At 67.4% G+C, this 57,671-nt stretch carries 34 protein-coding genes, 1 other RNA gene and 2 pseudogenes (1 of these 37 running past the window's edge); 12 read left to right on the forward strand and 25 right to left on the reverse strand.

Features of this window, described 5'->3' with window-relative positions; genetic code table 11:
• Positions 1 to 1,302: 1,302 nt before the first annotated feature.
• The 5 genes and pseudogenes from O3W51_RS31835 to O3W51_RS31855 form a co-directional block, all read right to left on the reverse strand.
• Complete coding sequence (locus tag O3W51_RS31835) at positions 1,303 to 1,596, reverse strand: hypothetical protein (protein ID WP_269287915.1); 294 nt, start codon at positions 1,594 to 1,596, stop codon at positions 1,303 to 1,305.
• Positions 1,597 to 2,206: 610 nt separating this feature from the next.
• Positions 2,207 to 2,935: pseudogene (locus O3W51_RS31840) on the reverse strand (transposase); the annotation flags it as partial.
• Entirely contained in the window at positions 2,905 to 3,069 is a 165-nt protein-coding gene (locus O3W51_RS31845; protein ID WP_269287916.1) for a hypothetical protein, read from the reverse strand. The gene O3W51_RS31845 and the pseudogene O3W51_RS31840, both read right to left, overlap by 31 nt.
• A 163-nt stretch (positions 3,070 to 3,232) precedes the next feature.
• Entirely contained in the window at positions 3,233 to 3,826 is a 594-nt protein-coding gene (locus O3W51_RS31850; RefSeq protein ID WP_269287918.1) for a hypothetical protein, read from the reverse strand.
• 213 nt (positions 3,827 to 4,039) lie between these two features.
• On the reverse strand, positions 4,040 to 6,691 hold the full coding sequence (locus tag O3W51_RS31855; RefSeq protein WP_269287920.1) for a tetratricopeptide repeat protein: 2,652 nt from the start codon (positions 6,689 to 6,691) through the stop codon (positions 4,040 to 4,042).
• Positions 6,692 to 7,001: 310 nt separating this feature from the next.
• Here O3W51_RS31855 and O3W51_RS31860 point away from each other — a divergent pair, with 310 nt between their 5' ends.
• Complete coding sequence (locus O3W51_RS31860; RefSeq protein ID WP_269287922.1) at positions 7,002 to 7,205, forward strand: hypothetical protein; 204 nt, start codon at positions 7,002 to 7,004, stop codon at positions 7,203 to 7,205.
• Positions 7,202 to 7,957: a hypothetical protein gene (locus O3W51_RS31865; RefSeq protein ID WP_269287924.1), complete on the forward strand. Its 756-nt coding sequence runs from the start codon at positions 7,202 to 7,204 to the stop codon at positions 7,955 to 7,957. The genes O3W51_RS31860 and O3W51_RS31865 overlap by 4 nt, the downstream gene beginning before the upstream one ends.
• 532 nt (positions 7,958 to 8,489) lie before the next feature.
• Here O3W51_RS31865 and O3W51_RS31870 read toward each other — a convergent pair.
• From O3W51_RS31870 to O3W51_RS31910, 9 genes are all read right to left on the reverse strand, one after another.
• Positions 8,490 to 9,251, reverse strand: coding sequence for an 8-oxoguanine DNA glycosylase OGG fold protein (locus O3W51_RS31870; RefSeq protein WP_269287925.1), 762 nt, complete (start codon positions 9,249 to 9,251; stop codon positions 8,490 to 8,492).
• Complete coding sequence (locus tag O3W51_RS31875; RefSeq protein WP_269287926.1) at positions 9,248 to 10,489, reverse strand: McrC family protein; 1,242 nt, start codon at positions 10,487 to 10,489, stop codon at positions 9,248 to 9,250. Before O3W51_RS31875 ends, O3W51_RS31870 begins: the two co-directional genes overlap by 4 nt.
• On the reverse strand, positions 10,486 to 12,621 hold the full coding sequence (locus O3W51_RS31880) for an AAA family ATPase (protein WP_269287927.1): 2,136 nt from the start codon (positions 12,619 to 12,621) through the stop codon (positions 10,486 to 10,488). The genes O3W51_RS31875 and O3W51_RS31880 overlap by 4 nt, the downstream gene beginning before the upstream one ends.
• Before the next feature lie 105 nt (positions 12,622 to 12,726).
• Positions 12,727 to 13,689: a DISARM system phospholipase D-like protein DrmC gene (gene drmC / locus O3W51_RS31885; RefSeq protein ID WP_331284105.1), complete on the reverse strand. Its 963-nt coding sequence runs from the start codon at positions 13,687 to 13,689 to the stop codon at positions 12,727 to 12,729.
• Positions 13,572 to 15,443 (reverse strand): DUF1998 domain-containing protein, encoded by a 1,872-nt coding sequence (drmB, locus tag O3W51_RS31890; RefSeq protein ID WP_269287930.1) that lies wholly within the window; start codon positions 15,441 to 15,443, stop codon positions 13,572 to 13,574. Before drmB ends, drmC begins: the two co-directional genes overlap by 118 nt.
• Positions 15,440 to 18,967 (reverse strand): DISARM system helicase DrmA, encoded by a 3,528-nt coding sequence (gene drmA, locus O3W51_RS31895; RefSeq protein WP_269287931.1) that lies wholly within the window; start codon positions 18,965 to 18,967, stop codon positions 15,440 to 15,442. Before drmA ends, drmB begins: the two co-directional genes overlap by 4 nt.
• An 82-nt stretch (positions 18,968 to 19,049) precedes the next feature.
• Complete coding sequence (locus tag O3W51_RS31900) at positions 19,050 to 23,165, reverse strand: DNA methyltransferase (RefSeq protein ID WP_269287932.1); 4,116 nt, start codon at positions 23,163 to 23,165, stop codon at positions 19,050 to 19,052.
• Positions 23,165 to 26,452 carry a DISARM system SNF2-like helicase DrmD gene (gene drmD / locus O3W51_RS31905; RefSeq protein WP_269287933.1) on the reverse strand — a complete coding sequence of 1,096 codons (3,288 nt, stop codon included), beginning with the start codon at positions 26,450 to 26,452 and terminating at the stop codon, positions 23,165 to 23,167. The genes O3W51_RS31900 and drmD overlap by 1 nt, the downstream gene beginning before the upstream one ends.
• A gap of 428 nt (positions 26,453 to 26,880) precedes the next feature.
• Positions 26,881 to 27,153, reverse strand: a complete 273-nt coding sequence (locus O3W51_RS31910) for a helix-turn-helix domain-containing protein (RefSeq protein ID WP_269287934.1) — start codon at positions 27,151 to 27,153, stop codon at positions 26,881 to 26,883.
• A gap of 252 nt (positions 27,154 to 27,405) precedes the next feature.
• Here O3W51_RS31910 and O3W51_RS31915 point away from each other — a divergent pair, with 252 nt between their 5' ends.
• Both O3W51_RS31915 and O3W51_RS31920 read left to right on the forward strand, forming a co-directional pair.
• Positions 27,406 to 28,626, forward strand: a complete 1,221-nt coding sequence (locus O3W51_RS31915) for a tyrosine-type recombinase/integrase (RefSeq protein WP_198357969.1) — start codon at positions 27,406 to 27,408, stop codon at positions 28,624 to 28,626.
• A gap of 279 nt (positions 28,627 to 28,905) precedes the next feature.
• Positions 28,906 to 29,856, forward strand: a complete 951-nt coding sequence (locus O3W51_RS31920) for a PIN domain-containing protein (RefSeq protein WP_269287935.1) — start codon at positions 28,906 to 28,908, stop codon at positions 29,854 to 29,856.
• Positions 29,857 to 30,286: 430 nt separating this feature from the next.
• Here O3W51_RS31920 and O3W51_RS31925 read toward each other — a convergent pair whose 3' ends face one another.
• Entirely contained in the window at positions 30,287 to 36,925 is a 6,639-nt protein-coding gene (locus O3W51_RS31925; protein WP_198357967.1) for an RHS repeat domain-containing protein, read from the reverse strand.
• Between the two features lie 254 nt (positions 36,926 to 37,179).
• On the opposite strand from O3W51_RS31925, the gene O3W51_RS31930 reads away from it, so the two are divergent.
• Complete coding sequence (locus tag O3W51_RS31930; RefSeq protein WP_198357966.1) at positions 37,180 to 41,097, forward strand: LamG domain-containing protein; 3,918 nt, start codon at positions 37,180 to 37,182, stop codon at positions 41,095 to 41,097.
• 516 nt (positions 41,098 to 41,613) lie between these two features.
• Here the strand turns inward: O3W51_RS31930 and rnpB are convergent.
• Together rnpB and O3W51_RS31940 are read right to left on the reverse strand one after the other, a co-directional pair.
• Positions 41,614 to 42,019, reverse strand: an RNA gene (gene rnpB / locus O3W51_RS31935) — RNase P RNA component class A.
• Between the two features lie 18 nt (positions 42,020 to 42,037).
• On the reverse strand, positions 42,038 to 43,531 hold the full coding sequence (locus O3W51_RS31940; protein ID WP_269287936.1) for an RNB domain-containing ribonuclease: 1,494 nt from the start codon (positions 43,529 to 43,531) through the stop codon (positions 42,038 to 42,040).
• A gap of 67 nt (positions 43,532 to 43,598) precedes the next feature.
• On the opposite strand from O3W51_RS31940, the gene yaaA reads away from it, so the two are divergent.
• Together yaaA and eda are read left to right on the forward strand one after the other, a co-directional pair.
• Positions 43,599 to 44,387: a peroxide stress protein YaaA gene (gene yaaA / locus O3W51_RS31945; RefSeq protein ID WP_138357843.1), complete on the forward strand. Its 789-nt coding sequence runs from the start codon at positions 43,599 to 43,601 to the stop codon at positions 44,385 to 44,387.
• Between the two features lie 92 nt (positions 44,388 to 44,479).
• Complete coding sequence (eda, locus tag O3W51_RS31950; protein WP_138357844.1) at positions 44,480 to 45,097, forward strand: bifunctional 4-hydroxy-2-oxoglutarate aldolase/2-dehydro-3-deoxy-phosphogluconate aldolase; 618 nt, start codon at positions 44,480 to 44,482, stop codon at positions 45,095 to 45,097.
• A 94-nt stretch (positions 45,098 to 45,191) separates the two neighbouring features.
• Here eda and O3W51_RS31955 read toward each other — a convergent pair whose 3' ends face one another.
• The 3 genes from O3W51_RS31955 to O3W51_RS31965 are packed head-to-tail and all read right to left on the reverse strand — an operon-like array spanning position 45,192 to position 48,114.
• Positions 45,192 to 46,427 carry a bifunctional RNase H/acid phosphatase gene (locus tag O3W51_RS31955; protein ID WP_269287938.1) on the reverse strand — a complete coding sequence of 412 codons (1,236 nt, stop codon included), beginning with the start codon at positions 46,425 to 46,427 and terminating at the stop codon, positions 45,192 to 45,194.
• On the reverse strand, positions 46,427 to 47,170 hold the full coding sequence (locus O3W51_RS31960) for a zinc ribbon domain-containing protein (RefSeq protein ID WP_138357857.1): 744 nt from the start codon (positions 47,168 to 47,170) through the stop codon (positions 46,427 to 46,429). The genes O3W51_RS31955 and O3W51_RS31960 overlap by 1 nt, the downstream gene beginning before the upstream one ends.
• Positions 47,167 to 48,114 carry a Nif3-like dinuclear metal center hexameric protein gene (locus O3W51_RS31965; RefSeq protein WP_138357846.1) on the reverse strand — a complete coding sequence of 316 codons (948 nt, stop codon included), beginning with the start codon at positions 48,112 to 48,114 and terminating at the stop codon, positions 47,167 to 47,169. The genes O3W51_RS31960 and O3W51_RS31965 overlap by 4 nt, the downstream gene beginning before the upstream one ends.
• A 337-nt stretch (positions 48,115 to 48,451) precedes the next feature.
• Between O3W51_RS31965 and O3W51_RS31970 the strand changes: the two genes are divergently transcribed.
• Both O3W51_RS31970 and O3W51_RS31975 read left to right on the forward strand, forming a co-directional pair.
• The gene (locus tag O3W51_RS31970; protein ID WP_164296735.1) at positions 48,452 to 49,609 is read left to right on the forward strand and encodes a hypothetical protein; all 1,158 of its coding nucleotides are present in this window, start codon (positions 48,452 to 48,454) and stop codon (positions 49,607 to 49,609) included.
• Between the two features lie 164 nt (positions 49,610 to 49,773).
• Positions 49,774 to 49,908, forward strand: a complete 135-nt coding sequence (locus O3W51_RS31975) for a hypothetical protein (RefSeq protein WP_269287941.1) — start codon at positions 49,774 to 49,776, stop codon at positions 49,906 to 49,908.
• 130 nt (positions 49,909 to 50,038) lie between these two features.
• Here O3W51_RS31975 and O3W51_RS31980 read toward each other — a convergent pair whose 3' ends face one another.
• From O3W51_RS31980 to O3W51_RS31990, 3 genes are all read right to left on the reverse strand, one after another.
• Positions 50,039 to 50,986: a 3-oxoacyl-ACP reductase gene (locus O3W51_RS31980; RefSeq protein WP_138357848.1), complete on the reverse strand. Its 948-nt coding sequence runs from the start codon at positions 50,984 to 50,986 to the stop codon at positions 50,039 to 50,041.
• A gap of 48 nt (positions 50,987 to 51,034) precedes the next feature.
• Positions 51,035 to 52,111, reverse strand: a complete 1,077-nt coding sequence (locus O3W51_RS31985) for a Zn-dependent alcohol dehydrogenase (RefSeq protein WP_164296733.1) — start codon at positions 52,109 to 52,111, stop codon at positions 51,035 to 51,037.
• Positions 52,112 to 52,182: 71 nt separating this feature from the next.
• Positions 52,183 to 53,037 (reverse strand): MaoC/PaaZ C-terminal domain-containing protein, encoded by an 855-nt coding sequence (locus O3W51_RS31990; protein WP_138357850.1) that lies wholly within the window; start codon positions 53,035 to 53,037, stop codon positions 52,183 to 52,185.
• Positions 53,038 to 53,359: 322 nt separating this feature from the next.
• Between O3W51_RS31990 and O3W51_RS31995 the strand changes: the two are divergent.
• From O3W51_RS31995 to O3W51_RS32005, 3 genes and pseudogenes are all read left to right on the forward strand, one after another.
• Positions 53,360 to 53,602: pseudogene (locus O3W51_RS31995) on the forward strand (ATP-binding cassette domain-containing protein); the annotation flags it as partial.
• A gap of 62 nt (positions 53,603 to 53,664) precedes the next feature.
• Positions 53,665 to 54,873, forward strand: a complete 1,209-nt coding sequence (locus O3W51_RS32000) for a sensor histidine kinase (protein ID WP_138357851.1) — start codon at positions 53,665 to 53,667, stop codon at positions 54,871 to 54,873.
• A complete protein-coding gene (locus O3W51_RS32005; protein ID WP_138357852.1) occupies positions 54,870 to 55,484 on the forward strand; it encodes a response regulator transcription factor in 615 nt (204 codons plus the stop codon). Before O3W51_RS32000 ends, O3W51_RS32005 begins: the two co-directional genes overlap by 4 nt.
• A gap of 15 nt (positions 55,485 to 55,499) precedes the next feature.
• On the opposite strand, the gene O3W51_RS32010 is transcribed toward O3W51_RS32005, so the two are convergent.
• Together O3W51_RS32010 and O3W51_RS32015 are read right to left on the reverse strand one after the other, a co-directional pair.
• Positions 55,500 to 56,951 (reverse strand): MFS transporter, encoded by a 1,452-nt coding sequence (locus O3W51_RS32010; protein ID WP_381586759.1) that lies wholly within the window; start codon positions 56,949 to 56,951, stop codon positions 55,500 to 55,502.
• Between the two features lie 72 nt (positions 56,952 to 57,023).
• On the reverse strand, positions 57,024 to 57,671 hold the 3' portion of the coding sequence (locus tag O3W51_RS32015; protein WP_138357854.1) for a hydrolase. The gene runs 303 nt beyond the window's last position; the window shows 648 of its 951 coding nt (coding positions 304–951); its start codon lies beyond the right edge, outside the window — the gene reads right to left on this strand; it ends in the stop codon at positions 57,024 to 57,026.

Here is a 57,671-nt window from a genome sequence, read left to right on the forward strand (position 1 = left end):
GCTCGCCCGGCCGCCCCGGTTTGGGAATCTGGACCCGTCGCAGCACCGACGGACGATACGTATGCGTCCGTAGTCTCTGCGAAAGGTCCTGGAGGAATGCATTCACCCCCGAGGTTTCCACCGCCTCAACGGTCATGCCGTCCACACCGGGGGCTCCTCGGTTTGCGCACACACCGGCCCATGCCCGCCTGAGAACGTCCATGCGGTGGACATGGCCATACAGGGTATGAAACCGGCGTTCGGGTTCTTGCTTGGCACAGCGGTAAAGCGTCCGCTGCAGGGTTCGGACCTTGTCCAGAGAACGACGGCCCGGTCCTGCGGCGCCTTCCTCCCGGCGGATGGAACTAGCCGAAACGGCACTCATCCGAGTCCCTCCATGTTCGCGAATCGCATCGATGAAGCAGGGGCCCTTCGCTCCCAGCGGGTTGTGTTGTCCCGCCGATCATCACTACTACGACCCCCTCCGACTGCCTCTCGGCAACCCTCCATTTCCCGGTTCTGCCGGTTATAGGAAGGTCACGCTTCCCGGGCCGCAAACCCGGGGCCGAGGAGGCTCTCTCCAGTTCCCAGGACAACCTTCCGACCATTCCACGCCCCTTACGCCGGGAGGTTCTTCGGCGACCGCTCCAGGTCCGAGATCGCCTTCCGTGGCCTTCGCCAAACAAGCACAGGCTCGGCTCCTCCTTGGCCCGCCCATGGGCGGGGGTTAAATGACGACGCTGCAGGCTTCACTTCATGTTGCGGACTGGTCGGTTGCACGCCCCCGGAGGGCGCTTGTCACTCCACTTCGACGCCACCATTTCGGGTGACGCCGGGAGTCAGCTACCGGGGACCCTGGCGTCTCCCCGGACCGGACTTTCACCGGCTGGCTATCCTGAGCTTGACGTCCGGTTACATCACCCTCATCCCTTCTGAGCTGCGATGACGCCCGGACTGCTGGACGTACGCAAGTTGTTTACCGATTAGTCCTGCATGTTGAGAGTCCACTATCCAAGCCAGGTCGTAATGATGTGCGAAACGATGAGCATGTTCTACGGCTTATTGAGTCTTTCCGACCCCACCTATTCCATATAAAACTTGTGCCGCTTTTTCCTGTGGGTCGAACAAGCGCCCGTAAATCTCAGATAATAAATTGATGCGACCAACGAAGGCAACATTCCGCGCCGGAATATTCCACACGCCAGGCAATGCTCCCTGTGGACGCAATAGTGGAAGAGGACTCGTTTCATGGCTGGGGTTTTCAGGCTGCATTGCCTAATCAAGTCCTTCCGCGATACCGGGAGGCAGGAGGCGTACATCGTACTACTCCGTCACATTCAGCTCTGAACGCATTTCTCGAAGTACATCTGAGAGGGCATCTTTGAGACTCTCGGTGAGTCCTTCAAGCGCCTCATTAACTTCGACATAGGCGGGATCTCCACTTTCGGTAGCCAGTGCGGTGCCGTGAATGGCTTTAATTTGCAAACTTAGCTCGGCTGTGGCCAAAAATATGCGATCTGGCACGAGCATAAGTGACTCATTGTGTTGAATTTGATACAACCCCTCAGCCTCCTCAAGGTCGGTGCGCATCTGGGCTGTGACCGTATAGATTTTCATCTCCTTTAGGAATCTCTCAAGAATGTCCAAGTACTCCCGAGCGGCTGTGTAAAGCTTCGAGTAGCACTGGAGTCTAGCTGACGACCTGTCGCGCCTTTCGGCCGCTAGCCTGTCGGCGTGATTTTGTTGCTCGACATGGAGGAGTTCCCACCGCTTCGACCTTTCACTAATTCTCTGCGTTAGCAGAGATGATAAAAGAGTTCCAGTCACTCCAGTAAGGGTTATCAGCAGATCGAAAATCTGGCTCTCCTTTAACGCCAACTTTCGTATGTGATATTTCGAAGCGACTTCGATCTTGTTCGCTAGTCCTATGGGCCTCCGAACCACGGTAAGGTAAAGATGATTGGCTGCCTAGCCTCCGCGTTTCACTTGCCACGGTGTCTGGATCTTGATCGTGAATGCGAGTGCCTCTGAACTGGGAAGGTGAGGCTTGTCTAACTTCGATCGTTCATGAGTCCTCGTCGGTGTGCTGACGGGGACTTTGTGTTTGGGAGGTGTGGTCTTTTCGGGGCGGGGGCAGGTTGACGGCCCTGGTTGTCGCTCCGGGTGGGCGCAGGGTTCCACTTTGCCGGTGTGGTGGCGCAGATCGTTGGGGCGGTCGGTGTGCTGGTCAGCCGGGGTTCCGTAGGGCCTGGAGGCGGTCGATTGCCCGGGTGATCTCGTCGATCCAGGGCCATCGCGTGGTGAAGCGGAGCCGGCGCCGGCGGCTGGTGGCGATGAGTTGGGCGGCGGCGGAGAAGAGCCGCAGGCGGAGCTTCTTGGGTTCCCAGCGGCGGGTGGTGCCGGTCAGGGCGAGCATCGGCATCTAGGCGAGGAGGTCGAGTGCGAGGGAGACGACCTCCAGCCAGATCCCGTTCTGTGCGGTGTCGTGCCGGGGCAGGTTGCGCAGGCCGGTGTCGCGGGCGCTTCGGATGCGGTCCTCGCGGCGAGCCCGGCGGCGGCGACGCAGTTCAAGGTCTGCGAGTTGGCCGCCTTTGGTGCTGGTCGCGAAGCAGGTCAGCCGCAGCCCGTCGAGGTCGGTGAAGCGCATATGGGCGCCGGGGTGCGGCCGTTCCTTGCGGACGAGCAACCGCATGCCCTTGGGCCAGGTGCTCAGGTTTTGCATGTCGGTGATCTCCGCGATCCAAACGCCTGGCCGTTCGGTGTCGTCTGCGTCGTAGGCCGGTGTCCATGCCTTCTTCGGGATCTTCAGGACGGCCTGATGGATGGTGTCGGTGATGGTCATTCCGACGGAATACAACAACCACCGGCCTGGGCGGATGAGCCAGTCGAGGAAGGCGTGGGTTCCGCCGGCGGAGTCAATGCGGATCAGTGTCTGCCGGCCTCGCCGCAGGTGTTTGCCGCCGATATCACGGTGTCCAGCCCGGACCTGCGGACCGTATCGGCCAGCAGTACCGCCCCGGCCTGCGAGACCACCCCTGTGCCACCGCCCTCGACGTGGACACGCGGGTACAACCCGAAACGCTTGCTCACCTGGAGAGTGCTTCTTTCGGTGCAGCCAACAGGACCCTAGTCAAGTCCCATCGTTGCAGCTCAGAAGCACTCTCCGCTTATTTGATCAAGGCATGGACGAGCACGCTCACGAAAGCCCGAGGATAGCGTTGATGCTCTATCGAGCGGTCACCGGCCCAGTCCCCTACGCGACGGGTGCTGTGATGCGCTGCGGATCGCCGCTCAGAGACGTGAGCCACCACTGTCCGTCAGCGTCCTGGAAGCGGACCTCGACGTTTACCTTCTGGGGCAGGAGCCGCATGTGGACTTGCTGCGCGTCCAGGAGCCATACGGCCACGGTGATCTGGCCGGTGCGCGCCTCGATTAGGCGGCACGTTGCGCGGCCTAGCTGACCGCTGACATTCGCATTCGGCCGCCAGGTCTCCCAGAGCCCGCTTTCCAGCGATTCCACGTTGCGGATCTCTACGTCGGTGATGGCACGGGAGCTGCGGTTGGCGATGTTGATCTGAACTGACCCACCGTTGCCTTTGACCTCCACGTGAACGAGTTTGGCCTGACGAAGCGCCACCTCCTGCGACTCGGCGGCCGCCTGCTGCACGCGGGCATCGTTGCGCTGGATCTGCTGTCGGGCCAGGTCATTTGCTTCGATGGCAGCGCGGGCTTGTGCTTTGGCGTGCTCGGCGGATGCAGCGGCGGTGCGGGCCTGCCACACACTGGTCACGGCTGCGGCTACGGAGATGCCAACTGCTCCGGCCGCGGTCCAGTCTCCTGCGTCCATGCTGTCTCCCTTGCGCCGTTTCGCTGTGCAGCAATCCTCCCCGGGGTCAGCGGGGGGGTGACTTAGCCGAGGCGCCGAGCGAGAGCAGCGATGGCTGCGGGCCTGCGGAGCGAGCCGAACCCCGGCGTCACCGTGGGGTAGGCATATCCCGCCTCTACGACGAAGGATCTGGCGTGCACTTGACCCCGCCTCACTATCCCCGGGGGGTGGAGTTTACGTCGCCATCCGCTCGCTCTCAGGGGCCGGTTCTCCAGGACCGCCTAAAGGTGACGAGGCTTGCGTGGAGTCGTGGCTCCACACGGTGAGCGTGTCGGGATGGTCGGGGCCGAGCACCAGCACCATGTCGGTCAGCAGGGTTCCGGCGGTGGTCTGGTCCCCCGGGTAGTCGCTCCAGTAGGCGATCTGATGGCGGTTGGCGCGGGTGTGCGGGTGGTTGGCGCCGAGCACCCGCAGCCGGTCGGTCAGGAGAGCCTCGAACGCCATGACCGCACCGACCGGGTCACCTGCCATCGCTTTCCAGTAGGCGAGGCTGCCTCGGGTGATCATTGTGTGGGGGTGGTCGGGGCCGAGCACTCGAAGGCGGTCGGCAAAGACCTCCCGTAGGGCGGCCAGTGCACGGGGGGGATCCCCGGCTGCCCCCTGCCACCAGGCGAGGTTGTTCCGGCTGGTCAGGGTGCGTGGGTGGTCGGGGCCTAGCACCCGCACGAGGTCGGGGAGGAGGGCCCTGAACGCGTCGGCAGCGCCGCTGGGGTCACCGGCGAGCCCTTGCCACCAGGCCAGGTCGTTCCTGGTGATCATCGAGTGCGGGTGGTCGGGCCCCAGTACCCGCTGCCGGTCACCGAGCAACGCTTGCAGCGCCGCAGCCGCCCCAGCCGGGTCACCCGCCTTTCCCTGCCACCAGGCCAGGTCATTGCGGGTGGTGAGCGTGTCGGGGTGATCGGGGCCTAGCAGCCGCACCATGTCGTGCAGCAGAGCGTCAAACGCGGTGGCCGCCCCGGCGGGATCACCGGACTCACCTTGCCAGTAGGCCAGGTTGTGCCGGGTGGTGAGGGTGTCGAGGTGGTCGGGCCCCAGCACCCGCAGCCGGTCCGCCAGCAGGCCTTCGGTGGCGGCGAAAGCTCCGGCGGCGTCCCCGGCCTCGCCTCGCCAGCGTGCGTGGCCGGCGCGGACGGCGAGGGTGTGGGGGTGCTCGGCGCCGAGCCGCTGCGCTGCTGTGGAGCCCAGGTCGCCGTAGTAGGCGGCGGCTGCCGAGACCAGACCAGACTCGCCCAGACTGATGCCAGCGGTGAACAGGACGCGGTGAGCACCTGTTTCGGTGTTCCACAGGGCCGGGCCTGCAGCGGCGCGCAGGGCCGCTGTGTTGGCCCGCAGCACCTGCCCGCGGGAAGGGTCGCACTCGATGTCCGGCCAGATCGACACTAGGGCGTCGGCCACGGTCGTCGCCAGCGCGGTGGTGTGGTCCGGGTGCGCAGACTCGCGGACCGCACGCTGGATCAGGGCGTGTACCCGGATGGTCGGGTCGACCGGATTGAGCGTGAGCAGGCTGAGACGGTGCAGGCTGTGCAGGACGTCGCGCAGATCGTCGGCTTCGACGGACTCCTGGGAATTGCGGCGGCCGCGGAGGTAAGCGGTGATCACGCTCGTGGTAAGTAGCTCGGCGGGGATCGCGTTGGGGTCGAGCAGTGCTGCCAGTTCCAGGACGGGGCGGCCCAACCCTCGCGGGGTCAAGGTGTCGGCGTGGTCGATGGACAGCGACCAAGTGGCCGCGACAGTGGCTCGGTGCTCATCCGGCAGAGCTCCGGGCTCGGGGGTGAGGTCCGCCAGGCGCCTGCGGGTGTCGTTCAGGCGGCGCCGGTACTCGGCGCAGGACAAGCCCCGATCGAGGATGTAGGCACCTGCCTGGGCTAATGCCAGCGGCAGGTGTCCGAGATCCTCGGCGAGCCGGTCGTCATCGGTGAGCAGATCGCCGTCACCGCCCAGCCGGGCGCTCAGGTAGGCCGTTGACTGCCCGGGCGTGAACAGGCCAACCTCCACGAGGTTCCGCCCACTCGACAAGGCAGCATCACGGCGGCGGGTGGTGACCACTGTCCGGCCGGAGGGGACGGTGGGAGGCCAGAGTCCGTTGAGGTCCGCAGGGTTTTGCAGGTCGTCCAGCACGATCAGCCAGCGTCGGCGATGCGGTTCGGACAGCCAGGCCAGGAAGCGCGCCGCGCCCTGCTCGGGGTCGTCGTCTTGTATGCCTGTGATGTCGGCTGCGGCCTGCGCATAGGCGATGACCACGGCGTCGCGGGATGCAGCGGTCACCCAGATCAGCAGGTCAACTTGCCTCGCCCGCCAGGTGCGGTGAGCGAGGGCTGCGGCGAGCTGCGTCTTGCCGACGCCGCCCATCCCCGACAACACCTGCCACACCATGGCGGTGCCGCTGCCGGTAGCCATGAACGCGTCGAGGTCGTGGTCGGCGGGGCGCTCCTGGCGGCAGTCGGCCAGCAAAGGCAGCACTCCCACCTGGTGTGGCCACAGCTGCGGCCGGTGCGGTGTGCCGGCGATGACATCAACCCAGCGCGGTAGGGCCGAGGTGCGGTGCTGTCTGCCTCCGGAGCGGTGGCTGTCGGCGTAGCGGTCGCGCCAGGTGTCGAGGTGGACTTCCTGGGGGTCGAGGGTGATGGAGGGACGGCGGGTGCGGGCATGTCGGGCGCAGGCCCGGACGAACGCCTCCACCGTTTCGAGTCGTGTGGGTCTGCCGTTCAGCAGGTTGCCGAAGGTGGATCGCGACGTCGCCGACCCTTCTGCCTGAGCGTGCCGAGCGAGGGTCTCCAGCGATGGCGACCCGACCAGCGTGTGCAACCGCTTCAAGGCATCGAGCATCCCTCTCCCCCCCGGAGGCGGTCTCGCGATCGAAAGACGTCGTTGAATGTCCAGCGTCCAAATTTCCACGTTAGTCGAAAGTGACCGCTCCGACGCTCACCGTGAAGGCATCGGTTCCCTGAGCGAAGGAGCTCGCGATGTCGTTCACGACGATCGCTGCCTGGACAGAGTCCATCTGGACGGCGCTTCCGCAGGTTACGACGCTACTGGAGTTCGTGACCGCGGCCGCCAGCCTTTACGTGTCGTGCTCGCTAGCGCACCGGCGGTTGCGCCGGCGGCCGCGCCGCGGCCGGGGAGGCCACTGATGTAAGTGAGGGCCAAGGCCACCGGCCAGTACCGCGACTACCTCCGCGAAGACGGCTGGAACGTCTTCACCACCACCATCCCCAACCGCCAGATCTACGCACAGTTCATGCTCGAACCCGTCACCGCCCGCGAATCCGCATACGACGAGCTCGTCACCGAGATGATCAACCGCGGGCTGCTCCTCCCCCAGACGGGAGGACAGCGATGACCGGCCACGACCGGGCAGCCGCACTGCGCACCCGACGCGAAGAACAGCAGCTGGGCGGCAACAACAGCCCAACGCCCCACCGGACGACCAGGCGCCCCGCCGACCTGGTCATCACCGCCGACATGATCGCCGCCCCGGTTAGGGTCGACGCCTCCGGCGAACTCACACCGGACGAAATGCATCAACTCGGATTCTGCGAACGGGCCGTCGAGAACCTCGCCACCGCCACCTGGCTCGTCGGCAAAGCACTCCACACGATCTGCAACCACAAGCTCTACCGCCGCACCCACACCCGATTCGACACCTACGTCGAGGAACGCTGGGAAATCGCCGCACGCGCCGCCTACCAAATGATCGAGGAATGGCCCCTGGCCGAACGCCTCACCCAGACGATGGGCGAACCCGCAACCGCCTCGCACACCCGCGCACTACTGCCCGTCGTCAGACGCTTCGGACTCACCGCCGCAGCCGACCTCTACCAGCAAATACACGCACGCGCCGCGGGAGAAGACCGCCGACTCACCGCCAGCCTCACCGGCCAGATAGTCAAAGCAGTCCTGAAAGCCGCAGGCTGGCCGGCCGAGGAAACCCAGTTCCAAGCAGCAACCCGCCAACTCATGACCACTGACACCCTTCCACCCACGACGGGCACCCATGCAGAACGTCGCGCTCTCACCTCAAGCAACGGCGTCCCGCAGCAACCAAAAAGAACCAACTCTGCAAAAACTTTGCAGATAATCACAGAAAGGTAACGGCCCAAGATGTCGACCCGCCCGAACCCGATAGCCGCAGCCGAGACGACGCCACGACCAATTTCGAGAACGCCGCTGACGCCATCGCCACGATGCGGAGCGTCCTCGCCCGAGTCATCTCCATCGAAGGAGACATCGCTCGTGCCGAATGGGTTGACTCTCCACTAGGCGAGGACGTCGACCGCCTCCGTCTGGAGATCGTCCATCATCTGACCGCTGCCGCCCGACGCCTACAAGCTTGCGGCGCATGAGGGCTGACTGATCTCCAAACTCACGACCCACGCCTACCCCCTCGGGGCCGGCCGACCCCGGTCGGAACGGTCGGCCCCGCAGCCCTGCAACGTCGCTAATGACGGCGTCCCGAGGGCCACCACCCACGTGCGCGAAAGCCACGCATACTGGTGTGAAACGGGGAGGCTCCTCGATTGCTTGGGCGTCACCGTGTGGTGCCGGCCAGGTCGCCGCCGGGGCCGTGCACCCCGGGATGGCCAACTCCGATGAGATGATCACTGCTGGGCGTAGTGCCAGGCCGTCAGGTCTTCTGCTTGCCGTGCAAGAACAGAGCTGTCTCAACTTGATCAGGCAGGACGCCCGATCGTTCCGCGAGTTCCCCCACCGCCACCACGTACTGCCTGTACTGCTCTGTGGTCCAGCGGCCCTTCGGCCAGTCGGCGTCCACAGCTCCCAGGTCCTTGAGGGCTCGCGAGACCACACTGTCGAGAATGATCGGCCGGTCGGCACCTCGGGGGTTCTCGCCACCAGCGAAGTACAGCACCTTCGTGAAGAACGCTCCTCCCAGGTGGAGGATCCGATGGTCGTTGTTGAAGGCCCGGTAGGCGTCCACCGCTCCTCGCTCTCGGAGTGCGGTGAGCGCCCCGTCGAGCCGACTATCGATGTCCGCGGCCGGGGAGTGCTCGAAGACTCGCGCGCGTTGGTGCACTGACCGCGCCTTGGCCCCGGAGCCCCAGACCAGAGCGGCGACGAGTAAGTGACGGCGCCCTTGGGCGGTGTTCGCCCGGCGCGCGATGCTGAACACGGTCCGCCGGTCCACCCGGGGCCATCGGCCGACCTTCGGGCATGCGTCAAGCTCTGCCGGCCACCACGTCAAGTCTGGAAGCAGGGGTATCCAGCGGTCTCGGTCGAAGGGAATGGCCTGGCCGAGCACCTCCTCGCGGTCCGGGAGATCGATGTCGTTGGGCAGGACGATCACTATGAACTCCTTTGGCCGCGCGAGTGCGCCGGGGTGACGGTCGGGTTTCGCTCGGAGAGCTGGGCAGCCTGCGGATGCGGTCACGAGCCTGAAGCATGCTGGCGATCGCTGAGTGCATTGGCGATGCTGGAGATGTCACCGAGAAGCCCTTTTGGGGGCTGGTCGAGATCGAGGGCATGCTGGTGGATCCTGATGCCGGCGTTGCGGATGCGGTGGGAGGTGTGTGGGTTGCCCTTGGCGTAGATGAGGTGGCCGGCGGGCAGGTGCAGCGCCGTGCAGTAGGCGAGGAGTTGGTACAGGTCGGCGTCGGGGAAGCCCTCGGGCTGTTCGGCCTTGTACTTGGCGTCCACGACAGCGCGGGCGTGGCCGGAGGCGTCGTACCAGACGAAGTCCGGTCTGATGCGTACCGTGTCAGCTTCGTCGAGGTGGATGCCGCGCCCCTGCAGTTCGGTGCGGCCGCCCCGGCCATGAAGGTCTTCCCGCAGCGCGACACAGACGAAGTCCTCGAAGAGCTTGTTCATGTCGAACAGGAACCCGTTGACACGCAGATCGCCGACGATGTGCTCGACGGAGGAGTCTCGCAGGATGATGCCTGCCAAATGTAGGGCCGGGTGATAGCGCGAGTTGAGCCGGCTCGGCCGCCAGTCGGGCATGACGTGGCCGCGCACGAGCGCTGCGGCATCGGCGAGGCGGGCGCGATGGCTCAGGAGACGCCGCCGCGTGAGGGTAGGGATGGCAGGCAGGCGCAGTAGGCGCTCGGTGGCGGCGCGCAGGAGCTGGTTCTCGGGGATGTCGACGGTGTACTCGTCGAAGGAGACCTCGACGGGAAGGGCGAGGCCGTAGTGGCGGCGGATCTGGTCGGCCTCGCGGATCCGGCCACGCACCAGGAGGGAGGTTTCCTCGGTGGTGCGGTAGCCCTGGAGGGTGCCCTGCCGAAGGGCGCGTTCCAGTTGGCGTTCGTAGGTGTGAGCGAGGGCCGGGAGGAGGTCTGCGTGTTCGGCGACATCGACGGCGTCCTGCTGCCAGCCCTTGGGGTTGAGGGCGTAGCCGAGGAGGAAGAATAGCCGGGCGATGGGGAGCTTGGGCGTGATCCGTAGCGTGATCGCCTGGCCAGCCGGCGTGGTGAGCGTGGCTGCGCCGACCATGCTTCCGGCCTTCAGCTGCCACCAGCCCGGCTCGTAGGGGTCCGGCGTCGTCTCCAGGATGCCAGAGCCGGCCAGAGTCCGCCCAGCGGCGTCCGGCAGGCGGTAGGCCACCGGACGGCCATGCTCACGGAGCTCGATGACCGGGATGGGTGGGTGGGGCTCGATGTCGGCGCTCATTGGGCGCCGTCGCCGCCAGGGCTGGAATCCAGCGTCTCTGGACCTGCGTCAGGCGCGGTTGCACGGGCGAGGGACCGACGCAGGGCGTCGAGGCCGTAGCGGCTTTCGACGTTGACGCCCTCGCCGTAGTGATGCTCTTCCAGGAGCGGAAGGATCGCGCTGCGCCAGGTTCGTGCCAGGCCGCCTTCGACGTAAATGGACTCACGCATCAGGTAGGAGGGGCCGATCCGCAAATCCTTGTCCTCGATACGGGAGTTCAGCGTCCGCAGGAGCTCCGGAACGTCCTCGGTTTCGTGCGCGAGCCCCTCGCGGGCGAGCCAGCGTGCCAGAAGGTCGCGGGTCGGTGACTCGTCGGGGTGTAGTTCGACGAAGGCGAAACGACGGCGCATCGCGGCGTCCACCAGTGCGATGGAGCGGTCCGCGGTGTTCATCGTGCCGATGAAGTAGATGTTGGAGGGGAGCGTGAACTCGCCCGAGTACTGCAGGTCCACGGTCCGGTTGCGGTACTCCAGGACGAAGTACAGCTCGCCGAAGACCTTGGCGAGGTTGGCGCGGTTGATCTCGTCGATGATCAGGAAGTGCGGGGTGTCCGGGTTGCTCTCGGCGAGGGCGACCAGCTTGCGCAGCGGTCCCGGGCGCAGCTCAAAACTGACTCCGCCTCCACCACCGGGCTGCTGGACGGGACGGAATCCCTCGAAGAAGTCCTCGTAGGAGTAGGAAGGGTGGAACTGGATCAGCTTGACAGCCTGCGGGTCGCCCGCCAGGTGTTCGGCGATGGCTTGGGCGAGGTAGGTCTTCCCGGTGCCGGGCGGACCGTAGAAGATCACCTGGCGGCGCTCGTCGAGCAGGTCGCGTACGTCCTTTAGCCAGGGAAGGTCCACGAGAAGCTCGTCGGCGAGTTCGGCGATCGGATCCGGGAGGCGCAGAACCCGGCGGATGACCGACGCCTCGGGCCCCTCATCGGGGGACAGGTCGAAAAACTCCTCCAGGACGTCGAGGAGCTGCGTGAGGTCGACGACGTCGTGCTGGCTCGTGAGCTTCGCCTGCAGTTCCTCGGGCAGGTCGGTCTGGTCGATGTCGAGTTCCACCCACTTCACTGCGCGCCGCAGGTTGGACCGCCCGTCCGACGAGGCAGTGAACTGGGCCGGGCCGGAGACGGTGCCGAAGTGCAGGCGGCCACCGGAGACGGTGACGACCAGGTCGTTGGGATGGACGCGGTCGAGGAAGGTGAAGAGCTGTTCGGCGAGCTCGGTGCGCTGGTTGTAGGAGAGGTGGCTATATCGGTCGTCGACGAGAAGCTTGAGCTGGTCCTGCGACAGCCCTTCGGGCAGGTCCTGGAGACGGGAGGCGGACAGGGAACAGAATGCTTCCGCCCGCCACTTCGGGACCATGTTCACGCCCTGGACAGCCGCGCCACGGATCAGCCAACCGCGTCGAACGCTGAGGCCCTCGACGTTCGTGGCTTCAGCCTGGGACAGCGCCGCTCCGAGCTCGGCGGTGCTGACACGATGAGCGGGGAGCGCGGCACCGGTGGCGTCCAGGGGGAGACCCTCGCCAGCGAGCAGTTGCTGCCAGCGTGCGATCTGGTTCGGCTCAGGGTGGATCTGCGACGGGGGCCTTCCATCGGCCCCGAGCACGCGCTGCCCGCCCGGCGGCCGGATACCACACAGCCAGGCCGCGAGCCGGTCAGGTTCGAGGTCGGCCATCTCGGCCACATCGTCCAGAACTACCCACTGGCCCGCCTGGACAGCAGTCTCGAGGATCTTGGTGGCGTACTGGTAACCAGCCCGGTGCTTCTCGGCGTAGTTCAGGGCGCTGCGCGTGATCTCCAGAAGGTCTTCCGGGTTGTCGGACTGAGCCAGCACGTACAGACTCAGACTCGTCACGCACCAGACACCCTTCTGCTTCCAGACCAGCCCGGCGAGGACGGCATCCGAGGTGTACCAACGCCAGTTGTTCTCCCCCTTGGTTTGCCGACCGGTCTTCGTGGAGACCGCCTCGTACTCCTCCACTGGGAAGTCTGCGACGATGCGGGCCCAGAGATCCTGGACGTGCATCCCGTCTGGGGACTCGGCGAGGATCTCCAGCGCCCGCCGCAGGCGGGGCGGGACTCCCTGACGGAACGTCGGCATGGTCAAGCCTCCCAGAGAGTGAGAGCAGCCATGCTAAGGCCAGATCAGTCAGCAGCGGCGAGCCTTCGGTTTCCGTGGTATTCGAGAGATTCAGGTGACATGGTCCTACGAAGGTGGTTGCCAGGGCAGCCGGACCAGGGGGCCGTCCGCTGAGTGCATCAGGTTGCTGAAGTGATCGACGAGACTCGCCACGGCACCGGGGTCGCGGATGACGGCCCCGATCTCAAGGTTGTCGCTATATGCGCTGTCAGTAAGGTTCGCGCTGCCGAGCAGGGCAGTGTTCCGATCGGCGGCGATGATCTTGGCGTGCATGCTGCCGCGTCGGCCGCCGGGACCCTGCCGCTCATCATTCGCCCATTGCCACAGGTGCACGTCTGGGTGGAAGCGAAGGTCATGGAACGCGGCGCGCCCGTCGCTGTCCCCAAACAGTCTGCCGCCAGAAGCGCGGGCGGTCTCCAGGACCAGGTCCACGCTGACTCCGCGGTCTGCCGCTGCTCTGATCTCGCTGACGATCTCCTGGACCCCGAACGCGGCGTAGCTGGTGATCAAGAGCGTAGTGCTGGCGGCCCGGATTACCTGAATTGCGACGGACGCAGTGAGTCTGATCGAGACCGCGTCACTCACAGGTCCTGAGACGGCGATTTCGACATGCCGGGTGGCGAGGTCCTGCTCGTATCGGTTGCTGGCGGCTTCGAGGGCCAAGGCCAGTGCAGATCCAGGCAGCTGTGCATCAGTGGCTCTCCACGCCGACAAAAGTAAACTGGCATGCGGTCCGAGCCCGGCGCCGGGGTGTGCTGCGATGAGGCGGGACTCGGTGCGTCCGTCCGGAAAGGCCACTGTGCGCAAGACGCTGACCCAGGCAGCGAGGTACGTCACGGGGAGAGTGGCGACGAGCCCGGAAAGTACTTCGGGCAGGCTGGGCGGAGCTACATCTGGTGCGTTGGGGCCGGTCATGCCGTAAAGAACCCGCCCGGCCGGCCGCTGAATGTTTCGACGAGAAGTTCGCGATCCAGGAAGTGGTTGCCCCGTTCGCAGGACGTCTCCGCGGCGAACAGGCAAGCATGACATGCGGCACCGTGCAGCCGACCATGGGCAACCGGATCGTGGTCGGCGCACAAGGGATCCGAGCCACACAGTCGCGCGGCTTCGAGCGCTTGGTCGATCAACGTACCCAGTCGATGCTGTGCACCGAGGCTGACCAGCCCGCCGAGCGTGCCTTCGCTGTCGGGGGCTGCGGTGTACAGCAGGATCCCTGCCATTGGATCGGCACCGGAGCGAGCGTAGATCCGTTCGCCTATTCCAGAGGCGCCGTACCCGCACTCTAGGGCGAACTCGCGGATCAGGACGTGGGAGAAGGTGTGCAGCAGCAGGTATCGGATGCCCGGCCACTCAGCATCGGTCCGGCGCTGGTTGCACCACTTCTCATGTGCTCTCATCAATGTTCTGGTGCGTCGGACGACGTTCGGGTCCTGCTCCCAAGCGGTGACCCGTTTCTCGTCGAAGCGCAGGAAGATCCCCTCACCCCGGGTTTCCGCACACGGCACCCAGAAAGGTGCAGCACTGGACAGCGGCGCTCGGTTCTCCTCCAGGAGCTCGCCCCCGCTGGTCGCGGAACCCCATTCCGGCGCATCGATCCGGCTGAATCCGTACAGCGCGGATACTTCACGCAATCGCTTGACCAGACGCACCTGGCTGAGCCAGTTGCGGTGACCAGCCGGGATGGGTTCGTTGCTGACGCTGAAGTCGGGGTGGTTCTGCGGGCTGCCGGTGAAGGCGAGCCATTCCGGTCCGGCGATGTCCAGCGCGTCGGTATCTTCAGCAGCGCTGGGCTGATGCTCGCCCTGGTGCCGTGCGATTGCATCCAGCACCTCGTCCGCGCCAAAGCGTTCGAGCTGTGGCCACATCACCTGGGTCGGCAAGACCATGCGCGCGGTCTCGCGTGGCAGCTCCGCTACCACCCGCAGCCCGGTCCAATGTTCGGCCACGGCGCTGTCCACCGGGTTGTCGGCATGCGGGATGGAGAAGACCCGCAGCTGCATGGCGAACCAGCCGTTCGTTGCACCCAGCGCCATGGTCCGGGTCTGTTCGGTGCAGGGTTCGAAGGTTCCAAGGTGCGGGTGCCTGCCCCGGCAGGCCGGCAGTACCTGCTCGCTGCGGGTGCCGATCGCCTCGGCCATGGACCGGGCGTTCACCTCGCAGGAGCATTCGACGAAGATGTTTGCTGCTTCGCCGGTGGTGCCGCGTTCGACGAGTTTGAGTGTGTGGTCCGCCTCATAGGGTGCGCCGCGGTGGACGAAGTACATCCATGGGAAGTCGTCCACGTGCCCGGCCGGGCAGGCGGAGACGAACCTAGCCGGCACCGCGGTCGGCCGTTTGCGGCCGGTCTCGCGGCAGGAGTGGACGAAGCGGGTCTGGTCGGGCGCGACACTGTTGGGTTGCAGGTGGAACAGCCCGGAGTCGGCTGGGGCGAGCCGGTTGCATCGATTGTCGGTGCAGCGCAGCCATCCTGGGAACACCGCGACCGGCACGCCGATCCGGGACCAGGCGCCGCTGAAGTCGCTCGGGTCCTCCGGCGTATACGGCGGCATCCGCAGATTCTGCACCTGGGCGCCCAGCTTGCTGCGCACCGCCGCCAGGAGCCGTTCCTCCGGCACGATCGCGGCCTTCTCCAGCTCCCACTCATCGAGCCCCAAGATCATCACCGAGAGGTTCGGCAGGTCCGCGACCGCGCCGACGCCGTAGGTGTGCAGCAGTTGGCTGGGCCTCAACTCCCCAACTCGCAGATCGCCGGCCGGGCGTGACCCGTCCACGGTGATGGTCATGAGAGGTTCCTTTCGTGTCCGGGGACTTCGTCGTCCGGGTTCGGGCGTGGCACGAACGGGTGCTGCTCGTGGTCCTCGGCGTTGCCCGGCGCCGCCCGCAGTACCAGCCGGATGCCGGGCTCGACTTCGCGCAGCGAGGTCGGACACGTCGTGCGCTTCCACGGGCCTGAATCGGGGCTGTGGAGCAGACCCACGATGTCGTCGGCCTTGCCCTTCGCATCGAAGGCGAGTCGGGCCGCCGGGCGTCGTTGTTCGCGCGCCCACAGGTCCAGGATGCTGTCGAGCTCCTCGCGCACCCGGGTCGCGACGGCCCGGTCGGTGGCGACATCACCCGCGCGGCGCTCCAGGTAACGGACGATGTGGTCAGCCTTGCTGCTGTGCGTGTCGAAGGTCTGCGCACCGAGGTTGCCGTTGTCGCCGGGCGCCAGGTTACGTGCCAGCGCCACCAGCACCCCGGTCAAGCCTCGGTCTATCGCGCGTTCCGCGAACGGAGTGACGGATAGTGCTTCGACGTGCCGGTACACGGTGGCGTGGAAGTGTTCGAAGGTCTCGTAGTGGGACAGGTCCCGCGGGCGGGCCCAGTTGAATACCGTGAAGACCAGGCCGGGAGCGGCTCGGCCGACCCGGCTCGTGGCCTGGATGTACTCGGCCGTTGATTTGGGCTGGTTGGCAACGACCATGACGCCAAGTCGGGAAACGTCGACTCCGACGGCAATCATATTCGTGGCCAGCAGGACATCGATCGGAGTCAGTTTCTTTGCCCGTGGAAACGTGTACTCCAATTGCTGGAGGATGTCCGGGATCTTTTCCGAGGTCAGGCGCGAGGTGAGTTCTTCGAGCCGCAAGTCGTAGCGCCGCGCAAGGCCGCGTTCGTTGATCCTCTCCAGTCGGGTGGAGACATCGTCCTCGACCGAGAGACGCATACCACCCAGGTCCCGCAGGCTGTTGAAGTAGCCGACGAGGGTCATATAGGGGTCGGTCACCGGGTTGTGCCCGTACTTCTTGTGCACGGTCTGCGCGGCGGCGAGCACCGCGACATACACCCGGATCATCGTGGACTTCGTGCGCACCCCCTGAGCGCAGATACCGATGTAGCGGCGGCCGGGATGCGAGTCCTTGGGCCGCTGTCGGGCGAAGAAGCTGTCACCGATCTCCAGGCCTTGTGGCGGGAAGACCCCGGTGCGTCGGTCGAACAGGGCGTGGATCTGCCGCTCCGCGCGCCGAACGGTGGCCGTCGAGGCGATCACCTTCGGTCGCGCGGTCTTGCCGGGCGCGTACTCCCAGGTGGCAAGTCGGTCCACAGCGGCCTCATACAGGCCGGTCAGCGAGCCGAGCGGTCCGGAGATCAGGTGCAGCTCGTCCTGCACGATCAGGTCGGGCGGTCGCACCGGTTTAGCAGGGCTGAGTGTCGCAGCACGATGGCGACCTTCTGCGAGATGGCTGGTGGCTTCCCAGTCCTCCTCGGCGATCTGGGCGGTGACATAGCCATGTCGGGAGCAGTGCCGCGACGCCCGTCCGAACAGGGCCTGCGTCCGTCCGTTCCAGGTCAGCTGCGCAAACTTGTCGACGGTCGCGATCACCAGGCTCGGCAGCAGCCGGTAGATCTCCTCGTCGACAACAACCACCGGCAGACCCTCACCATTGGGATCACCGCCGCCGAAAGGGCAACCGAACAGCTCGGGGCAACGCAGGAAGGTACGACGAAGGGTCTTGTCGACGTCGACATCCCGACCCTTCTCGATCTTCGTTCCGCACCATGGACAACTGGTGAGCTGATAGGGCGTGCCGGAGTTCTGATTGGGCTTTCCGCTCGCCCGGCGCACGTCCTTGACCCAGTCCATCGCCTTGTCGGTCGTGTTCGGGGAAACCTTCCCTCCGACCCACAGGCCGATCCGGAACGGTTCCTCGCCCCATCGCATCGTGTCCTTGCGGCGCAGCACCTCACCGGCGCAGATCAGCGCCGTGGCACGCTGGAACTGCTGGATCGTCAGGAGCCGCAGGGTGTAGCGCATCAAGACGGCCACCCCGTGGCTCGCGTCAAGTCCGCCGAGGTCTGGTCGCAGTCTGCGGATGGCGAGGGTATAGGCGGTGAGGCCAAGGTAAGCCTCGGTCTTGCCGCCACCGGTCGGGAACCAGAGCAGGTCCGCCACCGCCTCGGCTCCGGTGGCACGCTCCGGGTGGGCCGGGTCGGTCAGTGAAGGCAGGTTCAGGAGGAGGAACGCGAGCTGGAACGGACGCCAAGACCGGTTGACCGGCTCGTCCTCGTCGCGGAACACCGCGTCGGGGTCACGGGATCCATCACGGCGTCGGGCGGCGGCGACCCGGGTATGGACACGCTGCAGGTGCATCGCGCTGTTCGCGAACCGGAACGCGGCGAGGGCGTCCGTATCCCCGAGCACCAGCTCGATCCCCGCTTCGATCCGGTCGGCCGCCCGCCTCGCCTGGACCAACGCCTCCCTGGCCTGATCCGCGTACTCGTTGAGATATTCGCCGTCTCGTCCGATCCGCGCTTCCGCCCGCTCGATCCACGCCCGGTAGCCGGCCACCAGCGGCTCCAGCCCTGCCCGCAGTGCCTGCGGGTCGCAGTCACCGAGTTCCTTCATGTCGACCAGCAAGTTCGCCAACTCCGGCAGATCCGGATCGCTGTCGAACGACGGCGCGTCCGTCTGTGCGATGTCGTACTCCGGCGCTGCCTTCGTCTGAACCGCAACCGCTCTCATCGGGTCGGCCGCGCTGGCCGTTGCGTGCACCCCGGTCGCATGGCCGACGGCAAACTCCGGGCTGAACCGATAGGCCATCGCCAGCCGTCGCTGCTCGCCTCTGTCGGCTGCGTCACCACCTGATCCAGGCTCGTGCCGGGGCAGGAAGACCGCGGTGCCGTCCGCGCCGGTCGCCGAGAGTTCGGCCTGGAACACCCAGTGCAGTGCGGAGTTGGAGTCCGTCTCGGTCGTATTGACCAGGAACAGCGTGACCAGCCAGTCATCATGGAAACGCCGCACCCGGCCGCGCAGCACCACCTTCTCGTCCTCGGAATCGAGCACCAGCGGCTCCACCAGGCCCTCGACCAGCTTGACCGGGACGGTGCCGGTGTGGGGCGCGCGCCGCCAGATCAGCCTCTCGATGCTCGGATCCGTCGAGTGCGAGCGGATATAGCGCGCCCATCGCCCGGTCACCTCCAGACGGTCGGCGTCGCCGCGCACCCGCGCGGTGAGCCCGACCGACGACGGAGTCAGACTCGGCACATTCGGCGCATCCGCATCCAGTGAGCCCTCATCAGCCCCCGGCAGCTCACTATCACCCAGCGAGGCGTCCAGCTCCTCCGGCACGATCGTCGTCCCGTTCGGCGCAAGCCGTCCGAGCACGTACCAGTCCGTCGGCGAGTCGGCGACCTCCTCCAGATCACCGCCCACCGGCCCGAGCAGGTCCCGAACGACCAGTTGCGCCAACTCGTCACGTACTGCACCAGGGGACGGGACGGCTAGGACCGGGCTGCTCGACGTGTCGGACGGCAACGTATCGCTCATGGGTCACACGATAGGGCGCTGCACTGACACAGCGGGCGAATCGCGGCCGAGGCGCGGGCTGCGCCTCCGGCGGCGGACGGCGCTACCAGATCACATCGCCAGGGTCATAGGCCAGCTTGGGAGCGGAGGTCTTCTTCGGCTTGGCGGAGCCCTTCTTGTTGTGGAGACCGCGGCGGACTTCGTCGTCGTAGAGCGCGTGGTTGAGCTCGAGCAAGCGGTCGTTCATCTCGATCTGGACATCCGGGTCTACGGTCCAGCGCAGGCCGTGCACGGTCTCGTGGAAATCGTGGTTCAGGACGAGCGGCGTCCAGCCGAATCGTGCGGCCATGGGGTGCGCGAGATAGGACTCGGAGACAGCCTCGTCGATCTCGACGTGGATCTCGCGCAGGCGCTGGATGTCGGAGTCGCGGTTCGCCGGGTTGTGAACCTCGTTGTAGAGGTCGGTCATGCCGAGCTGCGGTGTGCGCGTCAGTTGGACGTGGCGGCGGTATGTGTCCAGATCCTCGCCGGCTGCGCGGATGCGGGGGGTGAGTCCCGGCTGGGGGAAGGTGTCGAAGCCGTCGGAGGGGGTGTAGCGGAGCCGCGCTTCGAGTGTCGACTCACCCTTGACAGTCCACCAGTTGAAATGCCAAGCACTGGTCAGGAGCGCAAGCATGGCTGTGCAGTCGGGGGTATAGAAAACGACCATAGAGTCCGAGAAAACCTGACCATTGGGAACAATGCTGAGCAGGCCGTACTTACTGTGCCGCCCGATTACGAGGACACGGTCGTGGCTAGCGACCGCCGTGCGCATAGCAGAACGCTTTTCTGCATATTGCCACCATCTTTGAGGAAGCGGATTGCGCAACTTGAAGCTGCCATCTGCGGCCTTACGCTGCCGCTCAGGCCGAACTCTTTCATCGAGGATCGCAAAGGCGTCTCCATAAAAGCGCGCATCCTCCTCTGGCATTTCATTGAAGTCGATTGCCCATCTCGTTGCCGAAGAGTCGGGTCGACCGTTCACCTCATCGTTGATCAGATACGGAAAAACGATCTCTCTGTTCCTGTCATCCTTCGCGATCAACGCCTGTGCTTCGGCTGGTTCAAGCAAGAAACCCGCTCCAGTTACCTGGCAGCCCACCGAGACTTGCCCAGTCGAGGCAGAAAGCTTCTTTGGCCTTCCAGCAACCCGGGATGGCAACGTAAGGTCCGGAGAGATCTTATGCACAGCCCTGCCCTCAAGCACGGGTCGTTCGGCTGCACCATCGAGACCAATCCACACTAGCGAGACATACACGCCAGCCTCACCAGGCCATGGTTGTGACTTCGCTGCGCGGCCGATCTGCCAGCCGTGCGCCACAATCCGATCTAGGCCGACTTCCCGTGAGTCGGTCTGAGCGATGGAGTTCGTCGCGATGATTCCAGCGCGTCGAGCTGTTGCGAGGTGGAGATTTCGCAAAAGAAAATAAGTACACAGATCGGCGCGCCCGCCTGCTGTATGGCCGCCAGCAATTACTTGGCCAATGTAGCTCAAACTATCCTTGCCGATACGCGCACTAGTCTGGACACCACCCGAGAACGGAGGGTTCCCCACCACCGCGTCGAAGCGGTGCTCGCCGCGAACGGGATCGGCCATGATTTCGGGAAATTCGAGTGGCCAGTGCAGCGGACGCAGCGGCGCCGTGCGTGGTCCGCCGCTGGGGCCGAGAAGCCAGCCGTCGACGACGGTCCGGGCCTCGGTCGCTGCGGACTTATCTCCCAGTAGCGCCTGTTCGACGAGTTCAGCGATGAAAGCGAGGCGGTTGTCGTATGCGTCATCGGACTTGGTCGTCGCGGTGGACAGTTTCGCCGCAACTACAGCGTCCGCAACGAGGCGGAGTTGCCCGGTCAGCGCCTCGGCCTCAGCGAGCTTCGCAGCCTTCGTCCGAGCATCTCGGATGTCGAAGACCTCGTGCTCCTCGATGTCCCGGCGCAGTTCCGCTGCTTGGGCGAGCAGCGGACCCGTGATCTTATCGATTTCACTGTTGAGGCGGGCATTGAGCCGGTGGCCCTCGCTCGGGTTGAGATGGAACGCCTCGATCTGGTCCGCCGTAAGACAACCAATAAGCGAGTCCCCGCAGCGCAGCGCGTGGTCCACGAAGTTGAACGGACGGCCCTTCGCGAGGGTGACCAACCACAGTGAGAGTTTGGCGAGCTCCACCGCCATCTCATCGATGTCGACCCCGTACAGACAGCGATCGGCAACCATGCGGCGGGCTTCGAGGAGCTTCGCGTCGCGGTCCTCTCGGTTCTCGCCGAGACGAGCGGTGACTGCAGCCGGCAGACCATCGCGGTCCCACGCCTCTACGACCCGCTCTGCCAGGTACCGGCATGCCGATACGAGGAACGCGCCGGAACCCATCGCAGGGTCCAGGACCTTGAGTGCCAGGAGTTCCGATGCCGGACGCACCCGCCACTCGGGCGGCTGGATTCCATCGGCGGGTCGCGGGATGCCGTCCGGGGAACCGGGTGAGAAGCAGAGTGGGTCAAGGGTGTGCAGGACGATCTCTTCGGCGAGGACACGTGGCGTGTAGTGAGTGCCCGAGTCGCGCCGGTCGCCGACTTGCGTGACGATGACCGTCCCGGCAGGGTGAACGACCGGCTCGTCACGCAGGTCTGAGCGCAGCAGGCCGTAGAACGGCCGGACTCGGGCCGCAAGCTCGGGATCGTTGTCGCAGGCCGCGTCAAGGGTGCCGATCTGTGCGCCTTTTGGTTCGGTCGCGAGCGCGGCGGCGAACTGCTTTGGGGTCAGGCCGGCACGCTTGACCGTCTCGACCTGAAGGTGGCCCGCGGCGCTCCACGTCTCAAGATCGGTCAGCTTGGCGTCAACGCCGGCCTTGCCCTTGAGTCCAAGGCGTGTCTCGTCGAGCCGAATAGCAGAGTGCTCGAGCAAGCCCTCGTAGACATGGCCGATCTGTTCGACGTCAAGGCCCTTGTACGACAGCCGTTCCGTCGACGTGACTTTGCCCGCCGACGTGGTGCGCTTGAGCTTGATCAGCGCGTCGAGCATGGCGAAGACGACACGGTCGGTGACCTGTAGCCGTTCCAGCCACGCAAACCGCTGCGGATCGAACAGCGATCCGCCGTAGGCCGGGATCCACATGTCCGGATGCCGGGCACCGCCATGAATGGCTCGGAAGGTGGCAAGCATCGTGGGCCAGGCAGCCTTCCAACGGTCCGCGATGTCCGCGTCGTCCTGGTCGAGGCGGTCGTAGAGCCTTGTGACCGAGTACGAGTCGGCGTACAGCTCGTCATCTGCCGGAAGCAACCCCTGCTCCTCCGCGTAGAGGAGGAAGACGATCCGCATCATGACGGTCAGCGCGGCGCGATACACGGTACGGGGGGCGACATCTCCCAGCACGGTGCCGTCGGCCTCGCGGTCAAGGCGGGAAAGTTCTGCGACGAGGAGTTCGACGGCCGCACGGACCTGCCTGCCGAGGGTCTTGGTGACAGCAGTGGTGTCGTCGGCGGTGCGAGTGAACAGGGCCGCGAGGGAATCAGTGTCCTTGCCCTCCTGATCCTTGGCCGAGATCGCGGCGCTGCGGACACCGAGCAGCGAAGTGAAGGCGCGCAGCAGCAGGGGTTCTTCGAACCAGGTATCCGCGTCGAAAACCGCCACTGACGTAGGCGCTCCGGGCCGGGCTTGGACGAGGACCCACAGGGTGCCGTTGGTGAGCAGTGCGAGGGGGACAGCACGGCGACGGCACAGCTCGGCAGCCTGCTCTGCCAGCGACGGCAGGCCCTTCACAGCGCGGGTGAGGGGGTCGCCCCACGGACGGCGGTAGATCAGGGCGCGTTCGGCCGCGCTGGGCAGACCGCTGGTCGGGTCGGCCGGACCCATCAGCAGCGCATCGGGGGCGATGCCGGGACCGTCGGTCAGTTCCCGGGGCAGCATCGAGCCCTGGCGCAGTGCCTGGCCGCGGTAGCCGAGCAGTTCCTCCAGGACCAGGTGCTGCCATGCGCTGCACAATGTCGCTGGTTCGGCTTGGAGTTCGGCCCACGCCTGCCTCAGCCGGGCGCGCGCGGGAGTGTCGACAACATCAAGGCCCTGTGGAAACGCCTCCGCGAGGATCTTCGCGGTGAGGAACGGACCATCGGCACGCAGCAGGTTGAGCCACTCGGCGTGCTGCTCGATCGGAGTCTGCTGTTTCGGCTTCGGGAGGCGGGTATGCGCTGACATCAGTGGCCTGCCTGGTGTGAGGTAGCAGCTACGGTCAAGGAGGCGGGGACGAGGAAGGTGACCGCCACAGGGAAGCGGCGCGCGACCGGATCCGCGTACCGGTGGCGCAGTGCCGCTGCCTCGGACACAAGCTGTTCAGGAACGGCGGCGAGGCGAGCCTCCAGTTCCGTGTGGTCCTTCTTGAGCTGCTCTCGTTCCGGATCGGGTGCGAGCAGGGAATCCTGGCGCCAGAGCGGATTCGCGGTCAGGGATTCCCGGATGTTGCGTTCCAGCTCGGTCAGCACCGACTGCATCGCCTTGACATCCTCTTCGCACCGCTTGTCCAGGACTTTGCGCTGCTTGCGCGCGATCTTGTTCGACTCGGTCTGTAGCGCTTTGCCGAGCGGGGTCTCCAGCGTCCCCCACATGGCGGCGAGTCGGTCGAGGAATTCGGGCGGCGGCGCGTCCTGCGAAGCGGCGGTGAGCCAGTGTTCCAGCACGTCCGGGCTCTTCTCCACAGTCAGCTTGCCGTGCTCGATCGATCCGCCCGCCAGGGCGATCTGCTCGTGCAGACGCACACCGCGGTTGCCGGTGAGTACGACGCGGCCGTGCGCGATCACTGCCGGGTTGCGCAGCAGGTCGCCGGGGACGATTCGTGCGGTGACGCGGGTCAGGTGCGCGCTGTGCTCACCCTGTGACCACAGTTCGGCGCGGAGCAGGCGCAGGCACAGATCGACCAGGCGGTGGTTCAAGTGCAGCAGCACCACGTCGGTGCGCCCGGCATAGTCCTGGTCGAAGGTGACGGGGCGTTCCTTGCCGCTGACAGGGTGCCGCAGGCCGTCGTTGCGCGCCTGCGCCCAGCCCTCCTTCAGCTCCGGGAGCTTGAAGCAGCGCGCTTTGACTCCCCTCGGTGACGGAGTCTCGATCAGATCCTTCTTGTGGGCCAACCGCAGCGCGGTGCGTACGACTCGCTCGATCGTGTCCGGGTTCAAGTTCAGTTCAGTGCGCGTTCGGGTGAGCTGTTCCTGGGCCTGCTGCAGGTCGTGCGCCAGGTTCCGTTCGATCTTCAGTACGGCCTTGCCGGCCAGGCTTTGGATTTCTCTGTCGGTGACTTGCCAACTGGACCGCTTGCCGAGCATCTTCTGCTCGACCTGGCTGGCGATCACCTCGCCGGCGCTGCCGAGGTCGGTGCGGATCTGCTCCACCTTGCGCACCGCGACGCCGAGGAACGCCATCGCGTCCTCCAAGGTGCCCTCGGTGAACCCGGAGTCCTCCTCGCGCTGCCTGTCCCAGCCCTGCGGAACGAAGTGGACGATCTCGACCTTCGCCGCGGTCTGTCCATGCCGGTCCACTCGTCCGTTGCGCTGTTCAAGGCGGTTGGGATTCCATGGGATTTCCCAGTGCAGGACGCGGTGGCAGTGGTTCTGCAGGTTGATGCCCTCGCTCGCGGAGTCGGTGGCAAGAAGGATCCGCACCGGATCGATGTCAGGGTCGTCCTGGAAGACGTTCTTGACGCGCTCGCGTTCGTCGCGGTCCTGGCCGCCGTAGAGCTGCGCGATCGCCTCGTTCGGCACGCCGGCGCTGATGAGTCGTTCGTACAGCCAGCGCTGGGTGTCCCGATACTCGGTGAATACGATCACCCGTTCACCGTCCCAGCTGCCGTTCACCCCATCGATCCCGTTTCGCTGCACGATGCCGCGCAGCCATCCAAGGAATGCGGTGAACTTGCCGTCGGCCTTCTCCGAATTACGGTCCCCCCAGTCGCGCAGGTCCTCCAGCAACTTTCGCTCGGCCGCGGAAAGCTCCGGGGCGAACCGGCGAGCTGTGGCAAGGGCCTCCTGTGCTGTCTCCGCGAAGGCGGCGTCGTCCTCGGCGGTCTCGTCCAACTGCCCGATCATCCTGGCGAGGACCTTCTCTGCCACCGTGTACGCGCCGCGGTCGTAATCCCGCTCGGCCTCGTTGTTCTTCTCGCGGGAAAGCATCGTCTTCAGATGGGTGTCCACCGTGTTGGCGAAGGCCTTCGGACTGGACAGGAAACGGCGTTTGAGCAGTGTGACGACGAAATCCGCAGCCCGGCTCGGCGCGCTGCCCTCCAAGGTCAGCTGGCCGGAGATCGTCTCGCGGCGCGACTGCGCGTACTGGTCGAGTTTCGCGTACGCGTCGCGGGTGGCGGCGTCGTAGGCGACCTCCAGAGGATGATCCAGGTCGCGTTCCGGGAAGCGCGGGCTGCCGTCCCAGTTCGGCGGCAGGTCACGCTTCAGTCGCCGCACCATCACCTGAGCCTTGGCCTCCTCCGAGGGCTCCAGGGTTCGGGCGAAGCGATGGCCGTCCAGCAGTGCCAGCAAGGCGGTGAAGGATTCCAGGTAGCCGTTGTGCGGGGTCGCCGAGAGGAAAAGTCGATGCTCGGTGTGCGGGGCCAAAGTCTTGATCGCGTCAGTGCGCTGTGAGTCGACCGCGTACTTCCCGGACCCCGAGGGCGCGCAAGTGTGCACCTCATCGACGACTAGGAGGTCAAAGGTGCGGGGGTACTGCGGCACCGCCGGCAGGATCGAGCGCAGCAGCGCCATGGGGCGCTCGCGCTTGAGCCAGTCGATGGACACGATCAACCGCGGGTAGTGCGTCCACGGGTTCGCATACAGCCCACGAGACCTGCGCAGTTCCTTCAGGAGCTCCGCATCCACGATCTTGAAGCCCAGGCCGAACTTGTCCCGCATCTCATCGCGCCACTGCAGGGTGAGCGAAGCCGGGCACACGATCAGCATTGTCCGCGCTCGGTGCCGCAACATCAGCTCCTGCATCACGAGACCCGCCTCGATGGTCTTACCGAGACCGACGTCGTCAGCGATCAGCAGGTTCGTACGCGGCATTTGCAGCGCCCGCACCACTGGGTCGAGCTGGTAGTCCTCGGGCTTCACACCAGAGCGAAAGGGTGCCTGCAGCAACGTCTTGTCCGCTGTGGCCACCGATCCCCAGCGCACCGCGTCAAGGAAAGCGTCCAACTTCGCCGGGTCGTCGAACCCGCTCGCCGGGGAGGGGAGGGCGTGCTGTTCACGGGCCGTGGCACCGGGCTCGAGTTCCCAAAGGACGCGCAGCTCCTCGTCACCGGAGTCGCCGTCCACCGAAACCAGGGAAACCAGGTGCTGCGCCTCGGCAAGCAGCGGACTGCCCGGCTGCTCAACCGCAATCGAAGAGCGCTCGACCGCCGTGGCCACCCAATTTCGATTACGTACCGTGACCAACTGGCCCACGGTCGGCACCGTCGCGTCCTGTACGAATTGGTCCGCTTCGATGACCTCTTCGATACTCACCCGTGCCAACTTTCGCTCCCGGATCGCCTGTCGCTCGCTGCATCCTGGCAGGTATCAGAGTTCTGCCAGAGATCCATGTGACCAGTTGTATCCCAGCGTGGCAGCCGCCACCGATGGAACGCCCTGATCTCAAAAGTCTGAGCTCTCACCACATCCGGAACAGAACCGCCGTCGCACCGATTCAGGGGCTCCAATATGCCGTGGGTAGGCCTCTTCCTCGACCCATGCGGGCGACAACGGCGGCCCACGACGCCCGGTGGACAGCCCGGTTGCGGACGGTACACGCTGGTCCCCGTGCCGGAAGTTCCGTGAGTGACCGCCAGGTTGCAACGACGAGATCCGGGTCAACCACACGTGTCGCGTGGCTGATGCGCGGGAGCGGCATCAGTAGCCGCTTCAGGCTCGGAAGACGACCACTGCAGCTTCGACTATATCTCCGGTGCAAGTCCGTCGGTGGCATCGTGCGAGCGGCCATCGAACAGTTTCCCTGGATGGACATCAAGTCCTGATGCGATCCGCAAGAGGGTGAGCGTGCTCGCGTTTCGCTGACCGTGCTCGATGTAGATCAGACCGCGAAAGCTCAGGCCGCTACGCTCGGCGAGCTGTTCCAGGCTGTATCCGCGTTCCTCGCGTAGTCGGCGGATCTGCATACCGATGGCCAGTAGCTGGGGATCGGGCAGGTCGGGGCTTGCGGATGACACACAGTGACTCGACCGTTCTCGTCGCCGTGAGGCCATGAACAGCTGTGCATAATCACGCTGCGTTATGGAAATGCTCCGACCGTGGAAACCACAAGGTATTCGCGTGCGCCGCGGGCCAGCGCTGCCGCAGCAAGCTCTGGGCGCGAACGAACCTGCCCCGCGCCCGACGAGAAGACCCGCCTCGCGCCGTACGACCGGTGGCATCTCGAGCACCCTCAACCAGGACACAGCGACACACTCTGCGATTGCGACATGGGTGATCAATCCCTGTCGCCGTCGGCAGAGCACGGGCGGGGCCGACGCTGGCAGGCCCGATACACGGACCCCACCGGCCGACGACGTAGCCCCGGATTCACCGCCTATGAGGATGCGCGCACCTACCTCGAACAAGTAAACGAAGCCATCCGCAGCAACACCTGGAGCCATCTGGACGCCGGCAACCGCAACGTCGAGTACTTCGCAACGCAGATGATTGACCGCAAGCGGCGGCGCAATAAAAGGGTCAATACCGTCGACACGTACGACAGCCATCTGCGCAACCATGTCTTGCCGTTCATCGGCAACCGCGTCTCCCGCACGCTGCGGCGAAGGGACTCCACCGCATTCGTGGACTACCTCCTGGAGAAGCCCGGCATCGACTCCCCGCACACGGTCATCCAAGTCTTCAAGACCTGGCGCATCCTGATCGGCTACATGCTCGACGAAGACGTCCCGCTGCCATCGAACATCGTCTCTCGCATCGAACTACCGGATTGCGACCCGCGGGTCACAATCGCCCTGACCCAAGAACAGGTAGCAGCGTTGGCGACCGCCATGCGACACGTAGAACCTCGCTACGAAATCCTCGTCTGGCTCGCTGCGTGCGCAGGCCTGCGTACAGGCGAAGCCCTTGGCCTCAAGACATCCAAAGTGAACTGGTCCGCAAATCTTCTTCAGATCAGCGAGCAACGGCAGCGCGGCCGCGCAGCACCGCTCAAAACAAAGGCGAGCTATGCGACGTTGCCGGTAGACCGCTTCCTCATCGAGCGCCTGACCGATCACCTTGCCCGCTTCGGCCATCCGGCCACGCGGGCTCGTGCTGCGGGCGGACAGCTATCCGCCGGTCACTGCAGTGCACCGGACGAAGGACTGCTGACCACCAACAGGTTCGGCCGACCTGTCCAGCGCACCGACCTCAACAGGAAGTGGCACATCGCCCTTCAACTCGCCGACCTGCCACCGGGCACGCGCTTCCACGACCTCAAGCACTTCTACACAACGCGGCTCGGGGCCTGCGGCCAGCACGACCCGAAGACCGTACAAGCCCTCTCCCGACACGGCGAGTTCTCCCAGACCTGGCAGACATATGCTCACCCGCCCATGGCCGTGGAAGGCGTAACAGTATCGACATTCAGCAGCGCATTCGGACCTTCTACCCCGTTGGCTCCGTCTGCACGGAGCTTCGAAACATATAGCCCCTGCGCGTGGCCTTGAGACGGTCGTCCGGTCATTCCGCCGAGCTGCCGCGACCAATATCGACGAGAGCAGCTCGCCGAACTGACCTGCGCTGCCTCCCATCCAAGTCCGCGGCCTTCGCCGTTCAACTCCTCTCATGCGCGCCACGATCAGGCACGACACTCGGCGTCCAAGGGTTCGGTGGCCACGGAACAGCTAGCTTCCGCAAAGACACACTGAGACTTGCAACAGAATGGGACGATGTGACTTAGGGCTGTCCTCAACGGTGTTGACGGCCCTGGAGGCAAGGAGCCACCGATGCTACTGAGGCCTGGCACAACCTGTGACGAGGCAATCAGGTTCCTGGACACGTTGAATCAGCAGGGCCTCAACGATGTCCAGATCTCCGTACCCCACTATCAGATGAGCTCCCCGAGCGCGGTCGGGTCACAGCGCTATGAGTTGGATGAGGGGGTATCGCGGGCGCGGCGAGTGTACGACGAATGGACGCTGAAGGCCGCCACGGAACTCTCGGTTGTGTTCGCCGACCGATCCATCGCGGCGCGCATGCGTGGGGAACGGTATAGCTCCATCGTGCACGCTGAACCGGGCGCTCAACGCTTGGTGCAGTTGCTAAACCGAGAATTCCAGGAACTGCGGACGTTCTTCATGGAGCTCGCCAATGAGCTGCGAGAGATGCAGCAGAGGTACCAGGGCCACCAGGTCCGGACCGTGGTACTGGACACCAACGACCTGCTGCACTACATGCGATACGACAAGATCCCCTGGCAACGGGTATTCGGAGCCGGCACGGTCGTGGTGATCCCCCACGTCGTGGTGGACGAGATCGACAAGAAGTCGTTCGCCGAGAGTGCCAGTGTCCGCAAGCGCGCGCGGGCCGTATTCGCTCTCCTTGAGGAGACGCTGACGGCAATCGAGACCGAGGGACACGCCGTGGTCGCGGAGGGAACTGTTGTCGAGGTGATGCGGGACGAGCCCGGACATTTGCGGCTGCCGAACAACGACGACGAGATCGTCTCCCGTGCCTGCTATCTGCAGCAAGCCATTGCCCCAACTCCCGTCACGGTGGTCACGGGTGACAACGGGATGCGGGCACGGGCGCTAGCCTGGGGGCTGAAGGCCCGAAAGTTGGATGAGAAGTACCAGATCGAGCGGTTGACCGCCATGGAGAGGGCAGCCAACATGGCCGCCATCACTTTCGACCTCTCCGAAGAAGGCGACGGCCCCGAGTCGGCTGAGACGTTGTAAACCGGCCCGGGGCTATCCGAGCCCATGTCGCTCCCGATCGTTCCACTCCTCGGTTTGCGGCTGACAACGATCCAGGCGAGAAACAGAGCCGCTATCGCCCGCCTGTCCCGCCCTGGTTGCCACCACGCACCCCGCTGACGGCCCGGACGCATCAGATCACATTGCGGGACCTAGGAGCTATTCTTGATGTAATGATACAGAACCCATGCGAATGCCGACCCGGCAATCATAAAGAATACTGCAAGCACTAGATGGGGGATTATTTTCTCACCAAGAGATTTGCTGCTATTTCGCGTCCTGAAGGCATTGAAGACCCAGGCAACAATGCCAAATGCCAGGACTCCGCCAGTAAACCAGACATCGGAAATCCCTACATCGGCGGCCTTAATTGCCCTACCCGCGTATTGCAGCATCGCAGTCCCTTTTGAGATCACCTATTGCCAATAAGGTCAAAGGTTCGAGTATTCCCAACATTGAATGTTACACCATAACCCAGCGCGACACCCGCGTAGAAGTTTCCGCCACTTTGCGCCGGTGACCCGCCAATGCATCCGCCATACAGATCAGCAATACAACCCCCCATCGATGAGTTGTTCTGGTTGGTTGGCGTCGCGGAGTTCAATCCCGCACTCAGCGAAATACCAAATCCTCGCTCCTTGACCATGCCTACGCCCTGCCTGAACATTTTACCTGCTGTCATTCCTGAATCTTTGGCCGCGCTCTCGGGGCTCAGATGCGGCAGATTCAAGCCACCACCGACCATAGCGTAGCCATCCTGGAATGTAGCACTCGCACATATCACCACCAGGCAAAAGCTCGCCTGGATGTAAACATGCTTCTTCAGCCATCCCATGGGGCCGCCGCTAGATCCTCCGCCCTCGGATGGCGGAAACGAGGCGATGTAAAGTTCCAACTGGAGACCCATGCATTCTTCGTCGCATGCTTTGACGATCTCGCGACAAGAGTCATCACAGGATGACGGCATTTCTTTTCCTGTCACAACATTTCGATCTTTCCACGGAGCCGGGGCATCCCTTAGCTTCCGCTCGATACCGAGATACCTGATGGCTTTGTAGTAGGTCGAATGATAGTAGGTTCGCCACGAGTCGTTATAGTTCCCCAGGAGGGTGTTGTATTTTTGAGTGGCCTTCCCGTCCTTGCCCGTATATCCCTCGCTTTCATACCAATCCTTCATTACCTTTTGATTGCCGAACCCGAGGCCAGTGACATCATCCTTAATCATCTTGCCATCGGGGTCGGCAGCATTGATTGGTGTGTTGTTGGCGTAGGCATAGCCGTTCCATTGTTGCGGGTTAGCTGCGTCGAGGAGGGGGTCGGGGTTGAGGAAACGGCCGGTCATGGGTTGGTATTCGCGGGCGCCGAGGTTGGTGAGGCCGGTGATGGGGTCTTGGGTGCCTCCGACGAAGCCCTTGTCGCCGGTCCAGGCGGTGGGCTGCGTACCGCGTGCGTTGCCGAAGGGGTCGAGCGGGCGGCGTGTCTCCGCGAGGGTGGTCGCGTCCAGGGCAAGTGTGGCAGTGCCATGCGGGTCGGTGCACTGGATGGTGCGGGTGCTGCCCTGGCGAACAATGGTCAGGCCGTTGGGTTGTACGTAGTACCGAGCATTGATCGTCGTCTTGCTAGCTGTGGTGTAGGTGAGTTCGTCACTTCCCAGGTTGAAAGTGGTAATGCCGCCTGGGTTACGGCGGATGAGCTGGTTCCCATCGGCGTCGTAGAGATACGTAGTGGTACCCGCACTGTTGACGACGGTGGAAAGTTTGTCTTCACCGGTCCAAGCAAGTGTTGTAGCAGCGTTGGCCGTGGTGATCTTGGTGGTGTTGCCCGTGGCGTCGTACTGGTATGACGTGGCACCGGGGTTGTTGGGGCCAGTGCTGGTCGTGGAGCCCAGGGCATGGGGGCCACCGGTGCCGCCCCCGGTGCCAACCGCAGTGGTTGGCTGATTGACCTGGCCGGCCGGGGCAAATCCCTGTGTCGTGCTGATGTCCTTAGTGGTGTCTCCTGCTGTGTTGTGCTGGGTGAGGCTGGTGCGGTTGCCACTGGTGTCGTAGCCGTAGCTCGTCCAGTAAGGCGCGGGGCCGCCAATGGTGGCACTTCCGGTTGACGTCGGGCTGGTGTGGGTGCAGCCGCCCATGCCAGGAACGGACGGCTGGGGCTGGGTGGTGGTCCCGCCGGTGTCGGTCCAGGCGGTGCTGAGGCGACCGAGATAGTCGTACGTAAAGCACTGCAGGTCGGTCTGGGAGGGTGTGTTGTCCTCGATGTCGCTGACCGAGGTGGTCTGACCAGCTGCGTTGTAGGTGTAGCTGTGCTGGTCGACAGCGCCGTTGGTAGACGTCTGCTTGTCGACGAATTCCGACATCACGCGACCGGTGGCTTGATCAAAGTTGGTGGTGGCCACCACCTGGGAGCCCCACGGGTTGAGGGTGGTACGGATCGCCCGCCCGAAGGGGTCGTAATTGGTCTGCAGGTCGTATGTGACCTGACCGGCGGTGTAGATGAGCGGGCCGTTGACGTCGTAGGTGTTGGCGAGTGTCTCAGCCGATGAACCGCCGACGGCGGGGAGATCGGTAGCGCTGAGCGTGCCGGTATTCGGGTTGTAATGCCGGTGGGTGGTGTACGTGAAGGGGGTGGTCTGCCCGATCTCACTGCCGGGGATGGTGAGCGTGGCTCCCGTCGGATGGTACGAGGCGTCGTATCCGAGAGTCGTCGTCGTGGTGTAGGCCACGCCGTCGACGTATCGCGTGGATCCCGCTAGCTGGCCCTTCCCGCCTGAGGCGGTGTCGTACTTCCAGCCCGCAAGTTGATTGGCTGGGGTGATGCTGCCGGTGTACAGGCCAGTCTTGCGGCCGATCAAGTCATAGCTGTAAACGAGGGTCTGCTTACGCGCGTCCGTCACGCTGGCGAGGCGGCTATCGGCGTCATAGCTCTGGGTGGTGGTCCCGGTGTCCGGATCGGTGGCGGTGACTTGACGGCCGCGCAGGTCGTAGCCATAGGTCCAAGTGTTCTTGCCCGTGGCGTCCGTACGGGTCGCGGGCTTGCCCGCGGTGGTGTACGCGTAGGTCGTGATGTCGGCGTCCTCGGGGTGACCCGTGGCCGTGGATGTGCGGTACTGCCACACCTGACTGGTCTGGTCGCGTGCATCGGTAATGGTAGTCATGGGTGTTCCGCCGTTGGGCGGGGTGACGTCGGTCTCGTCGCTGCCGGGGTAGTCGGTGGTCGTGCGCCACTGCTCCACGCCCATAGCGGAGAGCACTGAGGCGATGGGACGGCCTTGGCCGTCAAAGACGGTGCTGGTCTCGGAGGGGACATCGCCGGGAACAGGCAGGTACAAGGTGCCGGTAGGAGAGGTGTTCTTGTCGTAGTACGGGGCACGGGTGGCGAGTGTCCGGCCGTGGGAGTCGTAGAGGGTGTCTGCCAGGAGCCGTCCCGGGATTCCCGACAGAGCCGGCGACGTCTGGGTCTGCCGGACCCTGCCGAATCCGTCGAGGATCTGCACTGACTGGGTATAGGTGGTGTCGTCGTCCTTGAGCGTGTTCGTCGTGGTGGCCGACGGACCGGCTGAGCCGTTGACTGCGTAGGAGAACGTCAGATTGGGTTTGTTGCCCGTGGCCCAGCCTGGTCGCCACATCTGTGTCAACCGCCCCAATGCATCGTATGTTTCGGTGGTCTTCTGTCCGTTCGCGTCGACTGTGACCAGTGGCAAGCCGCGGGCTGTGTCCTGGGTGGTGGTGGTAGTCCAGCCGGACAGGCTTCCTGGGGCCGGCGTGGTGACCGCAACGCTGTTCGGCAATTCACCGGTCTGCGCAACGCCATAAACCGTGCGTGTCACCGCTCCAGCCTGGTTTTGGGCGTCAGTGATGTTGGGATCTGTGGTGGCGACGACCCTGCCGTAGCTATCAAAGCCGGTAACGTTGTCGGTGACGAACACCGGATGGCCGGAGGCGTCGTAGTGGTCCAAACTTTGTGTGGAGGTGTCGTCCCCGAGAGCTCCGGCAAGGCCGAAGGCCTTGCTGTCGTAAAGCGTTCTGGTGTCTGCGACGGTGTTTGCCGCCCCGGGTACAGCCGTGCATGATCCGCTGCCAGAGACCGTCAACGTCTCGTCGACCAAATCCGTCATCTGTGCGGTGGAACCAGCGGCATAGCTGGTGCGCACGCATCGGTCCGGCAATCCGTCAGCCGTCGTGAGCAGCGTCAGCGCATGGTTCCCGTTCTCGGGGTCGGTGGTCGTGGCGGACCTTGTAGTGCGCCAGGTGTTGTCGGCCTTCAAGCTCTTCTTCGTCTCCACCATGCTGGTGGAGATATACCGTGCGACCAGGTTGAATCCGGTCAAGCCGGCTCGCTTGTGGGTGGCAGTGGGATACGGGCCCGTGGCCCGGTGCACGGTGTAGGCGGTGATCTTGTTTCCGTCGCCGGCCTTGTCGTAGCTGTCGGTTTCCAGGGTCTGGCCGGCCAACCAGTCGGAGTCGGTGACGTGTTCGCCGAGTGCGTCGTCGACGGTGGCGGTTTTGGTTCCGCCTGCGGCGAGGGCGTCGCCGGCCATGCCCTGCAGGTACTTGGTGACGGAGTGGGTGATGGGGCCGTCCTGCCCGCTGCCGGTGGTGGTGGTCACGGTCGCATAGCCGCGGAACTGGTCCCAGGTGCGGTCGCTGCTCTCGGTCATTTCCGAGTCATTGCGGTGCCAGCCCGCATCACCGTAGCCGTAGTGGGTGATTTTCGCAGGGGACTGGGCGACGAGGTCGTTCTCGGTGATCTGATCGACGGTGTAACGGTTGAACCAGTCCGAGGCGGGAGTCGCCCCGTAGACGGTGCCCGGCGGGTACCACTTGACGTTGTAGCACTTCATCTTGTTGTCGTCCGCGGACGCGGGCATCACATGGTCCACCCGGGAGCAAGCCGGCAGGCTGTAGTCGATGACGATGTTCTCGCCGGTCTCGGTGGTGATGCTCTTGATCCGGGGCCGGTTGAAGATGGGCGGTGCGGGGACCAGGTCCATGCCGTCGACGCGATTGGGTTTCATCGTCCAGGTGAAGATGACAGGTGGCAGCGGCGGGGTGCTGGGTCCGTCCAATCCGGTGCGCTGAATCTGCTGCAGCCACAGGCCTTTGCTGGTGCCGTCGTTCGGGTCGGGGAAGGACTGGGTCAGCGCATAGGAGTCGACAGGCTTGGACGTGCCGTTGGACATCACCTGGGTGGTGATGGAGGCCAGGCGCTGGTTGGACCAGAAGCTGGGGCCGTAGTTGGTGCAGGGGTTGGCGTCGCAGTGCTGGTCGTAGGGCACGTCCGGCCAGTGCGTGGCGTTGGTTTTCGACAAGGTGGCGCCTGTGCAGGTGAAGCCGCCGGTGGTGTCGCAGCGGCCCTCGGGCGCCGGATTGAAGGAGATCGTGGCGGCGGGTTTGGCCGTGCCCTTGGCAGCGACCTGCCCGGCCAGGGTCTGCCCGTAGTTGATGGAGCGCAGCGCGCCGCCGCGGGTGTAGGGAGTGAGGGTGCCGGTACCGTTGTTCTGCCCCCCGCCGCGCGCGTAATTGTCGCCCTCGGCGGTGTAGGTGTAGGTGGTGAGGTTGCCGTGGACGTCGACGGAGTAGTCGAGGTTCCAGCGCCAGGCCATCTGGCACCACGAGCCCTTGCTCTTGGCCGCGTCATAGCAAGGGTCGCCGCTGTTGGGCGAGTACACCGGCACCGCCCACGCGGAGTGGCTGGCCGGGTCGCTCTTGTCGCCGCCGGGCAGGTGGTTCAGTCCGAAGTAGTAGACCGTGCCGGCCGTGGTGGTGACGCGGACGTACTCGCCGCGCGAATCGTCGTTGCTCGCTCCGGTGAGGAAGTCGACCTTGGATCCGTTGTCGTCCTTAAGCCGCCAGGCGCCGCTGTCGTCGTCGCGCACCAGTTCGCTGGAGTGCCCGCCCAGGGACAGGGTGGCGTTGTAGCCGCCCCAGCACTCGTCGCCCGAGTGCTGCAGACCGTCCTTGTCGCAGGACTTGTAGGAGCGCTCGATGAAGCCCGGGTGGTAGTCCCAGCCGTCGCCGATCCAGGACGCTTGCGCGTTCGTCGACGAGGTCCGCCCGTCGACCGACGAGGAGTCGTAGGACAGTGACACCTGCGGCGCGGCCCCACCCAACGCCGGGGGGACCTGGATCGGGTAGGAGTAGGAGAAGCCACCACTCGAGGAGCCAGCCGTCCACTTCGCGCTGGGGGCGAGGTCGGTCGCCGCGTAGGTGCCGGCCGAGCCGGCCGGATCACCCATGGGTGCAAGCACGATCTGCTGTGCGGCGGCAGCATCGAGCGCAGTGGTCGCCTTCGGTGCGGTGGCCGAGGCCGGGTTCCGCGGGCCGGGTGCGGCGGCGGGCAGGGCAACGTCGGCGACCAGGCGGTGGGTGCTCGGGTCGTAGTGGGAGGGCACCGGAGTCTGTTTGCGGCACGCCGGCACCGTAGGAGTGGTCAGCGCACAGGCCGGCAGACCGACCAGCCGGACGCGCTGTGCAAAGCCGCCGCCCCAGTTGACGTCCAGGGAGCTGATGTCGATGCCGACCTGAACCCGCCCCGTGGGGGCGGTGTCGGTGCGGGCGAGCGTGACCGCCAGGCCGGGAAGACCCGCTCCCGTGATCGCCTTCTGGTCGGCCACCGAGACGCGAACCGATGCCTCCGCGGCGTTGGCGCTCTGTCGCGTAGTGCCGGATGAAGCTATCCAGACGGGGAGTTGCCCGGCGCGGACCGTTGCTGACGTGGCCTTGGTGGTGGAGGCGTTCGGGAGGGTGACGGTGGCCTTGCCGCCGAATGGCACGGGCGCCGCGGTGCGGGGTGCCCCGGTGGCAGGGGCGGTGGAGGGAAGCTTCGCCGGGGCAGGTGCGGGATGCCCGGGAACTGAGGGGGTCTGCGGGAGCGGGGTGTTGGGCGGAGACCAGATCTGATCCGGATCGGGCGCCTGCGCCGCCGCGATGGCCTCGGCTGACAGCGGCGTCAGGAGGGCGGCGAAGACCGCCAGAACGCTGGCTGAACCCAGCAGCGCGTGCCTGCCGCTCAGCTTCCATCTGATGCGCGCACCGGTGCTCGAACCCTGCACAACTCCCCCTCGGGTCTTGCCCGTTCGCACAGAGTTGCGCGCGAATGACACGGACCGTAGGGCCTTCTGTGACGCAAGTGACGGGCACTTGACCCACCGTTTACCCAGTGACCCATGTCACAGGGGCATCAGACCGGGACATCGCTGGAGGAGTGTTCGGCTCCAGTTGGGGACGGCCTTGACCGTTGTGACGAGCGTGGCCCATCGTGCGCACGGTCATTGCGCCACCGGTACGACCCGGAACGGGGATCTTCATGCCTTCTGTCCCTCCTGGCCCTCCCATCCCCCGGCGCCGCGGCAGACCCCGCCGCACTGGGGCCGCTGTACTCGCGCTCGCTCTCTCGGCCGGCCTGCTCTCCCTCGCCCCCGCTGCCCACGCCGACACCCCCACCGACCCGGCCGAGGCCCAACACGCCGCAATCGTCCCGCCCGACACGGTGGCCGCGGCCGCCGCGCAGGCGAAGGCCGCAGCGACCGGCCAGCCGGTCGTCATCGACGCGCTGACCAGCGAGTTCGAGCAGACGTCCGTCAACCCGGACGGCACCTACTCCACCAGCACCAGCGTGCAACCCGCACGGGCCAAGGTCGCCGGCGCTTGGTCGCCGGTGGACGCCACTCTGCACACCAACGCCGACGGCACCCTGTCCCCCAAAGCCGCCATAACCCCCATACGCCTGTCGCATGGCGGCAGCGGCCCGCTGGCCACCCTGACCAATAACGCTGGCAAAACGCTCTCGCTCAGCGTGCCGTTCACCCTGCCCGCCCCCACCGTCTCGGGCGACAGCGCGCTGTACGCCAACATCCTGCCGGACGTGGACCTGAAGGTGACCGTCAACGCACGGGGCAGCGTCAAGCACATCGTCATCGTCAAGACCGCCACCGCCGCGGCCAATCCCGCACTCAAGACCCTGGACCTGGCCACCACCGGCACCGGGATCAGCGTCACCGCCGACAGCGCAGGAAACCTCACCGCCAGGGATACCGCCAGCGGCGCCAAGGAGTTCACCGCCTCCGCACCGCAGATGTGGGACTCCAGCACCATCACGAGTACCCCCACCAGCGCAAAGACCACCACGGCCGCCGCCCCGCAGAACACCGACAGCGACACCCCGGCGGAGGCAAGTACCGCGGACGGCCCCGGACCGGGCGCGCAGACCGCCACGATGCCCACCACCGCCGACGGCGACACCGTCACCATCACCCCGGTACCCGGCGTGCTGGGTGGACCCGGTACTCACTACCCGGTCTACATCGACCCGGAATGGTTCACATTCGGCGGCACCAACCCCGAATGGACCTGGATCCAATCCGCCCACACCGGAACCCACAACACGGGAAGCTCTCCCGCCCTGGGCCTCTGCGGCACGTACTCAGGCGGCGGCAGCTGCAGTCCTCACGACACCGAGCGCCCCTACTACCAGTTCAACAACCTCGGTGCCATCGCCAACTCCACAATCCACTACGCCACGCTGACATTCACCCAGACCTCAAGCGCCTCGTGGTCCTGCACCGACACCTACCCTGTGTCCCTCTACGCCACCGGCCCCATCGCTGACTACACCTGGGCGAACCACAACAGCGGTGACACCCCCTTCGGCCTGACCGACCAAGTCGGCGGAACCGGCAACTCCGGCTGCGCCGGCGACGTGCCTTTCGGCTACGTGATCACTGCCCACGTGCAGAAATACGTCAACAACGGCGCCCTCGCCTTCGGCCTCCATGGCGACGAATCCAACGCGAACGGCTTCAAACACCTGACCCACAACCCCACCCTGTACATCCAGTACGACAAAGCCCCCAACCCGCCCTCCAACCTGAAGAGCAGTCCGGTCCCGCAATACCTCGCCCCGGCCTCGCAGGAGAACTGCCAGCTCGCCGCCGAACCCACCACCCACGCCTTCATCAGCAACCCCGGCGCCCAAGGCCTGAAACTGACCGCGACCGTCACCAGCCCCGTCGGCCTTGCCATGCACGGCTACTTCAGCCTTTGGGACGACTCCGTCGCCGGCGACCCCCTCACCGCTCAAGGCAGCAGCGGCGACAGCGCATCCGGGCAGACCGTCACCTACACCGTCCCCACCACCGCCCTCAAAGACGGCCACGCTTACGGCTGGAACGTCTCCGCCAGCGATGGCCTCCTACCCTCCACCACCGCAGGCGGCTGCCGCTTCCGTGCCGACCTGCAACCACCCACCATCACGTTCAACCCGGTGACCGACCTCGCCCACCAGTTCCCGCCCTCCGGCAACGGGCAGACCACCACACTGCACGTCGGCGACTCGGGACAGATCCCCTTCACCGCCACCGATCCCACCCCGGCCGAAGGCGTCAATTCCGCACTGGCCTGCATGCGCTGGAGCCTGGACTCCACGCTCTCCGACGCCGCCTGGCAGTGCGGCAGCGCCCTCCCGAAGATTTCCGTCCCGGTGCACCCCACGCACTGGGGCACCAACATCGCCTACCTCCAAGCCGAGGACAACGCCGGAAACACCTCCCTGATCACGGCGTACCCCTTCTACATGCCCTGGTCGCCCACTCCGTTGGCCTACGGCGACGTCACCAATGACGGCCACCCCGACGTCCTCGCCGCCGACCCCACCACCGGCGCTCTGCTCAACTACAGCCAGGCCCTGAACTTCAACTCCACCCCCGCCATCCAAGCCGCCACCGCCGCCCAGGCACCCGACGGCACCAGCTGGAAGAACTTCCGCATCACCCACCGCGGCACTCAGACCGCCGGCACTCCGGTCGACGACCTCTTCGTCCACCAGGACGCCGACCCCACCAAGCCGGACTCCGACCCCACAAAGACCGGCAGCGGGCAGCTGTTCTACTACTCCAATGACACGCAGAATTACGGGGCGTTCGGTACCGCCAAGGCGCAACTGCCTCGTCCGGACTGCGTTGGTACCGCGACTGAATGTCCCGGTCTGACTGTCGGCTCCACCTGGGCGCCTGGCGCCACTTGGGCCTACACCAACCAGATCACCCCGATCGGTGCGGCAGGCACCACCCTCACTCCCGATCTGAAGACCACCGACGCCACCGGTGTCCTCGCCGTCGAAGCCGGAAGTCTCTGGTTCTACCCCAAGACCAGCGCAGGTGCCTACGACGCCAATGGCAAACGTTCCCCCTTCGGTGCTCCGACGCTGGTGGCCAAGGGCGGATGGGACAATTACGACCTCATGATCCCTGGCGACGCCCTCGCAACTGGCAAACCCGCCTTGTGGGCCCGGGTCCGCACCACCGCAGGCGGCCACACCGCAGGCGACATCCTCCAGTACGCCCTGACCACCGCCGCCGCGACCGACGACAATGGCACCGCGTACACCACGGTCACGGGCGTCACTGCTTCCCCCGCCACCGCGATCGGCGGTGGCATCACCACCGCCGCGTTCCCGCTAGTCGGCTCGGACGGCGATCTCAACGGCGACAACATCCCAGACCTGTGGGCCTCATCCGGCAACGGAAAGATCGTCACCTGGGACGGCGTCACTCCGGACGGCACCGCCAAGACCGCCATCGCGTACTTCACCGGCCGCAGCAACCAATGGCTCCTGAACGGCACCCCCAACGACGCCTCCGGCGGCAACAACGCCGCACCCGTCGGCACCGTCACCTGGGCCGCCAACCACGCCGGCACCACCCCCGGCGCAGCCGCCTTCACCGGCACCTCAGCCCTGGTCTCCAAGGTCGCCGCCGTCGAGACAGCGGGAAGCTACACCATCTCGGTCTGGGTCAAACTCAACACTCTCACCGGCGACCAGTACTTCGTCGCCCAGGGCGGCACCACCCGCCAAGCCTTCGACCTCGGCTACCGCCCCGATACCAAAACCTGGACCTTCATGACCCCCACCGGCGACACCATGGCCAACACCGCACCCGCCGCCGACGCCCCCGCAGGCGCCGCCACCACCGGCACCTGGACCCACCTCACCGGCGTCTACGACGCCACCACCCACAGCTCAACGCTCTACGTCAACGGCCACTACGCCGGGGCAGCCACCAACCCCACCCCCTGGCACGCACCCGGCCACCTCAGCGTCGGCGCCATCCAACTCACCAGCAGCGCCACCCTCTACAACCCCGCCAACGCCACCATCAGCGACGCCCGCATCTACCCCTACGCCTTCACCACCGAGCAAGCGGGCAACCTGTACAGCACCTCCTGACCCACCAGTCGCATCGTCCGCTGGGCCCGCAGCACACGCTGCGGGCCCAGCGCCTGGACGATTCCAGCCTGTACGTCAACGCCTGACTTGTGGCAGGCCTCCCGCTAATGACAGAGCCGCGTCAGTGGCACAGTGGAGAGCAACCCACCCGCGCCCGGTGGCACACCCTGATAAGCCCAGGCCTATGCCGCGTCGGCCCTGGCCCACGCCTCTCGATCAACTGGCGGGCGGCTCTATCCAGAGGGCGAGGGTGGGTCGGCATCGATCCCCTGCAAGTCCCGTCCAGTGAAGGATGCTCCTACGAGCCGGCGAGGACAAAATGGCGATGTACTGGCGGTACGTGACTCGGACCGAACCGGGCAATGATCGCGCCGTATCTGAGCAGATTTGTCCAAATATCTTCGCGCCTCGACTGGCGGGTCGGCACCCTGGCGGCCCACTCAAACGGCCCCGATTCGACCCCGTCGAAATGTCCGCGTCGAAGAAACATGCTCTGACCTGCGGTTTTACAGGCGGCGGACGAGTCGGCCTGTACGCCGGGTTCTGTCTCCCGTGGTCCTTGCGGGCCATGGGGAGGCGGCCATCCATCTGGGACCGGCGTTGCCGCCGGCCTCGTGCGGTCTACCCGCGGACTCGGGCGGGCAGCCCTCAGTCGTCCGCGCAGAGCTGCCTTGCGGCGGCCCATTCTTGACCTTGCTCCAGGTGTGGTTTACCTAGCCGTCCAGGTCACCCTGGACGCTGGTGGTCTCTTACACCACCGTTTCACCCTTACCGGGGGCCTTGCGGCTCCCGGCGGTCTGTTTTCTGTGGCACTGGCACGCGGGTCACCCCGGGTGGGCGTTACCCACCACCTTGCCCTGTGGAGCCCGGACGTTCCTCGGAAGGATCACAAGGATCCCGCCGCGACCGCCCGGCCGGCTCGTCCGCCGTGCCGCCCATCCTAGTCGACGTGTCCGCAGAGCTGGGCCGGGGCGAAGAGGACGGTTGACGTGGCCGGGTCGGCCTCGGTGAGGCGGACTCGCAGGTGGTGGCCGAGGGGGAGGCGGGGGGCGGAGGGTGGTGACTGGATGCGGGCCACGACGGCGGGGTCGTCGAGGTGGATGGTGCCGGTGCCGGGCGCGCGGTCGTCGAGGTCGATGACGAAGGCGTCGAAGACCTCGCCGATGCGGTCCTTGAGGAGGGCGGCCTCGATCAGGTCGACGCATTCGCGTTCGGCGCGGTTGGCGTGCTGCGTGCCCTCGGCCATTTCCTTGGGGAGGCCGGGGAGGGCGGCGCGGACCCAGTCCGGAGGCTGCTCGCCCGCGACGGCGGCGAGGCAGAGTTCGCCGGCGTAGCGGTCGACGAGGCGGCGCAGCGGTGCCGTGCAGTGGGTGTACGGGGCGGCGACGGCGGCGTGTTCTGCGTGCTCGGGGGCGGCGCCGTCGAAGACCGTGTAGCCGGCGCCGCGCAGCAGGGAGGTGCACTCCTGCAGGAAGGCGGCGTGGTGGGGGCGCCGGGGGTCGAGGGAGCGGATGACGTCGGCGTACGGGGTGCCGGCCGGCCAGTCGACCTGGAGGGCCTCGGCGACGCGTCCGAGCCGGTCGGCGGCGCTCTGGGGGGCGGCGGGGAGCGTACGGAGGATGCCCGTGCCGGCCCGGATCATGAGGTCGGCGGCGGCCATGCCGGTGAGCAGGGAGATCTGGGCGTTCCAGCCGTCGGCGGGCAGCGGGGCGCGGTATTCGAGTACGTAGCCGTCGCCGTCGGGACGCTGCTCGATCTCCTGCTCGGGGACGTTGAGGGAGATGCCGCCGCGGTCCCGTTCGAGCCCCTCCCGGAGCAGCCCGATCTCCTTGAGGAGGGCGACGGGTTCCTCCGCGGTGCCGTCGTCGATGGAGCGCTGGACGCCCGCGTAGTCGAGCTTGGCGCGGCTGCGGACCCGGGCCCGGCGGACGTCGGTGGCGGTGGCCTGGCCCGTCGCGTCGAGGTCGATCCGCCACAGCAGGGCGGGGCGGTCCTGGCCGGGGAGCAGGCTGGCGGCGCCCTCGCTGAGGATCTGCGGGTGGAGGGGGACGCGCTCGTCGGGGAAGTAGAGGGTCGTGACGCGGCGGTGCGCCTCGGCGTCGAGCGCGCCGCCGGGCGTCACGAAGGCCGCGACATCGGCGATGGCGTAGTGCACCCGGTATCCCCCGGCCGGGGCCCCGGTGCCGGTCCCCGTCCCACGGGCCAGGTGCATGGCCTGGTCGAGATCCGTGGACGTCGGCGGATCGATCGTGAAGAGCGGGATGCCGGTGGCGTCCAGCTCCGGCATCCGGGGATGGTCGGCTGCCTGCCGGGCCTCGGCGAGCACGGCGGCCGGGAACTCCTCCGGCACCTCGAGCCGGACGCGCAGCGCACGCAGCGCGTCGCGCAGCAGGGTTCCGTCGGCGGCCGGGACGAGCAGGTGGCGGCGGGGCATGAAGTGAGCGTATGACGGGCCGTAGGCTGCTCCCGGTTCGTGTTGGTCCGTCCGAGGGAGAACTGCTGTGCTCGTCCTGCTTCCGCCGTCCGAGGGCAAGGCCACCGTGGGTGCCGGTCCCGCCGTCGACCTGGCGTCGCTCTCGCTCCCCGGGCTGACCGGAACGCGGTCGACGGTGCTGGCGGAGCTGGTGGAGCTGTGCTCGGGCGATGAGGAGAAGGCGGCCGAGGTGCTCGGGCTGAGCCCGGGGCTGCGCGGCGAGGTCGCCAAGGACGCGGGACTGCTCACCGCGCCGACACTGCCGGCCGGGGAGCTGTACACCGGTGTGCTCTACGACGCACTGGGGCTCGCGACGCTCAGCCCTGCCGCCCGCAAGCGTGCGAAGGACTCCCTCCTGGTGTTCTCCGGGCTGTGGGGCGCGGTGCGGATCACCGACCGGATCCCGTCGTACCGCTGCTCGATGGGGGTGAAGCTGCCCGCGCTGGGCGCGCTCGGCGCGTACTGGCGGGAGCCGATGGCCGGCGTCGTTCCGGAGGCGGCCGGCGACGGCCTGGTGCTGGATCTGCGCTCCTCGGCGTACGCGAACGCGTGGAAGCCGAAGCCGCGCAGCGAGCCGGCGGCGCGCACGGCCACCGTGCGGGTGCTGCAGGTGACGGTCGTCGACGGCGTCGAGAAGCGGTCCGTGGTGAGCCACTTCAACAAGGCCACGAAGGGCCGGCTGGTGCGCGCCCTCCTGGAGTCGGGCGCGAAGCCGAAGACGCCGGCGAAGCTCGCCGCGACGCTGCGGGACCTGGGCTTCGTGATCGAGGAGCAGGCACCGGGGAAGCTCGACGTGCTGGTGACCGAGATCCACTGAGCCCGCGGCGGAACCCCGGCACGGGGCACTTCTATTGCATCCTGTGCAACGCTCGTTGCGCAGGATGCCGGGCCGCAGGCAGGATGACGGGCATGACTTCCGTCCTCGACCTCGCCCCCGTCGTCCCCGTCGTCGTCCTGGAGGACGCCGCCGACGCCGTGCCGCTGGCCCGCGCCCTCGTCGCGGGCGGGCTGCCCGCGATCGAGGTCACCCTGCGGACGGCCGCCGCGCTGGACGCCATCGCCGCCATCGCGCGCGAGGTCCCGGACGCGGTCGTGGGCGCGGGGACGGTGCTGGCGCCCGAGCACGTCGGCGCCGCGGTCGCCGCCGGGGCCCGCTTCCTGGTCAGCCCGGGGTGGACCGACCGGCTGCTGGAGGCGATGCGTGCCTCGGGGCTGCCGTTCCTGCCCGGCGTCTCGACGACGTCGGAAGTGGTCGCGCTGCTGGAACGCGGCATAACGGAGATGAAGTTCTTCCCGGCCGAGGCCGCCGGCGGCACCGCGTATCTGACGTCGCTCGCCTCACCGCTGCCGCTCGCGCGGTTCTGCCCCACCGGCGGAATCGACGCGGCCGCCGCGCCGCGCTATCTGGCGCTCCCCAACGTCGGCTGCGTCGGCGGCACCTGGATGCTGCCCGCCGAGGCGCTCCGCGCCAAGGACTGGGGTCGCGTCGAGGCCCTCGCACGCGAAGCCGCCGCCCTGCGCGGCTGAACCCCGGAGGGCCGGACGCGCCGGACGGCGGCAAGGCAGGGCAGGCAACGTAGGACTCATGGCACCGGCTGCGCACCGGACCGGACCCCGCGGACTACCTCAGGTGCGACGTGTCGTTCAGCAGGCGCAGCGAGGCGTTGCCGTCGGCGTAGTACGCCACCTCCGACACGGACGCCGCCGAGAGCTCCATGCGGAACAGGGACTCGGGCGGCGCGCCCAGCGCGAGCCGGACCAGCGTCTTGACCGGGGTGACATGCGTGACGAGCAGCACCGTCTTCCCGGCGTAGCGCGCGAGGAGCTTGTCGCGGGACAGCGACACGCGGCGGGCGACCGCCGCGAAGCTCTCCCCGCCCGGCGGGGCGGTCTTGGCCGATGCCAGCCAATCGTCCAGTTCGGCCGGATACCGCTCCCGCACCTCCCCGAAGGTGAGCCCCTCGAAGACCCCGAAGTCGGTCTCGCGCAGGCCCTCGTCGATCCGTACCTCGAGGCCGAGGCGGCTCGCGACGGCTTCCGCGGTCTGCCGGCAGCGGGCCAGCGGTGAGCTGACGATCGCCTGCACGGTGCCCCGGGCCGCGAACGAGATCGCGGCCTGCTGGGCCTGCCGGCGGCCCGTCTCCGACAGGTCGGGGTCGGTGCCGCCGCTGCCCGAGAACCGCTTCTCGGGCGTGAGCGCGGTCTCGCCGTGCCGGAGCAGGACGAAGGTGGTGGGCGTCCCGAGATCGGCGGCGGCCAACCAGCCCACGGTCGGAGCGGTCTCCGGCAGCGCGTCCTGAACCGACCCCTGAGCCGAAGCCCCGGCCGAACCCGAACCAGACCCGTGCGCCGACCCCGGATCCGACCCCTGGGCCGAGATCCCGACGCCGCCGCCCAGCCCGAGTTCGCTGCGCACGATGGGCGCCCCGGGCTCCCACTGCCGGCCCTTCCTGCCCGCGTCCATCGCCTCGTTCGCGAGCCGGTCCGCGTGCTTGTTCTTCTCGCGCGGGATCCACTCGTACGTCACCTGGCCGGCCGGCAGCACGGACTTGGCCTCGGCGGCGAGCGGGCGCATGTCCGGGTGCTTGATCTTCCAGCGCCCTGACATCTGCTCGACGACGAGCTTGGAGTCCATCCGGACCCGGACCGAGGCCTCGGGATCCAGGGCCTTGGCGGCCCGCAGCCCCGCGATCAGACCCCGGTACTCGGCGACGTTGTTCGTGGCGTGGCCGATGTACTCGGCGGCCTCGGCGAGCGTCTCACCGGTGGCCGGGTCGAGGACCACGGCGCCGTAGCCCGCGGGGCCCGGGTTGCCCCGGGACCCGCCGTCGGCCTCGACGACGAAACCACGAGCCATCAGAGGCCGGAGTCCGCGGTGCGGACCAGGATGCGCATGCAGTTCTCGCAGCGGACGACGGTGTCGGCGGGAGCCGCCCGCACCTCGCCCAGTTCGGTGATGTTGAGCTCCAGACGGCAGCCCTCGCAGCGCTTCTGGTAGAGCCGGGCGGCGCCGACGCCACCCTGCTGGGAGCGCAGCTTGTCGTAGAGCTTCAGGAGGTCGGCCGGCACGGCGCCGGCGACGATCTCACGCTCCTTGACCGCCTTGGAGCCCTCGGCGTCGAGCTCCTTGAGCGCGGCGGACCTGCGGGTCTCGGCCTCAACGGCCTTGGCCTGCACGGACTCCAGCCGGAGGGAGAGCTCCTTGACCCGCTCCTGCATGGTCTCGCGGCGCTCCATGACCTCCAGGACGACGTCCTCGAGGTCGCTCTGCCGCTTGGCGAGCGAGACGATCTCGCGCTGCAGGTTCTCCAGGTCCTTCGGGGAGGCCGCCGCGCCGGAGTCGAGCCGCTGCTGGTCGCGGGCGGCGCGCTGGCGCACCTGGTCCACGTCCTGCTCGGACTTGGTCTGCTCGCGGGCGGTGTCGCTCTCCTCGGTCTGCGCGGCGACGAGCAGGTCGCGCAGCTGGGTGAGGTCGGCGTTCAGACGGTCGAGCTCGGCGTGCTCGGGAAGGTGGTGCCGCTTGTGGTCCAGCTGCTGGATACGCGAGTCGAGCGCCTGGACTTCGAGGAGGCGGATCTGGTCGGCGGGGGCGGCGTTCAGCGGGGGGCTCCTGGGTGAGACTGCGGGCGCGAGGCGCTCGTTGGAAGGATGGCTTCGGGCGACTGGCGGGAAGAGCGGGTGGAAGAGGTGCTGGACAGAGCTTCCGGGGCCGGGGCGTGGGCCGTCCACGGGTCGGTGACCTGGTGCGACACATACGTCCGCAGGGCCCAGCCGTGCCGGTCCGAGATCTCGTCGAGCTGGCCCGCGGCCTGCTCGCACCACGGCCACTCGGTTGCCCAGTGTGCGGCATCGACCAGCGCGGGCCTACCGTCCGAGAGAAGTCCCTGCTGCTGGGCCTCGGAGGCCGGGTGGTGGCGGAGGTCCGCGGTGAGGTAGACGTCGACGCCCGCCGCGCGGACGTCGCCGAAGAGGCCGTCGCCCGAGCCGCCGCAGACCGCGACGGTACGGACCAGCTGCTCCGGGTCCCCGGCCACGCGCAGCCCGGCCGCGGTGCGCGGCAGACCGCGGGCGGCCCGGGCGGCGAATTCGGCCAGTGTGAGCGGGATGTCCAGCTCGCCGATCCGGCCGAGGCCGCGGCGGCCGGACGGATCGGTCGCGTCCGGTACGAGGGGCCCGGTGATCCGCAGCCCGACGGCACCGGCGAGGGCGTCGGAGACTCCGGGGTCGGCGCGGTCGGCGTTGGTGTGCGCGACGTGCAGGGCCACATCGTTCTTGATCAGCGTGTGCACGACCCGGCCCTTGAAGCCGGTGGCCGCGACCGTCGTCGTACCGCGCAGGTACAGCGGATGGTGGGTGACCAGCAGGTCGGCGCCGATCCGGACGGCCTCGTCGGCGACCTCCTGGACGGGGTCGACGGCGAACAGCACCCGCGTGACCTCCGCGTCGGGATCACCGCAGACCAGGCCCACGGCATCCCACTCCTCGGCCTGGTGAGGGGGCCAGAGGGTTTCGAGCGCGGCGATGACGTCGGACAGTGAGGGCACGGGAGGAAGGTTACCGCCCTCCCCCGCGCCGACCGGAATCGCGGGCGGCCAGGGGACCGGTACCGGACGAGTACCGGACACGTGCCGGGCAGGTACCGGTCAGGTACCGGACGGGCTGCCGGCTCGTCGCGGACGCGGGTAAGGCGAGCCTTTCCTCTTGCTCCGCTGTGCGACGCCCGCCAAGTCCGGAAGATGTGGTTCCGGTCACGGATCACAACGTGCGTCCGATCCTTGGGCAAACGGAAGAACCGCCACCCTTACGTGTGAACTGCACCGACTCGCGCTGATCGTCCGGAAGTGCGAAAACTAGCGTCGTCCTCCGGAGGTGAACCAACACATGACGGCTTGTGCCATCGAAAAGGCCACGGTGTTGCGGGCGGGGTTCACGATCGCGTCCGACGGCTCGTACGCGGCCTGCCTCACCGAGTCGGGTGAAGGGGGCTGGTACCCCGAGCGCTGGACGCTGGCCGGCCCCGAGCCGTACACCGTCCCGCTGCCCGGCAACCAGCCGGAGGAACCCGGCACCGAAGTGCTGCCGCTGCCCGACGGGCGGGTGCTCATCCGCCGCCGCGTCGCCGACCGCTTCGACCTCGCGCTGCTCTACCCGACGGGGCCTGGCACCGGCGAACTGCCGCTCGGTTCCCTCAAGTCCCTGGAGGGCGAGGAAGTACGGCTGCTGCCGCCGGTCGCCGGAGCGGCCTTCGCGCTCGCCCCCACCGAAGGCGCCACCCAGGTGTGGCTGGTCTGCGGCAGCGGCGGCGGCAACCACAGCGGCGGGCCGCAGCTGCTCGCCACCGTGCGGGGCCGCTGCACCGGCGGCGTCTGGCTGGACCGTGCCGGCCGGATGCTCGCCCTCGACCGCGTCGGCCCGGACGGCGGCCGCACCAAGGCCGTCGCCGTCGATCTGCGGCAGGGCGAGGTGACCCCGCTGCTGCAGATTGCCGAGGACAGCAACGACCGGGTCCTGCTCGCCGAGCCCGACAGCGGGCTGCTCATGCTGCGCAGCGACGCACCCGGCACCGACCGGCTCGGCTGGGGCGTGCTGGGCAGCCGGCGTCCGGTGCGCTTCCCGGAGGCGCTGCGGATGGCCGACACGGTCCTCACGCCGTTCGCCGCGCAGTCCGGTCAGATACTGATGCCGGAGGGGGCGGCGGTGGCGCTGCGCGCCGAGGGGCCGGACGGGGCCGCGCCCGTGGTCTGGCGGCCGGGCGAACGGACGGTGACGTGGCTCACCGCTCCCGAGGGCTGGCTCGCGGGCACCGGGCTGTGGTCGGCGCGCGGCTCCCTGCGGCTGCCGTACGCCTGCGAGCGCTGGCCGTTCGGGCTGAGCGAGTACGAGGCGCCGGCCGCGGCTCCCGTGGCGGCCGTCACGGGTGCCGCACGGGCGGCCGTCGAGGGTGCCGCCACGGTCGACGGGCCTGCGGGGGACGAGCCGAGGCCGATGTCCGTGCTCCCCCTCCAGCAGGCCCCGCTCGACCCGGCGCGGGCACGGTAACCCCGATGATCACCGGACACGGCCGCCGACTACACTCGCCGGGGGCTACGGATCCGGACCCCTCGGGCACCGAGGGTGACCAACGGGCGTACCCACAGGCCGGGTTGGGGATATTCGGCCGCTTCAAGCGCAAACCGGCACGCCATTCATCGGGGAGACGTTCCATGTCCGAATCCACGTCCGACTCCGGCGAGAGTCACGACAACGCCGGGGGTCGGCACCGCGGTACCGCTTCGCCGCACGACAGCGACGGCGACCCGCACGGCCGCCACCGGCGCCCCGCGGGAAGCAAGGACTAGGACTGAAGGACCGGCCGGCTGACGGGACCCCTGGGTCTCGTCGGCCGGCCGGCCCAAGCAGCAGGACTACTCGTGGTCAGGAGTACTCGTGGTCAGGAGTACTCGTGCTCAGGACTACTCGTGCTCAGGGCTACTCGTGCTTGAGGCCCAGCACTTCCGTGGCCGCGAACGTGTGGTTCGGGTCGCGGTCCGCGTAGTACGGGGTCAGCAGGCCGTCGAGTTCGTCGTGGCTGAAGACGTCCTTGGCGGTGTCGAACTTGGCGGCGACGCGGGGGCGGTCGATGACCGCGACCATGCCGCCGTGCACCACGAAGAGCTGGCCGTTGGCGCGCGCGGCCGCGGGTGAGGCGAGGTAGCCGACGAGCGGTGAGACATGCTCGGGGGCGAGCGGGTCGAGACCCTCCTCCACCTCCAGGAAGCCCGCGAAGACGTCCTCCGTCATCCGGGTGCGGGCCCGCGGGCAGATCGCGTTGGCGGTGACTCCGTACTTGCCGAGCGCGAGCGCCGTGGAGGTGGTGAGCCCGACGATGCCGCCCTTGGCGGCGGCGTAGTTGGGCTGCCCGGCCGAGCCGGCGAGGAACGCCTCGGAGGAGGTGTTGACGACCCGGCCGTAGACCGGGCCGCCCGCCGCCTTGGAGCGTTCCCGCCAGTGGACGGCCGCGAAGTGGGTCGTGTTGAAGTGGCCCTTGAGATGGACGTGGATCACCGCGTCCCACTCCGCCTCCGACATGGAGAAGATCATCCGGTCGCGGAGGATGCCCGCGTTGTTGACCAGGATGTCGAGCTTTCCGTAGGTGTCGACGGCGAGCTGGACCAGCCCGCGGGCCTCCTCGAAGTCGGCCACGTCGCCGTGGTGGGCGACGGCCTGCCCGCCCGCCGCGACGATCTCGGCCGCGACCTCCTCCGCCGGGGTGGCGGACGCCGCGCCGGAGCCGTCCCGGCCCGGCTGCCCGAAGTCGTTGACGACGACACTCGCGCCGAGCCGTCCCAACTCCAGGGCCTCGGCGCGCCCGAGGCCGCGCCCGGCCCCGGTGACGATCGCGGCCAGACCCGACAGTTGCTGCCCGTGCACAGACATCCTGGTCCTCTCAGCTACATCTACAGCGACAGGTGCGGTTCGGACGGATCAGATGGTGATACAGGTGCGCAGCGCCTCGCCGGTCCGCATCTGGTCGATCGCGTCGTTGATCTCCTCCAGCCGCACCCGGTGGGTGATCAGGCCCTCCAGGTCGATGCGGCCGGCGCGCCAGAGCTTGATGACGCGCTCGTAGGAGCGCAGCACGTCGCCGCCGCCGTAGAGCGACGGCAGGATGCGCTTCTCGTCGAAGAACAGCTCGAACATGTTGATCTGCAGGTTGTCGTCCATGGCGCCCGCACCGACGATGCACAGGGTTCCGCCGCGGCGGGTGTTCTCGTACGCGGTGCGGGCGGTGGCGGACTTGCCGACGACCTCGAAGACGTAGTCGAAGCCCTCGCCCGCGGTGATGCGGTTCTTGGCGTCGGCGAGCCCGTCGGGGGCGATGCCCTCGGTGGCGCCGAACCGCAGGGCCGCCTCGCGCCGGCTCTCGACCGGGTCGATGGCGACGATCTCGGCGGCGCCGAGCGCCCGCGCGCCCTGGATGACGCTGATGCCGACCCCGCCGCAGCCGATGACGGCGACCGAGGAACCGGCCTCCACCTTGGCGGTGTTGATGGCGGCGCCGATGCCGGTGGTGACGCCGCAGCCGATCAGCGCGGCGATCTCGTACGGCACGTCGTCCGGGATCGGGACGGCGCACAACGCGTCGACGACGACCTCCTCGGCGAAGGTGCCGGTGCCGGCGAAGCCGAAGACATCGCCGCCGGGGCGCTTGTAGTTGGGGGTGCCGGCGTTGAGGAAGCCGGCGATGCACAGCTGGGTCTGGCCGCGCTTGCAGGACGCACAGGCGCCGCAGGCCGGCAGCCAGCAGACCAGCACGCGGTCGCCCGCCTTGACGTTGGTGACGCCTTCGCCGACCTCGATGATCTCGCCGGCGCCTTCGTGGCCGGGCACGAACGGCGCGGGCTGCGGCAGCACGCCGCTCATCGCCGAGAGGTCGGAGTGACACAGTCCGGTCGCCCGGATGCGGATCCGCACCTTGCCGGGTCCGAATCCCACCGCCTCGATGTCGTCGACGACTTCGAGCTTGTCCTGGCCTATCTCCTGCTGGATTGCTGCGCGCACGGGGCGGCTCCCTTCGCGAGGTGCGGAATGGTGCGGGGTCCTGCGGGTGGTGCGGTGGTGCGCCGGCGGAGTTACGCGTGTTCGACGACCGTGTCCGCGAGGACCGGTGCGTCGTCCCGGTCGGCCGAGGTCGCCGACACCTGGATGCGGCCGTCCTCGCGCCACATCCGCACGCGCAGCGTCTCGCCGGGGAAGAAGATCCCGGCGAAGCGGGTGGAGTAGGCGCGGACCCGCGCCACATCGCCGTCGAGCATCGTGTCGACGACGGCCTTGAGGACGATCCCGTACGAGCACAGACCGTGCAGGATCGGCTTGTCGAAGCCGGCGACCTTGGCGAACTCGGGGTCCGCGTGCAGCGGGTTCCAGTCGCCGGAAAGCCGGTAGAGCAGCGCCTGGTCCTCGCGGGTGGTGATCTCGGCGGTGCGGTCCGGCTCCCGGCCGGGCGCCTCGGTCCGGACGGTGGGGCCGCGGTCGCCGCCGAAGCCGCCCTCGCCGCGGACGAAGATCTGGGTGTCGGCCGCCCACAACGGCCCCTCGTCGTCGGCGACTTCGGAGCGCAGCACGATGACGGCCGCCTTGCCCTTGTCGTACACAGCGGCGATCCGGCTGGTCTGCACGGCCTCCCCGGTGACCGGGATCGGGCGGTGCAGTTCGATGCGCTGGCCGCCGTGCAGCACGGCGGCGAGGTTCACGTCGATCCCGGGCGCGCTGAGCCCGCCCGCGGCGGCGAGGCTGCCGCCCGCGACGGTCACGAAGCTGGGCAGGACCTGCAGTCTGCTCTCCAGCGTGTAGCGCAGCTCGTCGGGATCGGTGGCGGGCCGGCCCGCGCCCACGCCCAGGTGGTAGAGCAGGACGTCCTTGTGGTCCCAGGCGAGGTCGGTGGTGCGGGGCTCGGCCGCGGTGGCCTTCGCGACGTCGATGGGCATGGTCCGGCTGGCTCCTTCGCCGTGGGGACAGGGACAGGCGCTGACCGGCGCGGGCGGGCGCCGGATACGGGCCGGCGGGCGCCGACGGCGGTGCCCGCGTGTCTTGGAGGACCCCGGCGCGACTGTCCGCACCGTCGGCCGCGCCGGGGTCGATCACGGACTGCTAGAACGTGTTCTAGCAGTGGCTCATGTATAACGCATCGCCCTGGGCCTGTGAATAGCTGACGCACCATCAGATCACACCACCGGTGACATTAGTCCCGGCCGACCCCGTACATTCCCCTCTGCCGAGGTCAGGGGCGCTCTCCGTACCGTCTACGGCATGACGACAACCATGGCGAGCGAGCCCGCGGTGCGGTTCTCCGGGGCGGTCAAGGCCTTCGGCGGCGTCCGCGCCGTGTACGGGATCGACCTGGATATCCGGCGCGGTGAGGCCGTGGCCCTGCTGGGCCGCAACGGGGCCGGGAAATCCACCGCGATCGGCCTGCTGCTGGGGCTGGACGCGCCGGACGCCGGCGAGGTGCGGCTGTTCGGCGGATACGCGGTCCTCTCTTACCGCCGGGGGGCGCGTACCGCATGATGTGGGCTGATCGACGCGGTGCAGGCGGGACGGGGAGTGGAACGGACATGGTCGACATGTGGGGGCGGCGGGCCTTCGGCGGGCGGGGTGACTGCGGTGGGAACGCGCCCCGGGACTTCGGCGAGGAGATCGACCGGATGAAGGGCCCGGACGGCGGGTCGCTCATCCCCTGGCTGCTGATGGCCAGCGGACCCGCCGTCGACGTGGCCACGGGCCAGGTGGCGTTCCCCTGGCTGGCCGGTCCCGGTCTCGCCGCGTTCTGCGTCCTCTACGTCTGCGCCGTCCGCGCCGGTTTCAGCGACCGCTTCAGGGGCGGCCCGGTACCGGTGCGGCTGCTGATCGCCCAGGCCGCCGGCACCCTCGCCCTCACCCTCGGCTACGGGGGCAACTGGCTGCTGCTCTTCCCGCTGCTGTCGCTGGCGTGCGGGGTCAGCGCCCGCGGCCGCCGGCTCGGCATCGTGCTGATCGGACTCAGCGCCTCGGCCGGGATCATCGCGGGGATGGTGCACCACGAGACCTTCTGGAACACCGCCACCCTCTCCTACGGCACCTTCCTGTCCGGCCTGGTCGTCTCGGTGATCCTCACCCTCTTCGACGCCGTCCGCATGCTCAAGGCCACCCGCCAGGAGCTGGCGCGCAGCGCGGTGGCGGAGGAGCGGATGCGCTTCTCCCGCGATCTGCACGATCTGCTCGGGCACACGCTCTCCGTCATCGTGGTCAAGTCCGAGGCCGCCCGCCGGCTCGCGCCGCGCGACATGGACGCCGCGCTCACCCAGGTCGCCGACATCGAGGCGGTCGGCCGGCAGGCCCTCACCGAGATCCGCGAGGCCGTCACCGGCTACCGCGAGGGCAGCCTGGCCACCGAGCTGGACCGGGCCCGGTCCGCGCTGTCCGCCTCCGACATCGAGGTCGTCGTGCTGGAATCCGGGCCGCCGCTGCCCCCGCAGGCCGAGGCCCTGCTGGGCTGGGTGGTCCGCGAGGGCGTCACCAACGTCGTACGGCACAGCGGCGCTTCCTCGTGCGAGATCGAGCTGCGCTCCGCCGGCGGAAGAGCCCGCCTGACGATCACCGACAACGGCTCCGGCGTAAGCTCGGCGACGGCTGCCACCACCACGGCGCACCGCATCGGCACCGGCCTCAAGGGCCTGTCGGAACGGCTCGCCGCGGCCGGCGGCTCCCTGGACTCGGGCCCGGCGCAGCGCCGCGGCTTCCAGGTGACCGCGGAACTGCCCGTCGAGGAGGAAAACGCCGCATGACCGACCCGATCCGGGTACTGCTCGCCGAGGACCAGGGCATGATGCGGGGCGCGCTGGCGCTCCTCCTGGACCTGGAGGACGACATCGAGGTCGTCGCCCAGGTGGCGGCCGGCGACCTGATCGTCGAGGCGGCGCTCGCCGCCCGGCCGGACATCGCGCTGCTCGACATCGAACTCCCCGGCCGCAGCGGCCTCGACGCCGCCGCCGACCTGCGCAAGCAACTGCCGTCCTGCCAGGTGCTGATACTCACCACCTTCGGCCGTCCGGGATATCTGCGCCGCGCGATGGAGGCGGGCGCCGCCGGCTTCCTGGTCAAGGACGGACCGGTCGAGGACCTCGCGGGCGCCATCCGCCGTGTCCTGGCCGGCGAACGCGTCGTCGACCCGGCCCTCGCGGCAGCCGCCCTGAGCGCCGGCCCGAGCCCGCTCACGGCCCGGGAGCAGGATGTGCTCAACGCGGCCGCCGACGGAGCGACCGTCTCCGACATCGCGGGCAAACTCCACCTCTCGGAGTCCACCGTCCGCAACTACCTCTCCTCGGCCATCGGCAAGACCGGCACCCGCAACCGCATGGAGGCCGTCCGCTCGGCCCGCCAGAACGGCTGGCTGTAGCCCCCTCGGTCGTTGTCAGCCGGCGCGGCGGGCACCGGCCGGCAGCAGGACGATCATGAGGGTGCCGACCAGCACCACCCCCGAGGCGACCAGGAACGCCGAGCTGTAACCCGAGGCGAGGGCCTGTTCCGCGGAGTCGCCTGCGGCGGTGCGGGAGCCGGTGTGCGACGCGGCGACGGTCGCGAGGACGGTCAGGCCGAGCGCCCCGCCGAGGGTGCGGGAGGTGTTGAGCAGACCGGAGACCAGGCCCTGGTCGGAGGGGTCGGCGCCGGTGGTGGCCGCGGTCGCGACGGGGGTCAGCAGCAGTCCGCCGCCGAGCGCCATCATGATGCCGGGCGCCAGGATCGTTCCGGCGAACGTGCCGTCGGGCGTCAGCCGGGACTGCCACACCATGCCGCCCGCCATGAGAACGCCGCCCAGCGCGCCGACCGTTCTGACACCCCACCGGCCCATCAGCCGGGGGGCGAGCTTCGAGCCGAGGATGATCGACAGGGTGTGCGGCAGAAAGCACAGCCCGGCGCGCAACGGGCTGTAGTGCAGCACGTTCTGCATGGAGAGGGTCAGGAAGTACCACATCGCGAACGATCCGGCGCTGGTCACCAGCAGCACGGAGTTGGCGGACGAGACCGAGCGGATCCGGAACAGCCCGAGCGGCATCAGCGGTTCCCGGGTCCGCGCCTGCACCGCGAGGAATCCGGCCAGCACCGCCAGTCCGCCGAGCAGCGGTACGAGCGAGTCAGGAGTGGTCCAGCCGTGCGATTCGGTCTGCGCGATGCCGTACGCGAGGGTGGCCATGCCCGCCGTCACGAGCACCGCGCCGGGCACGTCGAGCCGGCGGACGGTGCCGCCGCGGCTCTCCGGCAGCCACAGCACCGCGGCGATCAGCACGAGGACGCCGATCGGCACGTTCACCAGCAACACCCAGCGCCAGGACAGGTAGTTGGTGAGCAGCCCCCCGATCAGCCCGCCCGAGGCGCCGCCGGCCGCGCCGACCGCGCTCCAGGTGCCGATGGCGCGGGTCCTGGCCGGACCGGGTGGGAAGGCGGCGGTGAGAATCGTGAGGGTGGTCGGTGACAGCAGGGCCGCCCCGACGCCCTGCACCGCGCGGGCCGCGATCAGCAGCCACGGTGCGGTGGCGATCCCGCCCGCCAGGCTCGCCACCGCGAACAGCAGCAGCCCGGCGAGGAAGACCCGCTTTCTGCCGAAGAGATCGGCGGCCCGGCCGCCGAGCAGCAGGAATCCCGCGAACGTCAGCGCGTAGGCGTTGATCACCCATTGCAGACCGGCCTCGTGGAGTCCGAGGCCGGTCCGTATGGACGGCAGCGCGACATTCACCACCGAGACGTCCAGCACGACGAGGAACTGCCCGGCGCAGACGGCCGCGAGCACCGCCCAGGCGGGCGCGGCGGCCCGCTGTCGGCGGCTCGACTGCCATTTCCGTTCAGCCAGTTCACTCATGTCGGCCATGGTCCCCTCCCGGCCGCCGTTCGCGCACCGGGTTTGCGCGGCTCAGGCCCGGGGCGGCTGCCGGTCAGCCGGTCAGCTGGCCCGGGAGAGCCACGCGGTGGCGTTCAGGGCCAGGGCCGCGTTGGTGGCGGTGGAGTCGTTCCAGCCGTCGTAGAGGGTGTTGCCGGACTGGCCGGTGCCGTCGTCGATCGGGGAGCTGTCGCCCCAGACCGCGACCCGGCCGCTGCCGAAGGTACTGGTGGCGAAGAAGGCTCCGGTGGTGCCGGTGGGGCTGTAACCGGTGCGCCAGAGCAGGCCCTTGACGGCGGGGTTGTCGGACGGCTTGAGCGTGAAGGTGGTGCCGCTGGCGATCAGGCTCTTGGTCACCTTGCCGAAGGTTCCGTTGAGCACCGGGTTGGCGCTGTCGTTGATCGCCGCCGGGTGGTCGGAGCTGATGCTGAGCTTGTCGACGGAGAAGCCGAACGGGTCGGTGCTGTCGACGGTGTTGTTGGACATCAGATCGTTGATGATCTTGGGCGAGTCGGCACCGTCGTTGTTGCGGTCGGAACCGTTGTGGTCCGAGATCAGGAAGAGCCCGCCACCGTTCTTCACGAAGGTCATCACCGCGGTCTTCTCCGCCGCGGTGAGCAGGATGTTGGGCTCCGGCAGCACGAAGGTGTCGAAGTTCGCCAGGTCCGTCGCGGCGGACGTCCCGTAGGTGATCCTCCCGCCCGACGGCAG

Source organism: Streptomyces sp. H39-C1 (assembly GCF_027158125.1).
In the GTDB taxonomy this organism is placed as follows: Bacteria; Actinomycetota; Actinomycetes; order Streptomycetales; family Streptomycetaceae; genus Actinacidiphila; species Actinacidiphila fildesensis.

What these genes read in the sequence shown, in the direction of transcription:
- O3W51_RS31835 (WP_269287915.1), bottom strand. Translation starts at nt 1,596, where the DNA reads ATGAAAATCTATACGGTCACAGCCCAGATGCGCACCGACCTTGAGGAG.
- O3W51_RS31850 (WP_269287918.1), bottom strand. Translation starts at nt 3,826, where the DNA reads ATGGACGCAGGAGACTGGACCGCGGCCGGAGCAGTTGGCATCTCCGTA.
- O3W51_RS31855 (WP_269287920.1), bottom strand. Translation starts at nt 6,691, where the DNA reads ATGCTCGATGCCTTGAAGCGGTTGCACACGCTGGTCGGGTCGCCATCG.
- O3W51_RS31865 (WP_269287924.1), top strand. Translation starts at nt 7,202, where the DNA reads ATGACCGGCCACGACCGGGCAGCCGCACTGCGCACCCGACGCGAAGAA.
- O3W51_RS31875 (WP_269287926.1), bottom strand. Translation starts at nt 10,489, where the DNA reads ATGAGCGCCGACATCGAGCCCCACCCACCCATCCCGGTCATCGAGCTC.
- O3W51_RS31880 (WP_269287927.1), bottom strand. Translation starts at nt 12,621, where the DNA reads ATGCCGACGTTCCGTCAGGGAGTCCCGCCCCGCCTGCGGCGGGCGCTG.
- drmC (WP_331284105.1), bottom strand. Translation starts at nt 13,689, where the DNA reads ATGTCATGCTTGCCTGTTCGCCGCGGAGACGTCCTGCGAACGGGGCAA.
- drmB (WP_269287930.1), bottom strand. Translation starts at nt 15,443, where the DNA reads ATGACCATCACCGTGGACGGGTCACGCCCGGCCGGCGATCTGCGAGTT.
- drmA (WP_269287931.1), bottom strand. Translation starts at nt 18,967, where the DNA reads ATGAGCGATACGTTGCCGTCCGACACGTCGAGCAGCCCGGTCCTAGCC.
- O3W51_RS31900 (WP_269287932.1), bottom strand. Translation starts at nt 23,165, where the DNA reads ATGTCAGCGCATACCCGCCTCCCGAAGCCGAAACAGCAGACTCCGATC.
- O3W51_RS31915 (WP_198357969.1), top strand. Translation starts at nt 27,406, where the DNA reads ATGGGTGATCAATCCCTGTCGCCGTCGGCAGAGCACGGGCGGGGCCGA.
- O3W51_RS31920 (WP_269287935.1), top strand. Translation starts at nt 28,906, where the DNA reads ATGCTACTGAGGCCTGGCACAACCTGTGACGAGGCAATCAGGTTCCTG.
- O3W51_RS31930 (WP_198357966.1), top strand. Translation starts at nt 37,180, where the DNA reads ATGCCTTCTGTCCCTCCTGGCCCTCCCATCCCCCGGCGCCGCGGCAGA.
- O3W51_RS31940 (WP_269287936.1), bottom strand. Translation starts at nt 43,531, where the DNA reads ATGCCCCGCCGCCACCTGCTCGTCCCGGCCGCCGACGGAACCCTGCTG.
- eda (WP_138357844.1), top strand. Translation starts at nt 44,480, where the DNA reads ATGACTTCCGTCCTCGACCTCGCCCCCGTCGTCCCCGTCGTCGTCCTG.
- O3W51_RS31955 (WP_269287938.1), bottom strand. Translation starts at nt 46,427, where the DNA reads ATGGCTCGTGGTTTCGTCGTCGAGGCCGACGGCGGGTCCCGGGGCAAC.
- O3W51_RS31970 (WP_164296735.1), top strand. Translation starts at nt 48,452, where the DNA reads ATGACGGCTTGTGCCATCGAAAAGGCCACGGTGTTGCGGGCGGGGTTC.
- O3W51_RS31975 (WP_269287941.1), top strand. Translation starts at nt 49,774, where the DNA reads ATGTCCGAATCCACGTCCGACTCCGGCGAGAGTCACGACAACGCCGGG.
- O3W51_RS31980 (WP_138357848.1), bottom strand. Translation starts at nt 50,986, where the DNA reads ATGTCTGTGCACGGGCAGCAACTGTCGGGTCTGGCCGCGATCGTCACC.
- O3W51_RS31990 (WP_138357850.1), bottom strand. Translation starts at nt 53,037, where the DNA reads ATGCCCATCGACGTCGCGAAGGCCACCGCGGCCGAGCCCCGCACCACC.
- O3W51_RS32000 (WP_138357851.1), top strand. Translation starts at nt 53,665, where the DNA reads ATGGTCGACATGTGGGGGCGGCGGGCCTTCGGCGGGCGGGGTGACTGC.
- O3W51_RS32005 (WP_138357852.1), top strand. Translation starts at nt 54,870, where the DNA reads ATGACCGACCCGATCCGGGTACTGCTCGCCGAGGACCAGGGCATGATG.
- O3W51_RS32010 (WP_381586759.1), bottom strand. Translation starts at nt 56,951, where the DNA reads ATGGCCGACATGAGTGAACTGGCTGAACGGAAATGGCAGTCGAGCCGC.